Source organism: Nocardia sp. BMG51109, from assembly GCF_000526215.1.
GTDB lineage: Bacteria > Actinomycetota > Actinomycetes > Mycobacteriales > Mycobacteriaceae > Nocardia.
In genome coordinates this window covers 6,659,576-6,715,199 of record NZ_JAFQ01000004.1, presented here as the reverse complement: position 1 = coordinate 6,715,199, position 55,624 = coordinate 6,659,576, and the positions used below count along the sequence as shown (strand labels likewise).

The 55,624-nt window shown below is 68.1% G+C and carries 58 protein-coding genes, 1 tRNA gene and 2 pseudogenes (2 of these 61 cut by a window edge); 33 read left to right on the top strand and 28 right to left on the bottom strand.

Translation table 11 applies throughout. The annotated features are described in order from the left end of the window. Window positions 1–1,026, top strand: partial view of a class 1 fructose-bisphosphatase gene (locus tag D892_RS0131695; RefSeq protein WP_024805103.1) — the 3' portion only. 51 nt of this gene lie to the left of the window's left edge; the window shows 1,026 of its 1,077 coding nt (coding positions 52–1,077); the start codon falls outside the window, past its left edge; the stop codon is at window positions 1,024–1,026. A 16-nt stretch (window positions 1,027–1,042) separates the two neighbouring features. After that, window positions 1,043–1,921 carry a phosphoribulokinase gene (locus D892_RS0131690; RefSeq protein WP_024805102.1) on the top strand — a complete coding sequence of 293 codons (879 nt, stop codon included), beginning with the start codon at window positions 1,043–1,045 and terminating at the stop codon, window positions 1,919–1,921. 20 nt (window positions 1,922–1,941) lie between these two features. Here the strand turns inward: D892_RS0131690 and D892_RS0131685 are convergent, their stop codons facing one another. Continuing rightward, entirely contained in the window at window positions 1,942–2,661 is a 720-nt protein-coding gene (locus D892_RS0131685) for a YoaK family protein (protein ID WP_024805101.1), read from the bottom strand. 184 nt (window positions 2,662–2,845) lie between these two features. On the opposite strand from D892_RS0131685, the gene D892_RS0131680 reads away from it, so the two are divergent. Continuing rightward, complete coding sequence (locus D892_RS0131680) at window positions 2,846–3,481, top strand: histidine phosphatase family protein (protein ID WP_024805100.1); 636 nt, start codon at window positions 2,846–2,848, stop codon at window positions 3,479–3,481. Between the two features lie 157 nt (window positions 3,482–3,638). On the opposite strand, the gene D892_RS0131675 is transcribed toward D892_RS0131680, so the two are convergent. Next, a complete protein-coding gene (locus tag D892_RS0131675; protein ID WP_036567611.1) occupies window positions 3,639–4,589 on the bottom strand; it encodes a patatin family protein in 951 nt (316 codons plus the stop codon). 200 nt (window positions 4,590–4,789) lie between these two features. Between D892_RS0131675 and D892_RS0131670 the strand changes: the two genes are divergently transcribed. Next, on the top strand, window positions 4,790–5,218 hold the full coding sequence (locus D892_RS0131670; protein WP_024805098.1) for an NUDIX domain-containing protein: 429 nt from the start codon (window positions 4,790–4,792) through the stop codon (window positions 5,216–5,218). Between the two features lie 84 nt (window positions 5,219–5,302). Here the strand turns inward: D892_RS0131670 and sigJ are convergent, their stop codons facing one another. Further along, window positions 5,303–6,148 (bottom strand): RNA polymerase sigma factor SigJ, encoded by an 846-nt coding sequence (sigJ, locus tag D892_RS0131665; protein ID WP_024805097.1) that lies wholly within the window; start codon window positions 6,146–6,148, stop codon window positions 5,303–5,305. Between the two features lie 102 nt (window positions 6,149–6,250). Here sigJ and D892_RS0131660 point away from each other — a divergent pair, with 102 nt between their 5' ends. Further along, window positions 6,251–6,661, top strand: a complete 411-nt coding sequence (locus D892_RS0131660) for a nuclear transport factor 2 family protein (protein WP_024805096.1) — start codon at window positions 6,251–6,253, stop codon at window positions 6,659–6,661. A gap of 138 nt (window positions 6,662–6,799) precedes the next feature. On the opposite strand, the gene D892_RS0131655 is transcribed toward D892_RS0131660, so the two are convergent. Then, on the bottom strand, window positions 6,800–7,222 hold the full coding sequence (locus D892_RS0131655; protein WP_024805095.1) for a tautomerase family protein: 423 nt from the start codon (window positions 7,220–7,222) through the stop codon (window positions 6,800–6,802). Between the two features lie 43 nt (window positions 7,223–7,265). Beyond that, a complete protein-coding gene (locus tag D892_RS0131650) occupies window positions 7,266–7,964 on the bottom strand; it encodes an SDR family oxidoreductase (RefSeq protein ID WP_024805094.1) in 699 nt (232 codons plus the stop codon). A 93-nt stretch (window positions 7,965–8,057) separates the two neighbouring features. Between D892_RS0131650 and D892_RS0131645 the strand changes: the two genes are divergently transcribed. Further along, window positions 8,058–8,636, top strand: a complete 579-nt coding sequence (locus tag D892_RS0131645; protein ID WP_024805093.1) for a TetR/AcrR family transcriptional regulator — start codon at window positions 8,058–8,060, stop codon at window positions 8,634–8,636. 46 nt (window positions 8,637–8,682) lie between these two features. Here D892_RS0131645 and dinB read toward each other — a convergent pair whose 3' ends face one another. Next, a complete protein-coding gene (gene dinB / locus D892_RS0131640) occupies window positions 8,683–9,918 on the bottom strand; it encodes a DNA polymerase IV (RefSeq protein WP_024805092.1) in 1,236 nt (411 codons plus the stop codon). Between the two features lie 37 nt (window positions 9,919–9,955). Then, window positions 9,956–10,849, bottom strand: a complete 894-nt coding sequence (locus D892_RS0131635) for a TIGR03621 family F420-dependent LLM class oxidoreductase (RefSeq protein ID WP_232236217.1) — start codon at window positions 10,847–10,849, stop codon at window positions 9,956–9,958. Between the two features lie 462 nt (window positions 10,850–11,311). On the opposite strand from D892_RS0131635, the gene D892_RS0131630 reads away from it, so the two are divergent. Further along, window positions 11,312–12,433, top strand: a complete 1,122-nt coding sequence (locus D892_RS0131630; protein WP_024805090.1) for a nitronate monooxygenase family protein — start codon at window positions 11,312–11,314, stop codon at window positions 12,431–12,433. A 137-nt stretch (window positions 12,434–12,570) separates the two neighbouring features. Here D892_RS0131630 and D892_RS42585 read toward each other — a convergent pair whose 3' ends face one another. Then, window positions 12,571–13,080, bottom strand: coding sequence for an LppP/LprE family lipoprotein (locus tag D892_RS42585; RefSeq protein WP_024805089.1), 510 nt, complete (start codon window positions 13,078–13,080; stop codon window positions 12,571–12,573). 417 nt (window positions 13,081–13,497) lie between these two features. On the opposite strand from D892_RS42585, the gene D892_RS0131620 reads away from it, so the two are divergent. Both D892_RS0131620 and D892_RS0131615 read left to right on the top strand, forming a co-directional pair. Continuing rightward, the gene (locus D892_RS0131620) at window positions 13,498–14,283 is read left to right on the top strand and encodes an HNH endonuclease family protein (protein WP_024805088.1); all 786 of its coding nucleotides are present in this window, start codon (window positions 13,498–13,500) and stop codon (window positions 14,281–14,283) included. A 35-nt stretch (window positions 14,284–14,318) separates the two neighbouring features. Next, window positions 14,319–14,543 carry a hypothetical protein gene (locus D892_RS0131615; RefSeq protein ID WP_084161307.1) on the top strand — a complete coding sequence of 75 codons (225 nt, stop codon included), beginning with the start codon at window positions 14,319–14,321 and terminating at the stop codon, window positions 14,541–14,543. Window positions 14,544–14,591: 48 nt separating this feature from the next. Here D892_RS0131615 and D892_RS0131610 read toward each other — a convergent pair whose 3' ends face one another. Both D892_RS0131610 and D892_RS0131605 read right to left on the bottom strand, forming a co-directional pair. Further along, complete coding sequence (locus tag D892_RS0131610; protein WP_024805086.1) at window positions 14,592–15,032, bottom strand: SRPBCC domain-containing protein; 441 nt, start codon at window positions 15,030–15,032, stop codon at window positions 14,592–14,594. A 539-nt stretch (window positions 15,033–15,571) separates the two neighbouring features. Beyond that, window positions 15,572–16,816: a KasA/KasB family beta-ketoacyl-ACP synthase gene (locus D892_RS0131605; protein WP_024805085.1), complete on the bottom strand. Its 1,245-nt coding sequence runs from the start codon at window positions 16,814–16,816 to the stop codon at window positions 15,572–15,574. 40 nt (window positions 16,817–16,856) lie between these two features. On the opposite strand from D892_RS0131605, the gene D892_RS0131600 reads away from it, so the two are divergent. The 5 genes from D892_RS0131600 to mtnC all read left to right on the top strand — a co-directional run bounded on the left by D892_RS0131600 (window position 16,857) and on the right by mtnC (window position 21,213). Then, the gene (locus D892_RS0131600) at window positions 16,857–17,432 is read left to right on the top strand and encodes a TetR/AcrR family transcriptional regulator (RefSeq protein ID WP_024805084.1); all 576 of its coding nucleotides are present in this window, start codon (window positions 16,857–16,859) and stop codon (window positions 17,430–17,432) included. A gap of 82 nt (window positions 17,433–17,514) precedes the next feature. Continuing rightward, window positions 17,515–18,054 (top strand): hypothetical protein, encoded by a 540-nt coding sequence (locus D892_RS0131595; protein WP_198037032.1) that lies wholly within the window; start codon window positions 17,515–17,517, stop codon window positions 18,052–18,054. 150 nt (window positions 18,055–18,204) lie between these two features. Further along, the gene (locus tag D892_RS0131590; RefSeq protein ID WP_024805082.1) at window positions 18,205–19,926 is read left to right on the top strand and encodes a bifunctional S-methyl-5-thioribose-1-phosphate isomerase/methylthioribulose 1-phosphate dehydratase; all 1,722 of its coding nucleotides are present in this window, start codon (window positions 18,205–18,207) and stop codon (window positions 19,924–19,926) included. Between the two features lie 25 nt (window positions 19,927–19,951). Next, window positions 19,952–20,527: an acireductone dioxygenase gene (locus tag D892_RS0131585; RefSeq protein WP_024805081.1), complete on the top strand. Its 576-nt coding sequence runs from the start codon at window positions 19,952–19,954 to the stop codon at window positions 20,525–20,527. Next, window positions 20,524–21,213 (top strand): acireductone synthase, encoded by a 690-nt coding sequence (gene mtnC / locus D892_RS0131580; protein WP_024805080.1) that lies wholly within the window; start codon window positions 20,524–20,526, stop codon window positions 21,211–21,213. The genes D892_RS0131585 and mtnC overlap by 4 nt, the downstream gene beginning before the upstream one ends. 135 nt (window positions 21,214–21,348) lie before the next feature. Here the strand turns inward: mtnC and D892_RS0131575 are convergent, their stop codons facing one another. The 3 genes from D892_RS0131575 to D892_RS0131565 all read right to left on the bottom strand — a co-directional run bounded on the left by D892_RS0131575 (window position 21,349) and on the right by D892_RS0131565 (window position 24,714). Then, window positions 21,349–21,918, bottom strand: a complete 570-nt coding sequence (locus D892_RS0131575; protein ID WP_024805079.1) for an ATP/GTP-binding protein — start codon at window positions 21,916–21,918, stop codon at window positions 21,349–21,351. 179 nt (window positions 21,919–22,097) lie between these two features. Continuing rightward, a complete protein-coding gene (locus D892_RS0131570; protein WP_024805078.1) occupies window positions 22,098–23,651 on the bottom strand; it encodes a succinic semialdehyde dehydrogenase in 1,554 nt (517 codons plus the stop codon). 88 nt (window positions 23,652–23,739) lie between these two features. Next, window positions 23,740–24,714, bottom strand: a complete 975-nt coding sequence (locus D892_RS0131565) for a chlorophyllase (protein WP_232236215.1) — start codon at window positions 24,712–24,714, stop codon at window positions 23,740–23,742. Between the two features lie 200 nt (window positions 24,715–24,914). Between D892_RS0131565 and D892_RS0131560 the strand changes: the two genes are divergently transcribed. Next, the gene (locus D892_RS0131560; RefSeq protein WP_024805076.1) at window positions 24,915–25,505 is read left to right on the top strand and encodes a TetR/AcrR family transcriptional regulator; all 591 of its coding nucleotides are present in this window, start codon (window positions 24,915–24,917) and stop codon (window positions 25,503–25,505) included. Between the two features lie 103 nt (window positions 25,506–25,608). Here the strand turns inward: D892_RS0131560 and D892_RS0131555 are convergent, their stop codons facing one another. Continuing rightward, entirely contained in the window at window positions 25,609–26,622 is a 1,014-nt protein-coding gene (locus D892_RS0131555) for a polysaccharide deacetylase family protein (RefSeq protein ID WP_024805075.1), read from the bottom strand. Window positions 26,623–26,736: 114 nt separating this feature from the next. Between D892_RS0131555 and D892_RS0131550 the strand changes: the two genes are divergently transcribed. Continuing rightward, the gene (locus tag D892_RS0131550) at window positions 26,737–28,338 is read left to right on the top strand and encodes a putative glycoside hydrolase (protein WP_232236214.1); all 1,602 of its coding nucleotides are present in this window, start codon (window positions 26,737–26,739) and stop codon (window positions 28,336–28,338) included. Between the two features lie 61 nt (window positions 28,339–28,399). On the opposite strand, the gene D892_RS0131545 is transcribed toward D892_RS0131550, so the two are convergent. From D892_RS0131545 to D892_RS0131535, 3 genes are all read right to left on the bottom strand, one after another. After that, complete coding sequence (locus tag D892_RS0131545; protein WP_024805073.1) at window positions 28,400–28,831, bottom strand: DUF779 domain-containing protein; 432 nt, start codon at window positions 28,829–28,831, stop codon at window positions 28,400–28,402. Between the two features lie 246 nt (window positions 28,832–29,077). Then, entirely contained in the window at window positions 29,078–30,598 is a 1,521-nt protein-coding gene (locus tag D892_RS0131540; protein ID WP_304413540.1) for an aldehyde dehydrogenase family protein, read from the bottom strand. A gap of 325 nt (window positions 30,599–30,923) precedes the next feature. After that, window positions 30,924–32,255 carry a transcriptional regulator gene (locus D892_RS0131535; RefSeq protein ID WP_369801784.1) on the bottom strand — a complete coding sequence of 444 codons (1,332 nt, stop codon included), beginning with the start codon at window positions 32,253–32,255 and terminating at the stop codon, window positions 30,924–30,926. On the opposite strand from D892_RS0131535, the gene D892_RS0131530 reads away from it, so the two are divergent. After that, the gene (locus D892_RS0131530) at window positions 32,254–33,129 is read left to right on the top strand and encodes a TIGR03621 family F420-dependent LLM class oxidoreductase (RefSeq protein WP_024805070.1); all 876 of its coding nucleotides are present in this window, start codon (window positions 32,254–32,256) and stop codon (window positions 33,127–33,129) included. The genes D892_RS0131535 and D892_RS0131530 overlap by 2 nt on opposite strands. A gap of 26 nt (window positions 33,130–33,155) precedes the next feature. Here D892_RS0131530 and D892_RS0131525 read toward each other — a convergent pair whose 3' ends face one another. Then, window positions 33,156–33,476: a hypothetical protein gene (locus tag D892_RS0131525; RefSeq protein WP_024805069.1), complete on the bottom strand. Its 321-nt coding sequence runs from the start codon at window positions 33,474–33,476 to the stop codon at window positions 33,156–33,158. 138 nt (window positions 33,477–33,614) lie between these two features. On the opposite strand from D892_RS0131525, the gene D892_RS0131520 reads away from it, so the two are divergent. Continuing rightward, entirely contained in the window at window positions 33,615–34,355 is a 741-nt protein-coding gene (locus D892_RS0131520; RefSeq protein WP_232236213.1) for a M50 family metallopeptidase, read from the top strand. Window positions 34,356–34,450: 95 nt separating this feature from the next. Here the strand turns inward: D892_RS0131520 and D892_RS0131515 are convergent, their stop codons facing one another. The 3 genes from D892_RS0131515 to D892_RS0131505 all read right to left on the bottom strand — a co-directional run bounded on the left by D892_RS0131515 (window position 34,451) and on the right by D892_RS0131505 (window position 36,718). Further along, window positions 34,451–35,260 (bottom strand): tetratricopeptide repeat protein, encoded by an 810-nt coding sequence (locus D892_RS0131515; protein WP_024805067.1) that lies wholly within the window; start codon window positions 35,258–35,260, stop codon window positions 34,451–34,453. Window positions 35,261–35,445: 185 nt separating this feature from the next. Next, window positions 35,446–35,646: a hypothetical protein gene (locus tag D892_RS0131510; RefSeq protein ID WP_024805066.1), complete on the bottom strand. Its 201-nt coding sequence runs from the start codon at window positions 35,644–35,646 to the stop codon at window positions 35,446–35,448. A gap of 73 nt (window positions 35,647–35,719) precedes the next feature. Then, window positions 35,720–36,718 (bottom strand): LLM class F420-dependent oxidoreductase, encoded by a 999-nt coding sequence (locus D892_RS0131505; RefSeq protein ID WP_024805065.1) that lies wholly within the window; start codon window positions 36,716–36,718, stop codon window positions 35,720–35,722. Window positions 36,719–37,003: 285 nt separating this feature from the next. Here D892_RS0131505 and mihF point away from each other — a divergent pair, with 285 nt between their 5' ends. Together mihF and D892_RS0131495 are read left to right on the top strand one after the other, a co-directional pair. Then, window positions 37,004–37,318 (top strand): integration host factor, actinobacterial type, encoded by a 315-nt coding sequence (mihF, locus tag D892_RS0131500; protein WP_024805064.1) that lies wholly within the window; start codon window positions 37,004–37,006, stop codon window positions 37,316–37,318. Between the two features lie 101 nt (window positions 37,319–37,419). Further along, window positions 37,420–37,507 (top strand) — tRNA-Leu (locus tag D892_RS0131495). A 201-nt stretch (window positions 37,508–37,708) separates the two neighbouring features. Here the strand turns inward: D892_RS0131495 and D892_RS47180 are convergent. Further along, the gene (locus D892_RS47180) at window positions 37,709–37,864 is read right to left on the bottom strand and encodes a hypothetical protein (protein ID WP_156959761.1); all 156 of its coding nucleotides are present in this window, start codon (window positions 37,862–37,864) and stop codon (window positions 37,709–37,711) included. 241 nt (window positions 37,865–38,105) lie between these two features. Between D892_RS47180 and D892_RS0131490 the strand changes: the two genes are divergently transcribed. Then, window positions 38,106–39,332: a helix-turn-helix domain-containing protein gene (locus tag D892_RS0131490; protein ID WP_198037030.1), complete on the top strand. Its 1,227-nt coding sequence runs from the start codon at window positions 38,106–38,108 to the stop codon at window positions 39,330–39,332. Window positions 39,333–39,360: 28 nt separating this feature from the next. On the opposite strand, the gene D892_RS0131485 is transcribed toward D892_RS0131490, so the two are convergent. Continuing rightward, complete coding sequence (locus tag D892_RS0131485; protein ID WP_024805062.1) at window positions 39,361–39,951, bottom strand: DUF5753 domain-containing protein; 591 nt, start codon at window positions 39,949–39,951, stop codon at window positions 39,361–39,363. A gap of 35 nt (window positions 39,952–39,986) precedes the next feature. Continuing rightward, window positions 39,987–40,220: pseudogene (locus D892_RS49815) on the bottom strand (integrase core domain-containing protein); the annotation flags it as partial. A 399-nt stretch (window positions 40,221–40,619) separates the two neighbouring features. Here D892_RS49815 and D892_RS47175 point away from each other — a divergent pair. The 7 genes from D892_RS47175 to D892_RS0131450 all read left to right on the top strand — a co-directional run bounded on the left by D892_RS47175 (window position 40,620) and on the right by D892_RS0131450 (window position 46,022). Then, window positions 40,620–41,477, top strand: a complete 858-nt coding sequence (locus D892_RS47175; RefSeq protein ID WP_156959760.1) for a hypothetical protein — start codon at window positions 40,620–40,622, stop codon at window positions 41,475–41,477. 45 nt (window positions 41,478–41,522) lie between these two features. After that, a protein-coding gene (locus D892_RS0131465; RefSeq protein WP_156959759.1) for an IS3 family transposase occupies window positions 41,523–42,667 on the top strand; the annotation gives its coding sequence in 2 pieces (ribosomal slippage) (window positions 41,523–41,802 and window positions 41,802–42,667; 1,146 coding nt in all). A 565-nt stretch (window positions 42,668–43,232) separates the two neighbouring features. Then, complete coding sequence (locus D892_RS48020) at window positions 43,233–43,376, top strand: hypothetical protein (protein ID WP_198037029.1); 144 nt, start codon at window positions 43,233–43,235, stop codon at window positions 43,374–43,376. A gap of 111 nt (window positions 43,377–43,487) precedes the next feature. Beyond that, the gene (locus tag D892_RS0131460; protein ID WP_156959758.1) at window positions 43,488–43,640 is read left to right on the top strand and encodes a hypothetical protein; all 153 of its coding nucleotides are present in this window, start codon (window positions 43,488–43,490) and stop codon (window positions 43,638–43,640) included. A gap of 29 nt (window positions 43,641–43,669) precedes the next feature. Then, window positions 43,670–43,924: a hypothetical protein gene (locus tag D892_RS48015; RefSeq protein WP_198037028.1), complete on the top strand. Its 255-nt coding sequence runs from the start codon at window positions 43,670–43,672 to the stop codon at window positions 43,922–43,924. A gap of 503 nt (window positions 43,925–44,427) precedes the next feature. Next, window positions 44,428–45,399: a nitroreductase family protein gene (locus D892_RS0131455; RefSeq protein ID WP_024805057.1), complete on the top strand. Its 972-nt coding sequence runs from the start codon at window positions 44,428–44,430 to the stop codon at window positions 45,397–45,399. 11 nt (window positions 45,400–45,410) lie between these two features. Then, a complete protein-coding gene (locus tag D892_RS0131450) occupies window positions 45,411–46,022 on the top strand; it encodes a hypothetical protein (RefSeq protein ID WP_024805056.1) in 612 nt (203 codons plus the stop codon). A 37-nt stretch (window positions 46,023–46,059) separates the two neighbouring features. Here D892_RS0131450 and D892_RS0131445 read toward each other — a convergent pair whose 3' ends face one another. After that, a complete protein-coding gene (locus D892_RS0131445; protein ID WP_024805055.1) occupies window positions 46,060–47,793 on the bottom strand; it encodes a GAF domain-containing protein in 1,734 nt (577 codons plus the stop codon). Window positions 47,794–47,912: 119 nt separating this feature from the next. After that, on the bottom strand, window positions 47,913–50,294 hold the full coding sequence (gene ppsA, locus D892_RS0131440; protein ID WP_024805054.1) for a phosphoenolpyruvate synthase: 2,382 nt from the start codon (window positions 50,292–50,294) through the stop codon (window positions 47,913–47,915). Window positions 50,295–50,455: 161 nt separating this feature from the next. Here ppsA and D892_RS47170 point away from each other — a divergent pair, with 161 nt between their 5' ends. The 3 genes and pseudogenes from D892_RS47170 (at window position 50,456) to D892_RS0131425 (ending at window position 53,806) form a co-directional block, all read left to right on the top strand. After that, complete coding sequence (locus tag D892_RS47170; RefSeq protein WP_156959757.1) at window positions 50,456–50,695, top strand: hypothetical protein; 240 nt, start codon at window positions 50,456–50,458, stop codon at window positions 50,693–50,695. Between the two features lie 87 nt (window positions 50,696–50,782). Next, window positions 50,783–51,433: pseudogene (locus D892_RS0131430) on the top strand (DUF4389 domain-containing protein); the annotation flags it as partial. A 27-nt stretch (window positions 51,434–51,460) separates the two neighbouring features. Then, the gene (locus tag D892_RS0131425; RefSeq protein WP_024805052.1) at window positions 51,461–53,806 is read left to right on the top strand and encodes a cation-translocating P-type ATPase; all 2,346 of its coding nucleotides are present in this window, start codon (window positions 51,461–51,463) and stop codon (window positions 53,804–53,806) included. A gap of 517 nt (window positions 53,807–54,323) precedes the next feature. Here the strand turns inward: D892_RS0131425 and D892_RS0131420 are convergent. Further along, a complete protein-coding gene (locus D892_RS0131420) occupies window positions 54,324–54,668 on the bottom strand; it encodes a VOC family protein (protein ID WP_024805051.1) in 345 nt (114 codons plus the stop codon). 261 nt (window positions 54,669–54,929) lie between these two features. On the opposite strand from D892_RS0131420, the gene D892_RS47165 reads away from it, so the two are divergent. After that, a complete protein-coding gene (locus D892_RS47165) occupies window positions 54,930–55,076 on the top strand; it encodes a hypothetical protein (protein WP_156959756.1) in 147 nt (48 codons plus the stop codon). 44 nt (window positions 55,077–55,120) lie between these two features. Here the strand turns inward: D892_RS47165 and D892_RS45760 are convergent, their stop codons facing one another. After that, window positions 55,121–55,198 carry a universal stress protein gene (locus D892_RS45760; RefSeq protein ID WP_084161814.1) on the bottom strand — a complete coding sequence of 26 codons (78 nt, stop codon included), beginning with the start codon at window positions 55,196–55,198 and terminating at the stop codon, window positions 55,121–55,123. 262 nt (window positions 55,199–55,460) lie between these two features. On the opposite strand from D892_RS45760, the gene D892_RS0131415 reads away from it, so the two are divergent. After that, window positions 55,461–55,624: the 5' end (the start) of a universal stress protein gene (locus D892_RS0131415; protein ID WP_024805050.1), read on the top strand. Its footprint extends 763 nt past the window's final position; only the first 164 of its 927 coding nucleotides appear in the window; it begins with the start codon at window positions 55,461–55,463; its stop codon lies off the right edge, out of view.

Sequence of the window (55,624 nt, the reverse complement as noted above, 5' to 3'; positions counted from 1 at the left end):
CGCCATCCCGGATCGTCCGGGGAGTTCTCCGCGCTGCTCAACGTGCTGGCCACCGCGACGAAGATCATCGCCAACCAGGTCACCCGGGGACGGATCGCGGGAGCCCTCGGCGCGCAGTCGGCCGAAAACCTGCCCCCGACCGTGCATCGCAGGCTCGACGCCATCGCCAACGACATCATGGTCGCCGAATCGCAGTGGACCGGGCCGCTGTCGGCGCTGCTGTCGGAGCAGATGGCCGACTTCCACCCCGTCCCCACCGAATTCCGGCGCGGGAAGTATCTGCTGGCGTTCGATCCCCTCGACGGCTCGTCCAATATCGACGTGAACCTGCCCGTCGGAACGATTTTCAGCGTGCTGCGCGCCCCGGACGACGACCGCGCGCCGCAGGCCGAGGACTTCCTGCAGCCGGGAGTGCGCCAGGTGTGCGCGGGCTTCACGCTCTACGGCCCGGCCACCCTGCTCGTGCTGACCACCGGCAACGGGGTGGACGGATTCACCTTGGACCGGGAGATCGGCGCGTTCGTCCTCACCCACCCGCGTCTGCGGATCCCCGACGACACCTCGGGTTTCGCGATCAACGCCGCCAACGAGCGGTTCTGGGAGCGGCCGGTGCGGCGCTACGTGCAGGAGTGCCTGGCCGGTGTGGACGGGCCGCGCGAGCGCGACTTCAACATGCGCTGGGTGGCCTCGCTGGTCGCCGACACCTTCCACATCCTCACCCGCGGCGGAGTGTATCTCTACCCCTACGACACCCGCGAACCCGAACGGCCGGGCCGGGTTTCGCTGCTGTACGGGGCCAATCCGATCGCGTTCGTCGTCGAGCAGGCCGGCGGCGCGGCGATCACCGGCAGCGAGCGGGTGCTCGAGGTGCCGCCCTGCACGCTGCACCAGCGGGTCCCGATCATCTTCGGCTCCCGCGCCGAGGTCGAGCGCATCGAGCGGTACCACCGCGAACCCGAGGCCGGGCCGAGCTTCGACGCCTCGCTGTTCGGAACCCGGTCGCTGTTCCGGCTGGCGCGGCGCTGAGCGGAGAAGGTGTCGCATGTCGCTCGAGCATCCCGTGGTCGCCATCACCGGATCCTCCGGTGCCGGGACCACCAGTGTGACAAGGACATTCCAGGAGATCTTCCGCCGCGAGGGGATCACCGCCGCCATCGTGGAGGGTGATTCGTTCCACCGCTTCGACCGCGACGAGATGAAGCTGGCGATGGCCGAGGCGGAGCAGGACCGCAACCTGCACTTCTCGCATTTCGGCCCGGAGGCCAACCTGCTGGAGGAACTGGAGACGCTGTTCCGTGACTACGGGGAGACCGGGGTCGGGCTGGCGCGGCGCTATCTGCACGACGAGGCCGAGGCGAAACCCTATGGGCAGGAGCCGGGCACCTTCACACCGTGGGAGGAGTTGACGCCGGGCAGCGACCTACTGTTCTACGAGGGGCTGCACGGCGCCGCGGTGACCGGGGTGGTCGACGTGGCCCGATATACCGATCTGCTGGTGGGGGTGGTGCCGATCATCAATCTGGAGTGGATTCAGAAGGTGATCCGGGACAAGACCGATCGCGGATACTCCAGCGAGGCCGTCATCGACACCATTCTGCGGCGGATGCCCGACTACGTGAAATACATCTGCCCGCAGTTCTCCCGGACCTACGTGAACTTCCAGCGGGTGCCGACGGTGGACACCTCGAACCCGTTCATCGCCCGCACGATTCCGACCGCGGACGAGAGTTTCGTGGTGATCCGCTTCGCCGATCCGAAGGTGATCGATTTTCCGTATCTGCTCTCGATGCTGCACGATTCGTTCATGTCGCGGCCCAATTGCATCGTGGTGCCGGGCGGGAAAATGGATCTCGCGATGCAGCTCATCTTCACCCCGCTCATCCTCCGGCTGATGGACAAGCGCCCCAAGCGGCCGGACTGAGCGGAATGCCTCCCGTCCGGTCAGCGGTTTCCCGCATCGGCGCGGTCCTTGTTGACCCAGCGCGGATCGGCGAACCACGTGTACGCGGCGACCAGCGCGGAGGCGACCACCGCGGTGTAGAGCATGTCGCGGCCGTTCACCACCAGGCCGATCAGGCCGCCGATGACGCCGCCCAGCGCGAACGAGGCGTACTGCACGGCATACCCCAGCCATTCCCGCGCGGTGCCGCCCGCCATGTGGCGCTCGATTCCCTGCGACAGTTTGACGAGGGTGCCCGTCACGTAGGTGATCGGGATCGAGACCTCGCCGTTCTTGGTGAACGACGTGTTGAGCGCGCCCATCGCGAAGGCCACGAACAGAATCGGCGGCAGGCCGAGGTCGTGATCGGTCGTGGAGATGATCCGTTCGGTCACCGACGCACCCGCCAGCGCGATGGTGGCCAGCACCGTGGCGCCGTGCGGATGATTGCGCCACCAGCGCCGTCGGCAGATCGATGCCACGATCACCCCGGCCACAAAGCAAACGATCAGCGCGAGCGCGCCGAAGGCCAGCGCGTGATCACCGAGGAAATGGCCGATGACGGCCCGCTCGGTGTTTCCTGTCATGAAGGTGACGAAATAACCGGCGGAATGTGTGTACGCGGCGGCGCCCACGAAGCCCGCCAACACGAGCAGCACCGACGACAGCCGCGTCTCGATGTTCCAGAACGGTTCCGTCTCGGTCTCCGATTCTGAAGCCACAGCTACACCCTAGCAACGCACAGGAGGGTTGCCGATGTGATCTCGTCGCGCCGCGAGGCCGAATCAGGCACGATGCCTATTACCGGTCCGCGGTGCGGGCAAACGAGTCTGCCCGACTCGTATACTTCCCGCCGCCGACCGAAGGATCTGTGTAACAACGGTTCGATCGAATCGGGAGAAATTCGTGCAGGATCTGTATGTCGTGAGCCACCCGCACGCGGAACACACCGCCCGCGACCTCGTCGGTGGCTGGCACGACTCGCGGCTGACGGTGCGTGGTCGGCGCGACGCGCATCTGGTCGCGGAAGAGATGGCGCGGCGGCGCGATGCCACGCGGCCGCTCCGGGTGACGACGTCCGATCTCGTCCGATGTACCGAGACGGCGCGGATCGTGGGGGCGCGGCTCGATGCACCGGTCGTCGCCGATCCACGGCTGCGCGAGATCAGCTTCGGCGAGGCGGAAGGGCGGCCGAACGAGTGGCTCGGCCGGCGGCAGATTCCCGCGCCCGATCACGACCGACTGGACCACCGCGGTCCGATTCGCGGTGCCGAGACCCGTCGCGAGGTGGCCACCCGGGTCGGCGCGTGCGTGCGTGCGCTGATGGCCGACGCCGATCACGACCACATTGTCGTCACCCACGGGTACGCGCTGACGTTCGTGGTCACGACCTGGCTGAGAATTCCCGTCGAGGCGGCCGGATTCGCGTCCTTCGCGACGCAGCCGGGCGCGATCACGCACCTGCACCTCGACGATTACTGGCGCAATCGGAGCCTGCTGCGTCTCGCCGACACCGCCCATCTGGAACTCGTCCGGCGCTGACAGCCCCACCGACCAAACTTCGGCCGGTGATGCCTGCCGACCCGTACGATGTCGAGTGACCAGCGACTTCTCTCTAATCACGAAGAAACGCTGCTGCTGGAAAGTCCGTTCACGGCTGTGGTCGAGTTCGGGCGGCTCGACGGCTGACCGGAGCTGGTCAGGGCCGCGGGGTCGGTATGACGCAGTCGCTCAGGGCTTCGGCGGTGGCCGCGCGGCCGAGGTCGAGGGCGCGGAGGAGGAGGCGTTCGTCGCGGGCGATGCGGCCGACGGTGGGGGAGCCGGCGGGCGGGCGGATCTGCAGGATCGCCGGGTGGTTGGCCATGACGTGTTCGTCGCGGTCGTACTGGTCGGCGCGGGCCAGCCAGGACCCGACCACGCCGGGGGCGTGCCGGGACAGGAACCGGGTGACGACGCGGCGTTCCAATGGCGAAGGGGTGCTGGGGGTCTCGTCGATCCTGCGGGTACGGAGCACGAGTGCGTGGGTCGCGCCCTGGGCCAGTGCGGTGCGGATGGGCACCGGCTCCGACAGGCCGGCGTCGACGTAGCGGCGTTCGGCGAGCGTGACCGGCCGTCCGGCGAGGATCGGCATGCAGGCCGACGCTCGCAGGGCGCACTGGAGCGACGCCACATCGCCGATGTGGGGGTGCAGATCCACCGCGGAACCGTCGGCGGAATCGGTGCCGATCGGATGGAAGGTGACCGGGTTGGCGAGGATCGCCGGGAAGTCCATCGGCACGATGCGCTCGTATACCGCGTGCACCAGATAGCGCGTGTCGACCACGTGCCCGCCCCGCAGCGCACGGGCCGGGGCGATGACCCGCCGCACCACGTCGGCCTGCCAGGCTCGCCGCGAGACGACGGCCCGCCCGCACAGCAGCCAGGCACCGTTGAGCGCACCGGCCGACGACCCGTAGACCGCGTCGAAGCAGTGCAGCAGGCCGAGATCCTCGAGCGCCGCGACCATGCCGTGCGAGTACACGCCGCGGGCGGAACCGCCCTCGATCACGAGCGCCAATCGCGCACCGTCGCCGCGCCGCCCGGGCTCGCTGCCTTCGGCGTGCCGCCGGGCGACCAGGTCGGCCACGGGTGAACGGGTATCACTGTGCACGGCACCCTCCGCACTCGGAACAGTCGCATTCTGTCTAGCACAAGCGGTGCCGAGCGCCGGAGGGATATATGCGGTGCGGGCCGCCGTAGGGGATGGGGTCGGGCGGCCCGCGTATCTACGATCTCGCGTCGCCGCCGTCGGGCCCAGGGCCTTTCGACCCCGACCCGATGGTCGAAAGGTCAACCGGATAGCCTCCCCTCATGCAGTCCGACCGGCTCGTCGACACGGTGGCGTGGGTGCTGATCGAGAACGGCCGGATTCTGTGCGCCCGCCCGCAGGGTAAGGACGTCTTCTTCGTGCCCGGCGGCAAGCGCGAGGGCGCCGAAACGGATCTGCAGACGCTGCTGCGCGAGATCGACGAGGAGCTGACCGTCGCGCTCGACCCGGACACCGTCGAGCACGTGGGCACCTACGAGGCCGACTTGCCCGGCGCCACACCGGGTCTCGTTCGCATGGCCTGCTACACCGCCGACTACGCGGGCACGGTCGAACCCAGCAGCGAGATCGCCGAGATCGCCTGGTTCGGCTACGCCGATCGCGCCCTCGTGCCGCCGGTCGACCAGCTGCTGTTCGACGACCTGGCCGGTGCGGGCCTGCTGCCCGCCGCCGACGCGTCCGCCGAACGCTGACGAATCCTCGAGGCCCGGTGGCGCGCTACGCGCGTCCTGGTCGGTGGAGGTCCCGCCGATCCGGCGAAGACCACCGTCTGCCGGTCAGCGGACTCCGGCCAGCTTATCGGGGTTGAGCACCAGATGTATGGCCTGGATCCGGTTGTCGCCGTTGACATCCAGGCACAGTGCGGCATACGTGGAACCCCCGGCGTGCAGCACAGCGCCGGGGGCGCCGTTGATCTCGGTGAGGCGCCGGTCGAGACCGGCGGGCCAGGCCCAGGTGATCGAGCACAGGTACCCGGCCACCGTGGTGAGCCCCCGCAGGGGTTCCCGTGGTGTCTCGGACGTACCGCCGGCGTCGGCGCGGAAGACGACGTCCGGGGCGAGCAGCCCGGTGAGAACGGTGAGATCGCCGTCGGCCGCGGCGGCAAGGAAACGCTCGGTGAGTTCGCGGTGTTCAGCGGGTGACGGCCGGTGCCGTGGGCGCCCGGCCTCGATGTGCTTGCGTGCCCGGTATCCGAGCTGCCGGCTGGCGCGTTCGGTGCGGCCGAGCAGTTCGGCGATCTCCGCGTGCTCGAAACCGAAGACCTCGTGGAGTACGAACACCACGCGTTCGGCGGGTTCCAGAGATTCCAGCACCACCAGCAGCGCCATCGAAACCGCCTCGGCGAGTTCGATATCCGTGTCGGGGCCGGTGAGCAGCGGCTCGGGCAGCCACGGTCCGAGATAGGTTTCCCGGCGCGCCCGGACCTTGCGCAAATGGTCGATGGCGAGCCGGGAGACCAGCCGGAACAGGTAGGCGCGTGGCTGCGCCACCGCACCCTGGTCGACCCGCTGCCAGCGCAGCCACGCCTCCTGCAGCACGTCCTCGGCGTCGACGCGGCTGCCCAGCATCCGATAGGCCGCCGCGAAGAGCTCCGTCCGGTGCTGTTCGAATCCCACGCTCATACTCGTAAGACGTTACGGACCGGTCGCGCGTCACGCGTGACGCGGACGGTTCGGGATCCGTCCTTCCTGTGTAACGCACCCGATGTCGAAAGGACCGAACCCATGACCGTCGCAGACCGCCGCACCCGCACCGAGGCCAACCGCGCAGTGGTGCGCGACCTGTACCGCCGCATCGCGGCCGGTGACCAGGAAGGCGGATTCACGCTGCTGCACGACGAGTTCGTCACGCACAACCCGCGGGTACCGCACGACCCCGCGGCCGTCACCGGCAAGCAGGCGTTCCGGGACTTCTTCGCCACCCCGGCCGGGCGGGCGCTGGCCGAGGCCAGGCAGGAGGTGGTGCGCATCCTCGCCGATGACGACCTCGTGGCCGTGCACGTCCGCGTGACCACCGCCGGCACGGACACCGCGATCGTCGATCTGTGGCGGCTGCGGGACGGCTTGGTCGCCGAACACTGGGACGTCGTCCAGCCGGTCCCCGACACTCTCCCGCATCCACACGGAATGTTCTGAGCCGCCGTAGTATTCGGGTCGACGGCCCCGACAGGCCGGGGCTGTTGTCAGTGTGGGTCGACTCCGTCCCCCGGACGGACACGGGTTGTCGGCCACGGCGGTGCCACAGCCCCGAATGTGGGGTTGTGGCACCGCTTGTCAGTAGGGGAGTGGCTTATTCGCTCGGGCCCAAGCCTTTTCGGCTTCGGTACCGGGGCCGGGCGGGAACAGCCCGGCGATCATCCAGAGGTCTCGCGGGGACTCGTAGGTGTGGAACTCCCAATGCAGTCCACGATCTCGCGTATACGGCACCATGATCGAGTTGAGCCTCTCGGTGGATCGCCTGCGCATGTCCGGGTCGTCCAGGTGCCGGGCGAGGTGCTCGACGACGATCCGCACGGTGTCGCTCGCGGGACGCCCGCCGACGAAGAACGCGGGCTCCGCCATCTCGGTGAACAGTACGACGACGTAGAAGGCCGGCAGGCCGAAACCGGTGTAGAAGTCGGTGATGTCCTTCGCGAAATCCTGTTTGTCCTTGTCGGAGTAGGTGTTTGCGGGATGGTAGATGGTCCACAACGGCATCGGCGTGCCCTTTCGGAGTGTGCTGGAGGAAAGCCGGTGCAGGTCAGCCGATGGGTAGCGCGAGGCCTTCGACGGGACCGGACAGTGCCGCCTTCACCTGCCTGGTCACCTCGTCGACGAGGACTTCGTGTTCCCCCCGTTCGACACCGTCGAATACGGCCAGGGCAACCAGCTTCGGATCGATCTTGTCGACCGCGAGCCCGGCGACCATATCGGTGTCGGCGAACCCGAGATGCACGCCGACCACCTGGGTGTGCTGTGCGGTCAGCTCGAGCCGCAGCGAGTTGGTGAGCGACCAGAACGCCGCCTTGGACGCGCCGTAGGCCGCCGCGCCCGCGCCCCACGACAGCACCGAGTGAATATCGACGAGAGCGCCGCCCCCGTTGGCCGCCAGCACCGGCGCGAAGGCCTGGGCGACGCGCAGCGGGCCGAAGACATTCGTGTCGAACGTGGTTATCACGTCGTTCATTTCGGCCTTCAGCAGCGGTGCCGGGTGCAGCGTACCGGCATTGTTGACGACGATGTCGACGTCCGGGGCGCGGGCCGCCGCGGCGGCGACGGAGCCGGGATCGGTGACGTCCAAGGGGATCGTGTCGATGCGGTCGTCCGCGGTGGGTTCCGGTCGGCGCGCGGTCGCGTAGACCTTGGTGGCGCCGCGGCGCAGTAGTTCGTCGACGAATGCGCGTCCGAGTCCGCGCCGGCCCCCGGTCACCAGTGCGACCGAGCCTTCGATTCTGGTCATTTTTAGATTATGCTCATCATCTAAGTGAATGCGCAAGACTGTAGTCGCTCGACGACATCCGCCACCCGGGGCGGCCCGACGAAAGGAGAGCAGGTGCCGAGAGCAACCCGCGCGCAGGCGGAGTCGCATCGCCAGGAGGTCATAGACGCGGCCGCCGCGCAGGTCCGCGAACGCGGCGCCCATGCGGTGACCGTGCCCGAGGTGATGGCCGCCGCCGGGCTGACCCACGGCGGTTTCTATCGGCACTTCCGCTCGAAGGACGAACTGGTCGTGCAGGCGTGTGCGGCCGCCTACGCCGAGAAGATCGGCGAGATGGACCGGATTCGCGCGGACAGCCCGGACGGACCGGCGGCGCGACGCACGTTCATCGAGCGGTACCTCTCGGTCGCGCACCGCGACGCGGCCGGGAAGGGGTGTGGCATCGCGGCGACGGCCGCGGATGTCGCGCGCGCGGAGCCCGACGGCCCGCTGCGCCGGGTCTATCTCGACGGTATCGGCGCCATGATCGGCAGGCTGTCCGAATTCGGCGAGCGCCCGGCCGAGGCCGAGCGCGACGTGCTGGTCGAGCTGTCGGTCATGGCCGGGGCCCTGATGCTGGCCAGGGCCAGTGCGGGCGACGAGCTGTCGGAACGGATCCTCGACGCCGCCAAGGAGTTCCTCGTGGGGGAATGAATCCGGTTCACCCCACACTGTGTCCGGTGTCGGGACGCGGGACGGATCAGTCCGGCAGCAGCGGAACCGACAGACCCTCACCGCGGCCGAGGAGGGCGGCGCGGGTGACGGTGCCGGCGCCGAAACGGTCGCGGAGCCGGTCGAGGGTGGCGTCCAGCGTGGCGTTCGGGCGCGGCTCGAGGGGCAGCGTGAGCTGGCGGGGGTCGGCGTCCTCGAGATTGGTCAGCGACAGGCCGATCAAGGTGAGGCCGCGCTCGCGGATCATCGGCATGGCGGCTGTCAGCAGCAGGCCGGCGGTGCGCAGGAGCGTGGTGCCGCGGTCGGTGGCGTCGGGCAGGGTGTGCGAACGCGTCGCGCGGTTGAAATCGTCGAAACGCAAGCGCAGCACCACCGTTCGGCACACCCGCCGGGCGGCGCGCAGGCGGTGGCCGAGCCGGTCGGCCAGTCCCTCCATATAGGCCTCGATCTCGTCGGGGGAGCGGGGGCGGCGGCCGAGGGCGCGCTGCGCACCGATCGATCGGCGACGCCGGCCGGTATCGACGGGGCGCGGATCGCGGGCCCAGGCCAGCGCATACAGGTGCCGGGCGGCCGCGGGACCGACGACCGCCGTGAGCGACCGCTCGCCCAGTTCGGCGAGCTGGCCGATCCGGGTGATGCCGTGGTCGTGCAGCGTGGCGGCCGTGACCTCGCCGACGCCCCACAACCTTTCGACCGGCAGCGGATGCAGGAAGTCGAGTTCCGCATCCGGCGCCACCTCCAGCAGACCGTCCGGCTTGGACACCGCGCTGGCGACCTTGGCGAGAAATTTCGTGCGCGCCACGCCGACCGAAATCGGCAGCCCGACCTCGGCACGCACGTCGGCGCGCAGCTTGCGGGCGATCTCCATCGGCGCGCCCGACAGCCGCCGCAGCCCGCCCACGTCGAGAAACGCCTCGTCGATGGAGATGCCCTCGACCTCCGGCGTGGTGTTCCGGAAGATCTCGAACACCGCCCTGCTGGCCTCCGCGTACGCCGACATCCGCGGCGGCACCACGATCGCGTGCGGGCACAACCGCAGCGCCGCACCGGCATTCATCGGCGTGCGCACCCCGAGCGCCTTGGCCTCGTAGCTGGCCGCCAGCACCACGCCGCCGCCCACGATCACCGGTTTGCCGCGCAGCCGTGGGGCGTCACGCTGCTCGACCGACGCGTAGAACGAGTCGAGATCCGCGTGCAGGATCGACGCCTCCGCCCGGGCGACGGACGTGCGAACCGAGGAAGAGCGAGCATCGGACACGAACATATGTTCGCATAGGCCGGTGACCAGAACGGCGGGGTTTTCACCGAAGCTGTGCGATCACCTTCGCCAGGGCGGTCATTCCGGTCTCGGGGACGGCGTAGTGGGTGACCGAGTACGCGTCACGGTAGTGGCGCAGGGTATCGGCGATGTCCGGTGCGGAACCGGTCAGCACACCCGGTAGATACGGCAGTTGCGCCTCGGTCAGGTCGGGATTGAACCTCCGGGCCGGCGACAGATCGGTGTCCACGCCCTGAACGTTCACCCCTTGCACCATCAGTCCCAACTCGAGTCGGTCGACGCGCTCTCCTGCGGCGGCCCGGACGAACTCGACGCGGCGGCCGAGAGCCGCCGTGCCGGCCGCCTCGGAATCTATGTCGGCCGCGACGGGCACCCCGGCGAGCGACACGGTATCGGCGTGTTCGGCGGCCACTCGCACCAGCCGATCGCCGCGCCCGGCCACCAGCAGCGGAATCCGCCGTGCGACCGGTGGTTCATGGCCGTTCGCGAACAGGGTCCGGATCTCGCCGATGGTGTCACGGAGGTTGTCGATGCGCTGCCGCCCGCTCGGGAACGGCAGCCCTGCCACCTCGAACTCGGGTTTCGCGAAGTCGGGTCCGGCACCGATCCCGAACTCGAACCGGCCATCCGTGAGCTGATCGACGGTGGCGACGTCCCGCGCCAGCAACGCGGGCCGGTAGAAGCCGGCGTTCAGCACCATGGTGCCCACCCGCACGCGACTCGTGGCCTCCGCCATGCTGATCACCGTGGGAAACGGCGACGTCATGCCGAGATGATCGGGAATCTGCACCACGTCGAAGCCGAGGTCCTCCGCCCGCCGCGCCTTGTCCTGCCACTCCGCGCGCGAGCCCGCGGCGGAGAAGCCGACGGCGAACCGAAAAGGGCGCGGTGTCATCTCATTCCGAGAATCTGTCACACCGCCCACGTTAGCCGAGCGAGGCCCCGCGCACCCGCCCTGCCGGGGCCGTCGTCCGCGCCGGTCTCCGCCGGGCGGCACGGACCCGATCGGGGTCGGCGGGAGGGCCCGGATGGCCGACATCGGCGGCCCGCAGTAGGGCGCGGACAGGTTCGACTGCCCGGCCGGAGCGAGAGTTCGCCGCGGCGCACGGGCAATGCGCGGCGACTGGTGTGAAACGTCGAATAGTCGAAGTTCCGGCCCCGGCTCACTGCGTGCAACTAGAACGTGTTGTCGATAGCTTGCCGTCGGCGGCCGGGCGAGCCGAGGTGCCGGGCACCGGCCGATATCCGGTGATTCGGCCAGGTTTTCCGGGCTGCTCTCGATTTGACCGCGCGCGGGCGCTAGGCTGATTCTGAAACGTGTTCTAGTGTGTGCGGCGAGGGTTACCAGCCCCGGAAGATCAGAGGAGTCCACCAGGCCATGCGTACCGAGATCTGCGAACGACTGGGTATCGACGTTCCCATCTTCGCCTTCACCCACTGCCGTGACGTCGCCGCCGCGGTCAGCAATGCCGGCGGTCTGGGCGTGCTGGGCGCGGTGGGGTTCACCGCCGAGGAGCTCGAGGTCGAGCTGGCGTGGTTGGACGAGCATGTGAACGGCGTCTACGGCGTGGATCTGGTGATCCCGTCGAAGTACGAGGGTAAGGGCATCGACGGCCTCACGCCGGAAGAGCTGGAGGCCAAGCTGGGCGAGATGGTCCCGCAGGGCCACCGCGATTTCGCCGAGAAGATCCTGGCCGATCACGGTGTGCCGCACCTGCCCGACGGCGAGCACCACAATCAGCTGCTGGGCTGGACCGCCACCACGGCGGCCCCGCAGGTCGAGGTGATCCTGAAGCACCCGAAGGCGAAGCTGGTCGCCAACGCGCTGGGCACCCCGCCCGACGATGTGATCAAGCAGGTGCAGGATTCGGGCCGGCTGATCGGTGCGCTGTGCGGATCGGTCAAGCACGCCCTCAACCACAAGAACGCCGGGCTGGATTTCGTTGTCTGCCAGGGCACCGAGGGCGGCGGGCACTGCGGCGAGATCTCCTCGCTGGTGCTGTGGCCGCAGGTGATCGACGCGGTCGGCGATCTGCCGGTGCTGGCGGCCGGCGGTATCGGCAACGGCCGGCAGGTCGCCGCGGCCCTGGCCATGGGCGCCGCCGGAGCCTGGACCGGGTCGCTGTGGCTGACGGTGGAGGAGGCGAACGTGCCGCCGGCGCAGATGCAGACCTACATCGACGCGTCGAGCCACGACACCGTGCGGTCGCGGTCGTGGACCGGTAAGCCGTGCCGGATGTTGCGCAACGACTGGACCGATGCGTGGGAGTCGGGCGAGACCCCCGATCCGCTGCCGATGCCGCTGCAGATGATGGTCGCCCTCGACGGCGTGAAGCGCGGCCACCGGTATCCGGAGGCCGCCAAGGACGTGAACTTCAATCCCGTCGGCCAGGTGGTCGGGCTGATGACCAAGATCGAACGCACGACCGACGTCATGCAGCGCCTGATCGAGGAGTACCTGGAGTCCTGCGAGCGGCTGAACAAGCTCAACAACGCCTGATCAGGGCGTGCACCGGTCCGGAGACGCCGTCCGGGCCGGTGCACACCGTTCCGGAACATGGTGGGAGCGGCGGGCGAGTATGGTGCCGCCGGGGCCGCGGATCGGTGGTGTGGACCGCGGCCCGGCACCGGCCGATCTCAGGCGGGCGGTGTGCCCTGCATGACGACACGCCGGCCGTCCCAATGGAATCCGACCTGCGTGTGACCGGCGTCGGGGCAGGCGTTGCAGCTGCCCGGAGTCTTGTAGCCGAGGACGACCGTGCCGTCCGTCGTCGCCTCGGCGGCGAGCGTGGTGAAACCGTGGGCCTCGGGCGTGGCCGTGCCGACGTACCGGCCCTGATGGAACAGCAGGGCATGTTCGGGTGAGCTTCCGGTCGCCCCTTCGATCGTGACGATCGCGGTGGACAATGTCGCGCACGGGTCGAAATTGCCTCGGAACGTCGCGGGATCCGTCGCCCAGTGTGCTTGCGTCACCGGTTCGGGCGGCAGGCCCGCGACGGCCGCCTGCACGGTCGGGGAGGCCAGGTCGACCCCGCACTGCGCCGGGGCGGGACCCTGCTGGGGAAGGACGGTGGCACCGGACGATCCGCAGGCCGGTGCGCAGACGGCGGCGCCGACCGCGGCGGCGATGACGGTGGTTCGGAACACTTCTCGTTTACCTCCGTGTTGTCGGGACCGGATCCGGTCGTTCCGGAGGGTATCGCGATCGGCCGCCGTCGCCGTTTACGATCTTCGAATGTGACTCCGGTTACGCAATCCGCTGCCGGGCTTGCTGTTTGCTCGAACCGTTGACACTGTGTTGTCCCGAGATGAGAAGCGCATACCGGGAGCCGTCCAGTCGCGGCCGAAAAGTGATCCTGCCCTTGACGATTGTATCCGCGAAGCACGTGGCGGCAGACGGCGCCGCCGGCGTTGCTGTGCGGTCGCGCGCCGATCGAAAAGCCGGCAAATGCTGCGCGAATCAGGGATATGGCGCATGATTTTCGTAGCAGTGCAGCAGTATTCGGGACGGTGCGTAGTGAACGGTAAGAGTGCCGAGGTCGTCACGGAGCACCTGGGGGAGTCATGGTGAAGAACACCTCCCGCCGCGCCGGTCCCGCCCGGCGGATCGCCACGCTGGTCGCGCCGGTCCTGCTGGCCGTCGTAGTCGCGGTCGGTTATGCCGTCATCGACGAGTGGGGCGACCGGAAGAATCAGCCCCAGTCCGTCGGCGTTACGGCCGTGGCGGACAAGGATGTTCCCGGTCTGCTGCCGAAACTCACTGTGGCGCCGGAAGCCTCGATGAACGGCTACAGCCGGGAGAAGTTCCCGCACTGGGACACCAACAAGCCCGAACACGAATTCGGCGCCGATTTCGCGCAGTACGCGAAGTGCACCACCCGCGAGGTGATGTTGCTGCGTGACGCCACCGGCTCGGTGAAGCTCGACGCGAAGACCTGTGACCTCACCGTGAGCAAGGGCGGCGGCTGGCGCGATCAATACGGCGTCCTCGACCGGAAATCCGGAAAGCTCGAGGAGTACAAGTTCACCACGGATCCCTCCGGGATGGACGCCGACCACATCGTGGCACTGGCGGAGGCGTGGCGATCGGGTGCCGCCAGCAAGGACGAGAACACCCGGCGCAATATCGCCAACGATGCCGGGAATCTGGTGGTCTCCGACCCGACGGCCAATCGGTCCAAGGGCGATCAGGATCCCTCCGACTACCTGCCGCCGGGCGCCTTCCGGTGTGTCTATATCGACCACTACATCAAGGTCAAGATAAAGTACGCGCTGACGATCGATTCCGACGAACAGTCGGCGCTGCGGACCGCGGTCGACGACTGTGTGAAGCGAGGAGCGTTCAAATAAGCGACGTCATCGAGATCGCCGCGAAGGCCGCCGTCATGACCCGCGAGGAGGGGACGGTGTCCGGTGAGCTGGATGTCTGCGTCGACGAGTCGGGCCGGGGGCTGGTGCGTTATCGCGACACCGACACCTGGTACACCATCGGCAATCTCGACGACGAGCCGCCGCGGACGTGGGCCTCGGCCGCCGAACTCGCGGCGGCCGTCGAGGCCGGTTGTGGGCAGCGGGACGCGGCCGGCAACGTCATTCCGTTCGAGGCCTAGGGTCCACTTCGTGCCATGCCTCCGGGGGCGAGCATGGGGCGTGCGGCCCTAACTCACCTGCTCGGCGCGCTGTTTGACTGCCTCGGTCATCCCGCCGAACCCGCGCCGCAGGGCCGTTCCCAATGTGGCGGCAACCACGGGCTGTAACCAGCCGCCGATTTCGAAGTGCGAGGCGTAGCGGCAGCGCCCGTCGGCGAGCGGGGTGAGTGTGTGCGACCGCATGCTGTGCAGCGCGCCGAGCGGCACCGGTTTCATCGAGTAGCTGAATTCGGTTCCAGGTGTATGCGTCCGGACCCATTCGCGCTGATTCATCGGGCGCGAACCCACCAGCCGCACCCGCATGTCGATCGCCGCGCCCGGCTCGAGCGTGCTGTGGCACGCCCTGACGAACGGGTTCCACTCGCCGTATCCGGCGAAGTCGGTGAGCACCTTCCACACCACCTCGGCGGGTGCGTCGATGTCCACGCTGTCGTCGATCACGAAGGCCATGCGGACGACAATACTGAAACTGGTTCTACTTGGTGATGGTGCCCTGCGGTGCAGCCGACCCGACGGACCGGACCGATTCGGGGCAGCGCAATCGCGACCGGACCGGAATCGCGTCGGTGGCGTGGCAAAGGGGGTCGACGCTCAGCGCACCGCAGGGGAAGAGCGTGTATCGCGACTGAAGTTCCCGTGTTTGCGCGCGGAGTTGGCACTGCATGCGTTGGTGCATGCAGTGCAGCGGAAAGTGCTGTCGCCGCACCAGTTGTCGGTTCGTGTGGCCGGGGCTCGGCGTTCGCCCCATCGTTCGAGAGCGGTAACCGATGAGCGCAGCCGGTAATCCACGGCGGGGGATAACTGTGTGCACAACATCGATCCGGGAGTAAACGCTCAGCGCATCCAGTGGTCGATGGTGAAGACCCTCCTCGATTCTCGCGGCGCGCCATGGGTTTATCCACAGCTAATCCACGATCCACAGCTGTTGGTGGATTGCGTGAACAACAGCTGTTCCACATCACTGGGGACGGCCTTGGGGGCGAACGGTTTCAGGCGCGGCCGAAGGCGAGGGTGACGTTGTGTCCGCCGAAGCCGAAGGAATTGCTGAGCGCGTAGGAGATTCGCTGCGGCCGCGCCTGCCCGTGCACGATGTCCAGGTCCACGCCGGGATCGGCGCCCTCGAAATTGAGTGTGGGCGGCACGATCCGATCGCGCAGCGTGCACAGGGTGAGGATCGCCTCCAGTGCACCCACGGCGCCGATCGAATGGCCGAGTGCCGACTTGGGTGCGTAGACGGAGGCGTGCCGGGCCACGGCCGCAATGGCATTGGCCTCGGAGGCGTCGCCGACGGGGGTCGAGGTGGCGTGGGCGTTGATGTGATCGATGTCGGCGGCGGTGAGGTCCGCCGAGTCGATCGCCTTGCGCATGGCCCGTGCCGCGCCGGCGCCCTCGGGTTCGGTGCCGGTGATGTGATAGCCGTCGGAGGTGATGCCCGCGCCCAGAATTCGGCCGTGAACGTGGGCGCGGCGGGCTCGGGCGAACTCCTCCGACTCGAGGATCAGCAGCGCGCCGGCCTCGCCGAATACGAACCCGTCGCGGAGCCGGTCGAAAGGCCGTGAGGCTCGGGCGGGTTCGTCGTTGCGGGTGCTCATGGCGCGCATCATGGCGAAACTGGCGATCGGCACCGCCTCGATGTACCCCTCGACGCCACCGGCGACGACGACGTCCGCCTCACCGGTCGCGACGAGCCGCCAGGCGTGCGCGATCGCCTCCGCGCCCGAGGAACACGCCGAGGTCGGGGCGTAAACGCCTGCCTTGGCGCCGAATTCGAGACCCACTCGGGCCGCCGGGCCGTTCGGCATCACCATCGGCACCGTCAGCGGCGGCACCTTGCGGTAGCCGCCGGCCCGCATGGCGTCGACGGCCGTCATGAAGGCATCGCCACCGCCGAGTCCGGTGCCCACGGCCACGCCGAGCCGCTCGCCGTCGACATCGGGCTTGCCCGCCTCCGCCCAGACTTGGCGGGCCAGTACGAGGGCCAGCTGTTGCACGTACGAGTGGCGGCGCTGTTCGAGGCGGCTCAGATGCTCGCCCGGCCGCTGCTTCAGCTTGCCGCCGATGCGGACCGGCAGGTCGTACGCGGTCACGAAGTCGTCGTCCAGCGCACCGATGCCGCTGGCCCCCTCGAGCAGTCCGGTCCAGGTCGCATCGAGATCGGGGGCGAGGCAGGTCGTCGCGGCCATGCCGGTGACGACCACGCCCCGACCCGTTTGTGTAGCAGTTGGTACACCCATGGTGGACATGAATACCTGTAGCGACTGTTACAGTCAACCCGTGCCCAGACCCCTGGACCAAGCGCGTCGTGCCGAACTGCTGTCCGGAGTGATCGACTACATCGGCGACTTCGGGCTCACCGAGCTGTCCCTGCGCCCGCTGGCCGACTACCTCGGCACCAGCTCGCGCATGCTGATCCACTATTTCGGCAGCAAGGAGCAGATGCTGGTGTCCGCCTTGGAGACCCAGCGTCCGGATATCGCCGGGATGTTCGCCGACGTCGCCGACATCGCTGAGCTGCGGCGGCGGTTGATCGAGTCGTTCTGCCTGAACACCACCGGCAGCTGGGTGGGCAGTACTCGGGTATTGCTACAGGTGCTCGGGGTGGCCGCGGTTCCGGGCAGCCCGTTCCACGGATACGCCGAGGACGCGGTCCATATCGTCGTCGAAGCCGTGGCCGATGTCCTGCGCCGACTCGACCCCGACTGCCCGGATCCGGAATCGACTGCCACGGTACTGGTCTCCGGCATCCGCGGCCTGCTGCAGGACCGACTCGTCACCGGCGACAACACCCGAGTGTCCAAGGCCGCGCGGCTGCTCATCACGCAGATCCTGCAACCGCGCGCCACCGTCTGACGGACGGACTCATCGCGCCGACTCCTGGCGGGCGGGTCGACAACTTGTAGTCTGTCCGGACGATCGGCCGGAGTGGGGACGCGTGACACCAACCGAACTCGAATCACAAGGGGAGGGGCAGGTGTTCCGTGCACCGCCATCCCGGCCCAATTGGCTCGTGTGGGTTTTCCTGGTTCTGCTCGCGATCGGTGCCGTTCAACTGTTGGCGTCATGGCTCACCTCCGGCCTGCCCGATCAGATCGTCCTCGGAACATTGCTGACGCTGCTGGCTTTCGGCGGCATCCTGTGGCGTTTCCTCCTCGCCGGCCGCGCGGAATGGGCGGGATGGAAGACACCGGACACCCTGACCTTCGACTCCCACGGCCTGGGAATTCGCCACCGGAGCACGACGCTTCGGCTACCGTGGAGCGCCGTTCGGCGGATCGACGGCCGGGGAACCGGAGCGGAGTCGGACCGACTGCGGGTCTGGACCGTGGACGGCGACGTCCCGAAGCGGTTGCGCGGCAAGGACGGGGCAGCCGTGCTGATGGCATTCGGTGACGACTTTCCCCGAGAGGCCATCGCCGAGGCCGCCGCCCGTTTCGCCCCGCCGGGAGTGCGCGTTCGAATCCTCAGCGCTTGAAGGTCACTCGGGGACTGCTCCGCGATCACGGCGAGCGGAAACCTGGTGTATCCGGTGAGCTGGTGGTTCGATACGGTTTTCGGGTGATATGCCGTCGCGGTGGGTCGGCGGCCGGGGTGGCGGGATGGTCGATGTGTGAAGGTTGCGCGGATGGGTGAGAGTTCGGTCGCGTGGGTCGATGGGGCACTGGTGCTCCTCGATCAGCGGGCGCTGCCGCAGGAGGTGCGGCAGCTGCGGATCACGACCGTCGACGAGGTCATCGACGCGATCAAGACCCTGGCCGTGCGCGGTGCGCCCGCGATCGGTGTCGCGGGAGCGTTCGGCGTGGCGCTGGCCGCGGCGGCGCATCCCGGGGACGTCGAGGAGGTCGAGTCCGAGGCCGCCCGGATCGAGGCGGCCCGGCCGACGGCGGTCAATCTTGCCTGGGGCGTGCGGAGGGCGGTGGCACAGGTGCCGCAGGGCGCACGGGCCGTGCTCGACGAGGCGCTGGCGATGCTGGACGAGGACGGCCGGGTCAACCGCGCCGCCGCCACGCACGCTGCTGACCTGGTGCGGCGATTGTGTCCGGACCGGCCGCTGCGCCTCCTGACCCACTGCAATACTGGCCGCCTGGCCACCACGGCATTCGGTACCGCGCTCGGTGCGGTGCGCGTGCTGGCCGAGCGTGGCGCGGTCGAGAACGTGCTGGTCGACGAGACCCGCCCGCTCTTGCAGGGCGCCCGGCTGACCGCCTGGGAACTCGCCGAGGCCGGCATCCCGCATCGGCTGACGATCGATTCGGCGGCAGCGTGGGCGATGGCGACCGGACGGGTGGACTGCGTGATCGTGGGCGCCGACCGGATCGCCGCCGACGGCTCGGTGGCCAACAAGATCGGCACCTACGGGCTGGCGGTGGCTGCGCAGCGGCACGGGATTCCGTTCCTCGTCGTGGCGCCGGAGTCCACGCGCGATCCGCGCACCGCGACCGGCGCGGAGATCATCGTGGAAGAGCGTGCGGCAGAAGAGATCACACATGTCGGCGGCGTGGCGACCGCACCGGAGGGGACGGAAGCGTTCAATCCGGCTTTCGACGTGACCCCGCCGGACCTCGTGACCGCGGTCGTCACCGAGAACGGCATCGTGGGTGAGGTGAACGCGCCCGCCGGCGTGCCCGACCCGTTGCCCACCCGCACCGATCCGACCGGTCCGGGGAGCATCGCCGGCATCGCAACGAATGTGGTTGCGACACCGGGGGAATCCCCGCCCCCGGTTCGCACGGCCGAATCCGACGACGAGCCGGCGGTCGCGGAGCGGATCGCCGCGATGGCGCGCGGTCTCTACACACGCGGGTGGATGCCGGGCACGGCGGGAAATATCTCCGAACGGTCGGGGGAGCGCGCGGTGGTCACGGGCAGCGGGCTGTCCAAGGGCGAACTGACGGCGGCCGACATGGTCACGGTGAATATCGCCGATTCCGAACCGGTTTCGGGCACCCGGCGCCCCTCGGCGGAGACGACGATCCACACGGCCGTCTATCGGGCGACCGACGCGGAGGCCGTCGTACACGTGCATCCACCCCATGCCACCGCGTGCTCGACGGGAGCCGCGGAGTCCCTGCGTTTCGCCGGGTACGAGCTGATCAAGGGCCTGGGCGCCGCGAAAGCCGCTGATAGAATCGACATTCCGGTATTCGCCAACCACCCCGACGTGCCGCGCATCGGTGCCGATATCGAGCGTCACCTGGCCGAGCATCCGGATGCCCCGCCGGTGCTGTTCATCACCGGCCACGGCATCACCGCATGGGGCGCCACCCTGGCACAGGCTCGCGACAGGGCGGAATGCCTGGAGGCGATGTGCGAGCTGGTGGCGCTGACCGGCCGGCACGAGATCTGATCCCGAGTTCCGAGGAGCAACCGCTGTGACACTGCTGCAGATCATGGCCGACGACGACGCCGGGGAGGTGCGGCTGCGCACCGGCGACGCGTCGGTCATCGGCACCGAACTGGCCGGGCGCGGCATCGAATTCGACCGCTGGCCGGCCATGTCCGGCCTCGGCGCGCACATCCCGAACGAGGACATCCTCGCCCACTACGCCGACCGGATCGCCGAACTCAATGCCGACGGCCGCTACCGGCATATCGACCTGGCCCGGCTGCAACCCGACGACGCCGATCCGCAGTGGTCCGCGAAGGCCGAGGCGGCGCGCGGGAAGTTCCTGTCCGAACACCGGCACGCCGAGGACGAGGTGCGGTTCTTCGTCACCGGCCGCGGATGTTTCTATCTGCACCTGGAACCGGAGGTGGTGGCCGTGGTGTGCGAGGGCGGCGATCTGGTGTCGGTGCCCGCCGGCACCCGGCACTGGTTCGATATGGGCACCCGCCCCGATTTCGTGGCCGTGCGGTTCTTCGAGGAGGAGGACGGCTGGATCGGCGACTTCACGGGGGATGAGATCGGCGCGCGGTTCCCGGCCCTCGACGAGCTGATCGCCGCGTGATCACCACGATCGTCGTCGACATCGAGGGCACGACCAGCCCGGCGAGTTCGGTGCGCGAGGGCCTGTACGGCTATACGCGGCAACGACTTCCGCAGTGGCTGGCCGACAACCGGGACGATGCCGCCGAGCCCGTGCTGGCGGGCGCCCGCGAGCTGGCCGACCGGCCGGACGCCGGGCCGGCCGAGGTGGCCGAGATCCTGCTCGACTGGCTGGATTCCGACGTGAAGGCCGAACCATTGAAGGCCGCGCAGGGCCTGATCTGCGCGGAGGGCTTCCGCAGCGGAGCGCTGCACGGCGAATTCTTCCCGGACGCGCCGCCCGCCCTGCGGTCCTGGCATGCCGCGGGCACGGCGCTGTTCGTGTACTCGTCGGGTTCGGTGCGCAATCAACAGGATTGGTTCGCCTTCGCCCGCGGCGGCGAACTGGCCTCGTTGATCGACGGCTGGTTCGATCTGGTGAACGCGGGCGGCAAGCGGCAGCCGGATTCCTACGAGAAGATCGCCGGGGCCATCGGGGTGCCGGCGGACCGACTGCTGTTCCTGTCGGATCACCCCGACGAGCTGGATGCGGCGCGCGCGGCCGGATGGCATGTGCTGGGCGTCACCCGGCCCGGCGAGCCGAATTCTCCTCGCCCCCCGCACCGTTGGATCGAGTCGTTCGCCGAGGTCGAGGTTCCGGGCGCCTGAGCGCACCCGGACAACGGGGATCGCCCCCGGAAGTGGCGCCGGGTGGCACGCGGTGCAAGTCCGCATGCGGTGCCGAATCGCACCGTGTCGCCGAATTGCACCGTGTTGCCGAATTGCGCCGGGTGCCCGCCCTGTTCAGACCGCGGTCGCGGTGGTGCGCAGGATCAGATGCTCCACCAGCGTCATCAGCACCGCCCGGCAGGAGGCGCGGTCGCGGGCGTCGCACGGCACCACCGGAACCTTCGGATCGAGATCCAGGGCGTCGCGAACCTGCTGGACGGTGTAGGGCGGCGAATCGTCGAAACGGTTCACCGCCACCGTGAACGGCAGACCGCGGCGTTCGAAGAAGTCGATGCCCGCGAAGGAATGTTCCAGCCGGCGGGTGTCGGTGACGACGATCGCGCCCAGCGCGCCGCGCGCCAACTCGTCCCACACGTACCAGAACCGGTCCTGGCCGGGAGTGCCGAACAGGTAGAGCACCAGGTTCCGGTCGATGGTCAGGCGGCCGAAATCCAGTGCGACCGTGGTCGTCTTCTTGTCCTCGATGCCCGACAGGTCGTCGATGCCGGTGGACAGTTCGGTGACCACTTCTTCGGTATGTAGCGCGGGAACCTCGCTGATCGAGGAGACCATGGTGGTCTTGCCGACGCCGAAGCCGCCGGCGATCAGGATCTTGACCGACGCGGCGCGCGGCGCCGCGGACATCGTTTCAGGCACGGTGTATTTCTACAGCTTTCGCAATCCGTCGAGTACTGCTCGCGGCCGGGTCATCTCGGAAGAGACGATACCGACTCGGGTTCCCGGTGGCCTGCAATGCAATACACGTGTTATCGCCGGTGCCGAGAACAGTACCGTCCGGTCGCGTGCGTTCGATGACCGGGGGATCAGCGGCCGGGCAGGAACCGGAGGCTGCGGGCGATGCCCATCAGCAGCCGCTGCCACTTGTCCTGCGGAACACCCCACGGCGCATCGAGATTCATCAGCCGCGTCACCACGACGGTCTGCGGTTCGGTGAACTTCAGCAGCCCGTCGGGGCCGTGCCGGCGGCCGACGCCGGAGATGCCCATGCCGCCCATCGGCGCGCCGGTGGTGCCCCAGGCCGGGGCGTAGCCCTCGTCGATGCAGACAGTGCCGGCGTGCAGGCGTTCGGCGATGCGCTCGCCCTCGGCGGTGCTCGCCGCCCACACACTCGCGTTCAGGCCGTACTCCGTATCGTTGGCGAGCCGGACGGCCTCCTCCGCATCGGCGACGGGGTAGATCGACACCAGCGGCCCGAAGGTCTCGTTGCGTCCGCACGCCATGGTGTCGGTGACGTCGGCGAGCACCGTCGGCTCGAAGAACAGCGGCCCGATATCGGGGCGGGCGTTGCCGCCGGCGAGCACCCGGGCGCCCTTGGAGGTGGCGTCGGCGACGTGCTTGGTGACCGTCTCCAGCTGTGCCTCGGAGATCAGCGAGCCGATATCGGCCGAATGGTCGTAGGCGGCACCGAGTTTCGCCGCCTGCACCGCGGCCACGAACTTGTCGGTGAACTCCTCGGCCACCGACCGCTCGACATACAGCCGCTCGATCGAGATGCAGAGCTGGCCGGCGTTCGAGAAACAGGCCCGCACCGCGGCCTTGGCGGCCTTGTTCAGGTTCGCGCCGCGGGTCACGATCATCGGGTTCTTGCCGCCGAGTTCGGCGGAGAACCCGATCAGCCGCTTACCGCATTGTTGCGCCAGCGCGCTGCCGGTTTCCGAGGAGCCGGTGAACATCAGGTAGTCGCAGGAGTCCACGATCGCGGTGCCGACGACCGTGCCCGGTCCCGGAACCACTTGCAGCAGATCCTGCGGCAGGCCCGCGCGCCGCAGCAGTTCCGCGTTCGCCAGCGAGGAGTACGGCGTCTGACTGTCGGGCTTCACGATCACCGCGTTACCGGCCAGCAGCGCCGGGATCGAGTCGCCGATCGACAGCAGCATCGGATAGTTCCACGGCGCGATCACCCCGACCACACCCTTGGGCTGGGTGCGCACCGCGGCGCGGTTGAGGACCGGGAACGCGCCGGGAACCCGGTGCGGTGCAAGGAGTTGCGGTGCGACACGGGAGAAGTACCGGGCCGCGAACATCAGGCCCATGATCTCTTCCTGCGCCGCCCAGCGGGCCTTGCCGGTCTCGGCCTGGATGACGTCCATCAGGTGTTCGCGGTGGTCCACCACCAGCTGCCGGTAACGTTCCAGCACCGCGGCACGCTCCTCGACCGGCCGTGCGGCCCAGAGCCGCTGCGCGGCCCGCGCCCGGCCGAACGCCGCCTCGACATCGGCGGTGGTGCCGACCGGGACCTCGCCCAGCGGATTGCCGGTGAACACTTCCGTGATCGTGCGCGTCGCGTGATCTTCGGCGGCATCCACGGCCGCGAACTCCCGCAGACGCTCGAATACGGCGGCTTCCGGCAGGGGCATCGTCGTCTCCTACTTGTCAGTAACTTGGCGGTACAGACAATCTACCCCGCCGCGTGCCGGACGCCTACCGCCTTGTCACGGGTCCCTGTCAGGGGAACGGAACGTCGGCCGTCCGTGTTTCCTTGGATTCGATGCGGCCCAGCGCCTCTTCGTCGTCGGTCAGGGCCGCGCGGACCGTGCGCCAGCCGTCGTCCTCGACGCCGAGGGCGTGGCGGAGGTAGGCCCAGGTGGTGCGCTGGATCAGGGCGACTCGCTCGGGGCTCTCGTCGGTCGTCTCGGCGGCCTCGTAGCCGGGGATCCCGCCGAGCGAATGTTCCGCCCCGAACACCGTGAGCAGGCTCTTGCGGCCCGGGCTGAAGACGTACGGGTCGGTCAGCCACTCCGGCCCCCGGACCGACATCGGCGAGTCGTCCCGGTCGCCCGCGACCACGAGGGCCGGCGTGGTCATCCGGTCGAAACTCGGGTTCATGAACGGGAAGTGCTCGGCGGCGTACGGGCTCAGATCGGCCCCGCCGTGCCCGGCCGTGGCAAGCAATACGCCCGCCTTGACGCGCGGGTCCGACAGGTCTTCGGACTCGCCGGTCTGCGGGTCGCGGATCCGCCCGCCCAGCAGGGCGCTCGTCGTCTGCCCGCCGAAAGAGTGCCCGGCCGCGGCGATGCGGTCGCGGTCGAGGCGCCCGCCGAGTCCGGGGACGGCGGCCTCCAGCAGGTCGAGGTGGTCGAGGATGCCCGTCACGTCGTCGACTCGCAGCCGCCAGATGTGTGGCGTACGGGGATCGTCGGACGGAAGGTCGACCGTCCGCGAGTCGAGATGCGTGGGCTGGACGACCACGAAGCCGTGCGCGGCCCAGAAGTCGGTGAGGGGTTCGTAGGCGTGCAGCGACGAGCCGAAGCCGTGCGAGAAGACGATGATCGGCAGCTGCCGTCCGGCCGTCGGTGCGGACACGCGGACCTGGAGTTCGGTGCCGCGGCCCGGGGCCGGCACCACGACGGGCTGCACGGAGACGACCGACGAGGATGCGCCGGCGGCCACATTTCTCATCGCCGTGATCGATTCGCTCATGGAACTTCTTTCCTGCGAGGCGGGCACCAGCGCATGGGGTGGTCGCCGGATGCTCGATCTGACATCATGAATAAACGGAACGCTGTCCCGATTGACGATACGGGACACTGTCCCGTTTGGCAATGGCGGTGTTGAGATGCCATCGGCAACGGCGGTGTCGAGCGGCCGTTGGCAATGGCGGCGGCGAAGGGACGGGCGTAGTGGGCGACGACGAGCGGGACGAGGGGCGTGCGGACCGCCCGAAACGGGCGGATGCGCGGCGGAACAAGGAGACGCTGCTCGACGCGGCCGCCACGGTCTTCGTCAGGTCGGGCGTGGAGGCGCCGATTCGGGATATCGCGGCGGAGGCCGGGGTCGGGACGGCGACGATCTACCGGCACTTCCCGGCGCGCGCGGATCTCATCGTCGCCGTCTACCGGCATCAGGTCGAGGAGCTCGCCGAGGCCGAGCCCGAACTGCTGGCGTCCAGCGCGACACCCTATGCGGCGCTGGAGAAGTGGATCGACCTGTTCGTCGATTTCGTGGTCACCAAGCAGGGACTCGCGAGCGTGTTGCAGTCCGACGATCCCTGTTTCGATCCGCTGCACTCGTACTTCGTCGACCGGCTCGTGCCGGTCTGCGCCCGATTGCTCGGTGCCGCAGCGGATTCCGGGGAGATCCGCTCGGATCAGGACGCCTACGAGCTGATGCGCGGTGTCGGCGGGCTGTGCGCGGGTGCGGGGGAGCATCTCCGGTACGACGCCCGGCGACTCGTCCGGCTCCTCGTCGCCGGGTTGCGCCGAACGCAGTGACCGGCATGGGTTTCGACGGGGCGGCCGTACGGCCGGGGGGGGAGCTGACGGTCGGGCTTCTCGGCGTGGGCTGCGCCGAGCGGGGAGTGCGGCCCGCCGGTGATCAGTACGGCTGGGCGCGGGAGGACCAGCGGGCGGCAAGATCGCCAGCAGCGTTGTGCGGGAAGGAGATTCGCTGCGGGTCTCCGTCGGAGGTGTAGCACTGATCGGGGTGGGCGGCGAGGTGGTCGAGCCAGTAGGCGGAGTCGAAGGGGACCTCGCCGGGGCCGGAGCGGATACGGGGAACCTCGGTCGGATCGACCGGCCCGTACGGGGAGGGGGCGGGGTTCGAGCCGACCAGCATGACGGCGTCGAAGGAGTACGGCGTGCCGTCCCAGTTCCCGGCGGTGGCCAGGGCGGGATCGTCGGGCGAGGCGCCGAGCGGCAAGGCCATGGTGCGGACGGCGGTGCCGGGGACGGCGGCCGCGATGGTGCGCACGTTGAGGGCCAGTTCGCGCTGCACGCCGGCGGCGTCGAGGCCGCCGAGGTCGGCGTGGGTGGCGGTGTGGGCGCCGATCTCGTCGCCGTGGGCGGCCAGCCACGGCAGCGCCCGGGGGTCGTCGCCGAACATGTCGTCGGTGACGTAGAAGGTGGCCTTCGCGGGGAAGTCCGGGTGGCGGGCCGAGAAGTCGGCGAGGATGCCGATGACGCTGTCGGGTGCCGGTGTGCCGTCGGGGGCGAAGGACACCTGGCTGACCGTCGAATCGTCGAAGGTCAGCACGACCGGATGGGTGCCGGCGGGAATGTCGACGTCGCCGGCGATGTATTGCGCGGCGGTCACCGGCCGGTAGCCCTCGCGATACAGCCGGTCCAGTTCGGCGCGGAACTCGTCCGGTGTCTGGTCGTAGCCGCCGCTCGGCGTCCGGCTCAGCTGGTGGTACATCAGGATCGGCACCAGGCCCAGTTCATTGGCGCCGACAGCGGCCGGATCGGGCGGGGGCGGCGGCATCGGAGCGGGCGGTGCGGGTGCGGCATCGGGGACCGGCTCCGCCGGTGTGCCGCCGCAGGCGGTGATCGTCAGCGCGGTGATCACGAGTATCGCCAAACCGGACAGGACGGTGCCACGCTTCCTCACCATCACGTCAACATTACGTACTGCCAACGATTTTCGTGTGCGTCTCGAAAAGTCGAGTCGAAACCCGTTCGCACTGCTGATAGTGAGGGGGAGGTCTATCGAGAGTTGGTGTGTGCGTTGCTGAAGCGACTCCCCACCCGGGGACAGGGACGGCTGATGGTGATGGCGGTGCTGCTGATCGCGGTGCTGCTCGTGTCCGGTACGACGATCGGGGCATCGGTGTCGAAACCGTCGGGCCTGCCGCTGTCGGGGTTACCCGGCGGGCCGGTCGGCGCGGCCGCGCTGGGTTCGCTGGAGTTATCGATCGACGCGCGCGGGCACGATCCGCACGCGGTGCACCTCACGCTCGACGGGCGGCCGGTCGCGGGCGAAATCGTCGGTGACACCGTGCGATTGCGCCCCGGTAACCTCGCCGACGGCGGGCACACGGTGACCGCCGAGATCGCGCCCGGCGGGCTGTTCGGCTGGATGCGGCGGGGTCCGGGCGTGACGAGGACGTTCACCGTCGACACCACCCCGCCGGGGCTGGATGTGGCCGAGTCGCAGCCGGTGTCGTCCTACCGGCAGCCGGTCACCGTGCGCGGCACGGCCCCCGGGGCCCAGCGGATCTCGGTCGGCACCGCCTCGGTGGCACCGGACTCGAAGGGAGCGTTCGCGATCACGACGCCGCGCGCTCCGGTCGGCGCGTCCGTCGTAGCGGTCGACGCGGCGGGCAACACCACGACGCGGCAGGCCGACTCGTCGGTCGCGGTGCCGCGCATGAAGGCGGTGCACGTGACCGCGTACGGCTGGGCCGACGAAGGGCTGCGCGAGGGCGTGCTCGCGATGGCCCGCGAGGGCCGGATCAACACCGTCGAACTCGATATCAAGGACGAGGACGGCGTGGTCGGCTACGCCTCCGATGTTCCGCTGGCCCGGGAGACGGGGGCCGCCGCCGGAATCTACGACGCCCGTGCCGCGCTGAAGACGCTGCACGACATGGGAATACGGGTCGAGGGCCGGATCGTGGCGTTCCGCGATCCGGCGCTGGCCGGCTGGGCGTGGGGCAGCGGCCGCCCGGACTGGGTCGTGCAGAATCCGGGCGGCGCGCCCTACTCCAGCGGGTACGGCGCGATCGCCTTCACCAACTTCGCCAGCCCCGGCGTGCGGCGGTACAACATCGACCTGGCCGCCGAGGCGGCCCGGCTGGGGTTCGACGGGGTCATGTACGACTACGTCCGGCGACCGGACGGCCCGATGGACGGCATGCGGTTCGCGGGGCTGGCCGATCAGCCCAGCCGGTCGATCGCGGAATTCCTGCGGGAGAGCCGCGATCCGGTGCGTGACTCGGGTGCCGCGCTCGGTGCGGCCGTCTTCGGCATAGCGGTCACGCGGCCCGAGCAGATCGCACAGGACATCCGGATGATGGCGCAGCACGTGGATTACGTTGCGCCGATGGTGTATCCGTCGCACTGGGGTCCCGGCGAGTACGGGGTGGCCGATCCGAACGCGCAGCCCTACGACATCGTCGCACGGTCGCTGCCGGAGTTCCGGGCGCAGACCGAGGGCACCGGGGCCAAGGTGATCCCGTGGCTACAGGACTTCAGCCTGGGCGTGAACTACGGGGACAACGAGGTCCGGGCACAGATCGATGCGGCGGCCGCGGCGGGCGTCGACAGCTTCCTGCTGTGGAATCCGTCGGTGCGCTACCACGCCGGTGCGGTCGCGCCCGACCTGTGACGGGCACGGTCGTCACCGTTGCGGTCGGGTGCGACCATGGACCGTCGTCAGGTCCGAGTGACTACGTTCCCGAGTCTGCTCCCGTGCGCGGCGGGTCTGCCTCCAGCGCTTCGACTTCCGCGTCCGACAGCAGCCGGGAGCGGATCAGGAACCGCACGCCGTCGGGCGCCTCCAGCGAGAAGCCGCTGCCGCGCCCGGGCACCACGTCCACGGTGAGATGGGTGTGCCGCCAGTATTCGAACTGGTCGGCGCTCATCCAGAACGGCGTGCCGCCCGGCAGCTCGCCGAGCAGCACATCGGCCGCGCCGACCCGGAACTCGTTGCGCGGGTAGCACATCGGCGAACTGCCGTCGCAACAACCGCCGGATTGATGGAACATCAGCGGCCCGTGCCGCCCGGCCAGCTCGTCGAGCAGCCGGGCGGCATCCTCGGTGATCCCGATCCGTGAAACCTCTTCGCTACCAGTAGTTCCGGCGTCACCTGCACCCGTCATTCCAGCATCACCTGTACCCCATGATTCCGGCGTCGCCTGTAGTCTCATTCGGGCTCCACCTGTACGCCATCATTCCGGCGCGCCTCGAGCCGGAATCCACCGCGATCCCGGCCGACCGCACGCCGGAATGACGAGGTCGGCCGGTTGCCCGGGGCGACGATGCTGGGCGACTGCCGCAAGGGCAGGCCGGGCGACCGACGGGCCCGAGGACCCCCGGATAGGTGTTCCGGGAACGGCGGAGTCCCATCAGAAGAATCCGAGTTTCCGCGGCGAGTAGCTCACCAGTAGGTTCTTGGTGTTCTGGTAGTGCTCCAGCATCATCTTGTGGTTCTCGCGGCCGATGCCGGACTTCTTGTAGCCGCCGAAGGCGGCGTGCGCCGGATAGGCGTGGTAGCAGTTGGTCCACACCCGCCCGGCCTTGATGGCGCGGCCCAGCCGGTAGGCGGTGTTCATATCCCGCGTCCACACGCCGGCGCCGAGGCCGTACAGCGTGTCGTTGGCGATGCCGATGGCCTCGTCGGTGCTGTCGAACTTCGTCACCGACACCACCGGCCCGAAGATCTCCTCCTGGAACACTCGCATGTCGTTGCGGCCCTCGAAGATCGTCGGCTCGATGTAGTAGCCGTTGGGGAAGCCGTCGACCTTGCGCATCTCGCCGCCGGTGAGCACGCGCGCGCCCTCCTTGCGGCCGATATCGATGTAGGACAGGATTTTCTCGTACTGATCGTTGCTGGCCTGCGCCCCGAGCATGGTCTCCTCGTCGAGGGGGTTGCCGCCCTTGATGTTTCGGGTGCGCTCGAGGCAGCGCGCCATGAACTCGTCGTAGATCGAGGAGTGCACGAGCGCCCGCGACGGGCAGGTGCACACCTCGCCCTGGTTGAGGGCGAACATCACGAAGCCCTCCACGGCCTTGTCGAGGAAGTCGTCGTCGGCGGCGGTGACGTCGGGCAGGAAGATGTTGGGGCTCTTGCCACCCAGTTCCAGGGTGACGGGGATGATGTTCTCGCTGGCGTACTGCATGATCAGCCGGCCGGTGGTGGTCTCGCCGGTGAACGCCACCTTCGCCACCTTCGGGCTGGACGCCAGCGGCTTGCCCGCCTCGACGCCGAAACCGTTGACCACGTTGACGACTCCGGCCGGCAGCAGATCGGCGATCAACTCGACGACCAGCAGCAGCGAGGCCGGAGTCTGCTCGGCGGGCTTGATGACCACGCAGTTGCCCGCCGCCAGCGCCGGGGCCAGCTTCCAGGCGGCCATCAGGATCGGGAAGTTCCACGGGATGATCTGGCCGACGACGCCCAGCGGCTCGTGGAAGTGATACGCGATGGTGTCGGCGTCGACCTCCGACAGACTGCCCTCCTGGGCGCGGATGGCGCCGGCGAAGTACCGGAAGTGATCCACGGTCAGCGGCAGGTCGGCGGCGAGTGTCTCGCGCACCGCCTTACCGTTCTCCCAGGTCTCGGCGACGGCGAGACGCTCCAGGTTGGCCTCGATCCGGTCGGCGATCTTGTTCAGTACGGCGGCGCGCTCGGTCGTCGAGGTGGCGCCCCAGGCGTCGGCCGCGGCATGCGCGGCGTCGAGTGCGCGGTCGATGTCGGCGGCCGTGGAACGGGCGACCTCGCAGAAGGTTTCGCCGTCGACAGGGGAGGGATTCTCGAAATAGCGGCCCTCGGCCGGGGCCACCCAGTCGCCGCCGATGAAATTGTCGTAGCGGCGGGCGAATTCGACGATGCTGCCGGCGGTTCCGGGCTTGGCGTAGATCATGATTGCTCGCTCCATTCCAGTCGGCGGGCGAGTGCGCGGCATTGCGGGCGCCGGCCGCCCTTCGTGCTCGATGCTCGCGCCGCCGGACGATCGGTGGTGACGGGCGTCACTATGGACCGGGGTGGTTGGCGCTAGGTTGGCGGCCGGTACGGAGGCGGCGCTGTGGCGTGCCGACTGTCTTCCGGCGGAATCTCGGGGATTCCGGCCACAGAGCGTCGGATTTGACGGGGAACGTTGGCGGCGGGATGACGGGGTGGGTTGGAGTCCGAATGATGGGAGGGTCGGCGTGCGATCGGCAGGGTGGCGCCGCGCGGGGGAGGCAGGCCGATCAGTCGTGCAGGGCGGTGTGCAGGCGGGCGGTGACGACCGCGCGGCGGGGGTCGCCGGACGAGAGCAGGCGCAGGGCGTGCTCGTGGATCTCGGCATCGTCGGGGCAGCGGGCGCCGAGGGCCACGGCATAGGCGGCCGAGCCGCTGTTCAGCACCGCCGCGCGCAGCCCGACGGCCAGGTGGTCGCGCCACCGCGCGATGCCCGGGGTGTCGGAACCGGGCAGCAGCGGACCCCGGTACAGCCGCAGCGCGGCGGCGAGATCGCCGGTGGCGACCGCGCCGAGCAGATCCACCGCATCGCAGGAGATCGGCCGTGCCAGCGCATAGCGGCGGCTGGTGATGTCGCCGCCGGTCGCGTTGCGCAGGTGCGAGACGTCGGCCTTCAGCGTCGACGCCGACACGGGACGATCACCGTAGACGGCCGCGTGCAACTGACCGGGAGTGAAGCCCTCGGGTTCGAGCGCCAGCAGCGTCAGGATCTCGATCTGCCTGGGCCGCAACCGAACCGGGCCGCCGGCCCGGGTGAGCGAGGCATCACCGAGGCAGCGCAGCCGGATATCGGGCTCGCCACCGGCCCCGGCCTGCGACAGCTCGGCGGGTAGCCGCGACTCGATCGCCGTCACCAGCGCCCGCACCGTCGACATGGCCAGCGGGTGCGAGCGGTCCCAGGTGGTGGACAGGTCCAGCACGCCCAGCCGCTGCCCGTCGGTGGCGTGGATCGGCGCGCAGTAGCAGACCCAGCCGTGCAGGGCCGCCACCAGATGCTCGGCGGAGAACACCGTGCTCGGCTCGCCGGTGCGCAGCGCCAGCGACAACGCGTTGGTGCCCATGTGGGTCTCGTCCCAGCGGCCGCCGGGCGCGAAGTTCACCTGTTCGGCGCGGCGGCGCATCACCCGGCCGCCGCACGACCACAGGATGGTGCCCCGCTCGTCGGTGACCGCGGCGACGAATCCGGAATCGTCGGCGATGCTGCGCAGATCGTCGGCGAGATCGGTGACCGGCTCGCGTAGCGGGGAATGTGCCCAGCGCGAGACGATCTCGGCGTCGTCGGCGGGCGCGGCCGGGCAGGCCGGATCGACGGTGGGCAGCGAGCGCCGCCACGACTGCACCACCTCGCGGCGCAGCACGGTCTGCCCGGCGGGCACCGCGTGTGCCGGGGCCCACCGGGCCCACTCCTGCTCCAGGGCCGCGCGCCGCTGGGACAGGGTGCCGATCTGGGGCATCGCAACGACCTCGTCATCCGGGTAGTGCCAGCGCCTCCCCATGATTGCGCACGGCGCGCCGCGGCGGGCGGAAATACCGCGGACCGTGGGGCGGTTGACACCGATCATGAGCGCTCCCTTTCGTTTCGGTGTCAACCTGCTCGCGGCCGAGTCCCGCGCGGAGTGGATCGAAAAATGCCGCAGGGCAGAGGAACTCGGCTACGACGTGATCAGCGTTCCGGATCATCTCGGACTGATGGCACCGCTGCCGGGCATGCTGCTGGCTGCCGAGGCGACCGAGCGGGTGCGGATCAACACCTTCGTGCTCAACGCCCCCTTCTACAACCCGGTGCTGCTCGCCCGCGACCTGGCGACGGTGGACCTGCTCAGCGGCGGCCGGGTCGAGGTCGGCCTCGGAGCGGGCTACGTGGCGGCCGAATTCGAGGCCGCCGGTATCCCGTTTCCTCGTGCCGGACAGCGGGTGGACGCGGTCGCCGAGACGGCGGCCACGCTGCGGCGGCTCTACGCCGATCCGGAGTACCGGCCGCGCCCGGCGCAGGCGGGCGGGCCGCCGCTGCTCATCGCCGGCTGGGGCGACCGGCTGCTGCGGGTGGCCGCCGAGCACGCGGACGTCGTGGCGTTCACCGGTGGCACGGCGGCCGACAGCGGGCACGTCACGGCCGGCTCGGCGGAGACGGTCGCGCAGCGCGTCGAGTACGTGCGCGGACTGCTCGGCGATCGAGCCGACCGCGTGGAGTTCAACCTCCTGTTGCAGGCGGTCGCGCCGGCCGACGAGCGCGCGGAACTGCTCGAGCGTGTCGCGGCGCACCTGCCGCCCGGGGGCGCCGATGCCCTCGACGACATCCCCATCGTGCTGATCGGCTCGCCCGACGAGATGGCCGACCGGCTGCGCGAACGCCGCAAGCGCTACGGGTTCAACTACATCACGGTGCTCGAACCGGAGATGGAGAAGTTCGCGCCGGTGATCGAGCGGCTGCGCTGACGAGTCCTACTCGGTGCAGGCGAGTCCTACTTGTTGAAGAAGATCCCGGCGACGTCGGCGTTCTCGATCGGGGTGTCGGCGTTGCGCTGATTGCCGCACAGGAATTCGACGGCGGCGATCGTCAGGTCGACCTGGGTGCCCGACGGCTCGTTCTCGGTGCCGGTCTGTTCCTTGACGAATTTCGTGACGGTGGTGCGTTTGGTGTCCTGATCCTGTTTCACATAGTCGCCGCACGGCGTGTCGCCGCCCTTGTTCAGAGCTTTCTCGACATCGCCGCATCCGCTGAGAAGTGCTGTGGCGACGGCGAATCCGGCGACACCTGCGGCGGGCCATCGCGGCGATTTCATCCGACTTCTCCTCGATCTGTCGTGCGGGGGTGTGCCCGGCGGGCCGAACGGTCGCCGCCCAGCCTAGAGGGTGGCCCGCGCGATCGTCCTCGCGAACCGGAGGGTGCGGGTGGGGCGGTGCACGGATAGTCTGCGGCGGTGTATTTGTCGGAGTGGGCCAGTTCGGCGTCGTCGGTGACGGATCGGTTGAGTGAGGTGTCGCCGCCGCCACCGCTGTGGGTGGTGGTGGCGACGGGGGTGGCGGCGCTGGTGCTGGTGTCGTATCCGCCGGTGTGGCGGGTGCTGCGGACCATCGTGACGATCGCGCACGAAGTCGGCCACGCGGTGGTGGCGGTGCTGACCGGGCGCACGCTGCGCGGCATCCGGCTGCACTCGGACACCTCCGGGGTGACGGTGTCGCGCGGAAAGCCCTACGGGCTGGGCATGATCCTGACGACGATGGCCGGATATCCCGCGCCGTCGGCGGTGGGTCTCGGCTGTGCGGCGCTGCTCGGCGTCGGCCGTCTCACGCTGATGCTGTGGGTGGTGGTGGCCGCGCTCGCGATACTGCTGTTCGTGATCCGCAACCTGTTCGGGTTCCTCGCCGTGGTGGTCACCGGGGCGGTCACGCTGGGCGTGTCCTGGTACGGAACCGTGGTGTGGCAGGGCGTCTTCGGTTACGCGGTGGCGTGGTTCCTGCTGATCGGGGGATTGCGCGCGGTGGTGGAATTGCAGCGGGTGCGAGTTCGCGGTGACGGCTCCGACGCCGATCAACTGGCGAACCTGACCCGGCTGCCGGGCCTGCTGTGGGTCGTCGTGTTCGCCGCCGCCTCGCTCGCCGCGCTGATCGCGGGCGGGGGCCTGCTGCTGGGGCCGCTGCCTCAGGTGAATTTCACCTGATCCGCGCGGCGTCCGATCCGGGTGCGCCCGTTCGTCTTCGGCACGTGTGCTCGGAGCCGATCGGCACCCGCTCTCGGGTCGGCCGGCGCGTGCGCTCAGGCCTGATAGGAACCGCCCGCATAGGCACGCCAGGCCCGAGCCTGGCCGGGATCGCCGCGGCGGTCGGCCACCTCGGCCAGGCCGGCCATGGCCCGCACGTCGCCGTGGTCGGCGGCGGTGCGCCACCAGTGTTCGGCCTCGGCGAACTCGCCCAGCCGGAACCGCAGCACGCCCAGATCGTAGGCGGCGCCGGCATGGCCGAATCCGGCCGCCTGCGTCCACAGCGCACACGCCTGCTCCACGTCGCCGCGGCCGTGCATCGCCGTGCCCAGGTCGTAGAGCGCACCGCGGTACCGGCTCTCCTCCGTCGGCGCGGCCACCGCGGCGACCTCCACCACCATCTCGGTGAAATCCGGCGGGCCGACGCCCGAACTGCAATGCAGCAGCGGATTTCCGGCGGCGGTGTGGTCCACGAGCATGCCGTAGTTGCCCGTCCACGATGCGGTCGTCCCCGCGGCGTCCATCCACACCGGGGTCAGCGTGAACGACGCGTCCGGTCCGGCGGCGCAGACCGTCACGCGGGCCCCACCGGCCATGGCATCGGTCCACACGTCCACCCCGCGCAGCCGGCGGCCCTGCAGCGCGACATGACCGCCGAACACCGACAATCCGATCCCGAGGCCCAGCAGGCCCGCCGGGGGAGCGGCGGAGTGCAGCGTCATGGTGAGGGCGGTGGGATCGGCGCCCAGCGGTGCGGAGTACAGGGGATGGACCGCGGTGCCGTCGAGGTCGACCGGCTCCGGACCCGAATACCGTTGTGCCAGTGGCGTTCGGTCGTAGGTGTGATACGGGGACGGCCCGGTCATCCTGTCCGCCTTTCGCCGGAAATGCTCGGGTGGTGCCGGGCATACGGTAATACCGGCTGCCGGGAAAAATCGATGCGCCGTCGGCAGTTTGCCAGAAAACGCGGCCGGCCGACAATCGAGCGGGGAATACGGCCAACCGGTCTGCACGAAATGCTTACGCGCATCCGCTGCAAGGATGTTCGGCCTCAGTCCTCGCTGCTCGTCCGGTTACCGAGATAGCGCAGCAGTGCCCGATCCTTGGAGACGATGCGGTCGACCTCCGTGCCGCCGGAGCAGTCGTAGAGGGCGACGACCACATGTCCGGCGCGGCGGCTGAGCACCCGCCAGACCGCGCCGGAGTCGGCCCAGCGCCGCAGGGTCGCGACGGCGTCGGTGTACTCGGTCACCGCCGGTTCTCCTTTCGATGAGAGCATGCCTTCTCATTGTGGTCCCCGGAAGCGACGGATGCCGACGGCGAAGTCAGCGCAGTGCGGGAATCACCTCCCGTTCGAACAGCTCGATACCGGAGGTGTCGTAGGCCGCCTCGGGGAAGTTGAGGATCGCGTAGCCGAGGCCGAGATCGCGCACGCGGCCGAGGTTTTCGACGATCTGCTCGGGTGTCCCGACCGCCCCCGACACGGCACCGCGGAACAGATTGTCAGTATATGCCCGGGCCTGTTCGGCGCCGAGGTAGGGGGCCAGCCGGGCGGTGAGCGCCGACAGCCGGTCCTCCACCTCCGCCTCCGTGCGGCCGATCGCGACATTGAAATTGGACGAGCGCACGATCGCGTCGAAATCGGTGCCGACCTCGGCGCAGTGCGCGCGCAGCACCTCCGACTTGTGGGCGAAGCCTTCCGGATCGCCGGCGAAGTTGGTGTAGTCGGCGTACTTCGCCGCGATGCGCAGCGTCTTCTTCTCGCCGCCGCCGGCGATCCACAACGGAATTCCGCCCTCCTGGACCGGCAGCGGCCGCACGATGGCGCCGTTCACCTGATAATGCTTGCCGTCCAGGGTGGCGGCTCCCGTGGTCCACGCCTGCCGGAAGATCTGCACGCCCTCGTCCAGGCGGCCCAATCGCTCACCGGCCGAGGGGAATCCGTATCCGTAGGCCCGCCACTCGTGCTCGTACCAGCCGCCGCCGATACCCATCTCGGTCCGGCCGCCGGAGATCAGGTCCACGGTGGCGGCCACCTTCGCCAGATAGGCCGGATTGCGGTAGGCCATCGCGGTACACATCTGCCCCAACCGGACGCGCGAGGTGACGGCGGCGAACGCCGACATCAGCGCCCATGCCTCGTGGGTGGCCTCCTCGGTCGGCACCGGCACCGTGTGGAAGTGGTCGTATACCCACAGCGATTCCCACGCATCGGCCGCGTCGGCGCGCTGGGCCAGGTCCCGCATCACCCCCCACTGCGCAGCGGGGTCGATGCCGACCAGGTCCAACCGCCAGCCCTGCGGGATGAAGATGCCGAAGCGCACGAATGTCTCCTTCATTGAGTGCCCCGGTCACGGCGGGTTTCGCCGCGACGCCGCAGTCCACTGTCGCGGCTGTGTGGTGCGGCGGCAACCGTTACGCGCTCGGTGCGCGAGATCGGCGGCGCCGCGCTCGGAAGTCTGGCAAATTACCCGCATCCACCGTCGTTCGCCGGGCCGAAACCCGCGCGACCCCGATTTTCCTCGCGGTGTGTCGAACCGCCACCGGGGCTTCGGTGATGTTCAATCGGTGCCGTTGAGGTTCCAGCGAACGAGCGAAAGGTAGTAGACATGGCACTTCCCACCATGACCGCCGAGCAACGCAACGCTGCGCTGGCCAAGGCGGCCGCGGTCCGCAAGGCGCGGTCGGAGCTGATCGAGGAGGTCCGCAAGGGCAAGGTCTCGCTGTCCGAGGTGCTGAAGCGTGCCGACAAGGAGGACCTGGTCAAGAAGACCAAGGTCTCGGCCGTGATCAAGGCCCTGCCGGGCATCGGCCCCGTGAAGGCGGCCAAGCTGATGGACGAGGCGGAGATCCCGGCCGACCGCCGGATCGGCGGTCTGGGTTCGCGCCAGCGGGCGGCCCTGCTGGAGGCCGTCAGCAGCTGAGTACTCGCGGCGGCGCTCAGCGCTCGGACCGCCCTGGCCAGCACCGACAACCGTGATTTGGCCCGCGCGGAATGATCCGATAACCTTGCTGAGCACCACCGGTCCGGGTGGCGGAATGGCAGACGCGCTAGCTTGAGGTGCTAGTGCCCGATTAAGGGCGTGGGGGTTCAAGTCCCCCTCCGGACACCAGTGTTAACCACCGGTCCCCGAACACTTGCGGTCGCCTATTTGTGTTCGTGTCGGTACCGAATCTCCAGCTGCAAAGCTTCGTACAATGCGGTCCGATCTGCCGGGCTTCCGTCCGACAGTACCTCCGTAATATCTCTATCGAGGTACTCGCGAAGCAGGCCAGAGGATCACGACCAGCGGCGTAGACACCCGGATCAGCCATCACCCTGGCCGGGCAACGAGTTGTCCCCCCTCTTCATGCAGCAGCAAGAAGCAGGCCGCCTCCACATGCACGACGCATGCGTCGGGCGGATGAAACCGGTGGATATGCTGCAGCTCCCGTGCCCGCACGACGGTCGGTTCCATCAGCGCCTCCACCGGCGGCACCGTGAAGGCCAGAGGGCGGTCCGGGGGAGCCCGTAGTAGGGTACCGGCCTGACCGTAAGCCCGGTTTTCGGGCCGCTACCGGCCGAAATCGGCAAAGCTTCTGAAAAATAGCCGGAGCCGTATAAGGTGCGTCCCAGGGGGTTGAAACCCCTTGACCGGCAACGGGTCCCGAGCGTTTCCGTCGATCTTGCGTAGGCACGTTCATCAGAAAAGAGCGGAGAGCAGGATGCACATGACAACCGGCGAGGTCATCCGCCGGATTCGTAAGTCGCTCGGGATGACCCAGAGTGAACTCGGGGCCGTTCTCGGTTACACCCAGCCCGCCATCTCGCAGCTGGAACACGACGGTGCCGCCGTGCACGATGTGCGGGTACTACGTCGTGTGGCCAAAGCGCTCCAGGTACCGCTTGCCATACTGGTAGTGGAGTCGAACGAGGAGGCGGACGTGCAACGGCGTCAGTTCTTCAAAACCGCGGCCCTCGGGGCAGGAGCAGCTGCTCCAGTGGCTGTCGGATCGCCGTCGCTCGGTGATCGTGCGTCCGCCACCGACGTAAAGATCGGCCCCAGCGACGTGGCCGAAATCAAGGCCACGATCGGTCAGCTCCGCGACCTTGACTGGGTTATCGGGGGCGATCGGCTGTGTCAGGTGGCTGCTGGCCAAGTTCGCTACATCGAGCAGCTGCTGGATATGGGCAGCTACACCGACGACATCGGCCGGGAACTGACCAGCGCGGCGGCCGAGATGATGACGGCGGCCGGCTGGATCTACTTCGATGCTGGTCGCCGGGAGGAGTCGCGGCAGTACTACGCGCGAGCGGCACAGGCAGGCAACGCCGCTGGCGACAACTTCGCCGTCGCCCAAGCCCTGCTCAATGCCAGCACGCTGGCCACGACAGGGGCCATCTCCTATGGCACCGGTTCTCGCCCCGGAGAAGGCGTCCGGTTGGCCGAGGCGGCACAGTCGACAGCGCTCAAACAGGGTGGTCCGCACCTTCGGACGCTTGTGGCGCTACGTGAAGCCGTGGCCCACGGTGCTGTCGGTGACAAGACCGCCGTTGGTGCAGCGACCAGTCGGGCCCACCGCGCATATGAATCCAGTCGCGGCCACGACCCGGAGTGGGTGTATCTGCCGGAAGTGGAAGTAAATGCCTTGACCGGTATCGCGTTCATGGCGGCCGGGGAGCACGAAGTCGCCGAGCAGCATCTGCACGCAGCTATCCGCGGTGGTGGTGGCGGGCCGTTCCAGGCACATACGACCGTCAGGTTGGCCCAGAACCACATCAAGGCTGGTGATATCGCTGAGGGTTGTGGGCTGCTGAATTCTCACTTCGACAAGATCACCAGTGTGGCGTCGACCCGCCTACAGGTCATCGTGGACGGCATTGCGCAAGACGTTCGGCCGCAAGCGAACGTGCCTGAAGTGCGCGAGTTCCTGGGGAGGGCCGGGGAGCGGGTATAGCAGCGAATGGCCGTGCTGTCCCGCGCGGTCAGCTGCCTCGATCGGTATCGTCAGTGAGCCGGCGGTACCGGTCCATTGCCGCCTGAATCAGTTCGCGGGCGTCGGTGCCGATCACGGCTTGCTCGGTGACGGCGGTGAAAGCCCGCTCGTAGAGCGCAACTTCCCGCGGTTGGGTGGTGGTCAGTTGTGCGGTGATCGTCTCGGCCTGGACCATCGTGCGATCGAAGAGGGTGAAGTTCATCAGCGGTATCCGGTAATCGGTGTCCAGCGGAACCACGCCGAGGACCATGCGCGGCAGGGTCATCGCCACCAGGAGCCGATCCAGTTGCTCCACCATCACTTCCGGACCGCCCACCACCGTGGGGAGGGCTTGCTCGCCGATGAGGAAGTGGAATTGATGCTGCCCTTGGTACAGCACGGTTTGTCGGTCCAGCCGTGCCGCTATCGACGCTTCGATGACGTTTGGCCCGCCGTACAGGGATTCGATGGTCTCGAGCACGCCACGGATGTAGCGCGGCGTCTGCAACAGGCCGGGAATCAGGCCGGGCTCGAACCAGCGGATGAGTCGGGCGTCGGCTTCCATCTTCGCCATGACGCGCTGCCACTGCGGAATCCGCATCCTCCTGAGGTTCACCCCGAACCGTGGACAGTTGGTTACGCAGCGTTCGCTGCGACTGTCGTGATGGACTGCTCGTAGCGTATGGGGCTGATGCCGCCGATCGCGGAGTGCCGTCTCGTAGTGTTGTACCAGTGTATCCACTTGTCGGCTGCGGCAACGAGTTCGGGCTTCCGGGTGAAGGTGTGGCGGTAGTAGAACTCGTGTTTCAGGGTTGACCACAGCGATTCGGAGGGGCTGTTGTCCCAGCATATGCCGGTAGCGCCCATCGACCGGCGAAGGCCGTGACGTTCGCAGGCTTTCGCGGTGAGGTGGGCGGTGAACTCGCGCTTTCGTGACCGAGCGCTCTATCTACAGGCTGAGCACCGTGCCGAGGCTATCCACAACAGTCGCCCGCCCACGGATATCCCATACCGGCCCGAGTCCCGCTGGATGGCACTTCGCCAATCCTGGGCGACCACGTGGCCACTCGCCGGAATCTTGGTCCTAACGATTGGATTGTTCTGGATGGCTGGTCTGACGCCGAAGTAGCTAGATCTGATAGCGTTCCTCACGATCTCCTCTTTCAGGAAAACGGCGGTCACCACAGCTGTGCACTCCTCGCCCTCACGGCGTAACCTGGCCAATATAATTCGGTGCAAGATGATGTCTGCTTAAGGTATCGTTTTGCAATGACTACGTGCACCCACCCGGCCTGTCTTGAGGAGCGCCCAGAAGAGCGGCTCGGTAAGGCGGCTGTGGCGGCACTACTAGGTGATCATGAACTTGATCGTGTTTGTCAAAACGAAAGGCCGGGACCAGTCGTCGACTACCGCTCGGCGAGGACTGCCGTAGAGGTCAAGGCGCTGAAGAATGGCGAGCTGGAAAAGCTGCGCGCCGCTATCGACAAGCAACCAAACCCGAGTCGGCCAATTGGCGTTCCGGGATTGAAGGAAACATGGTTCGTGCTGCCAGATGCGAGTGCCGCAGTAGGGGAGCGCTCCGAGTACGCTGGAACGCCGTCGGTCCGCGAGATTGAGACGCGACTAGGGCCGCTGCTGCTTGAGCTTGAACGGCAAGGTATCGACGACGCTTTTACCGCTCCCTGGGAATTACGCCATCAGATTTCTTCTATCCTCCACGGCGGAGCTTGCAGTGTATTCCCTACCTCCAGGTTAGCGCCGGGCATCCTCCTCGCTGGCCACCAATACGGTCACAGTTGTTCGTTCGATATCGATAGCGCAGTGCGGGATAAAATACAGGGCTGGGTCGATACTGGCTCAGGTAATATGGTCGAGTCTTTCGACGGAGAAAGCGCACAACACTGTGGAGTACTCGTGATACCACAAAGCGGCGCTGGGTTTTCAATTGGACGTTCGTTATCGGAAGACTTCGGCGACTTTGCGGTTGTGTCAACAAAGCCTCTGTCGCTTCCTGTGGGAATGGATATCTTAGTCACCGTGGCGGGTGATCAAGTGCTTGCCTTCACGCCGCCAGCCCAGTGGAGACGCATTTCATTAGAGCGGGGGGACTGCCCCCGGTTCGGTTGACTCCTGATCTGTGAGGACTTGGTCCTCGCTGGAAGGATGTTGGCTATGCCGAAGCCCTATCCGGAGGAGTTCCGCCGCGATGTGGTCGCGGTTGCCCGTCAGGGGGAGATCCCGTTGGCGCAGGTCGCGAGCGATTTCGGGATTTCGTACAGTTGTGTGAAGAACTGGATGAAACAGGCCGATATCGATGATGGACAGCGGCCGGCAACGACTGCCGAGGAATCGGCCGAGCTGCGGGAAGCGCGTAAGCGGATCCGGCAACTCGAGCAGGAAGCCGAGGTCATGCGACGCGCGGTCGGTTATCTGTCACGGGACGTCAACCCAAAATGATGTACCCGCTGGTCCTCGACCTGGCCGCGGACGGAATCCCTGTCGCGGTGACCTGCCGGGTACTCGGCTTCACCACCCAAGCGTTCTACAAATGGCGTAAAAACCCTGTGTCACAGCGTGACTGGGACGACGCACACCTGATCAACGAAGCGATGGACATCCACGCCGACGACCCCGGGTTCGGCTACCGGCTCATCGCCGACGAACTACCCGCCCGCGGCATCCACGCAGGAGAGAACCGGGTGGCTCGGTTGTGTTCGCACCAGCGGATCTGGAGCGTGTTCGCCAAGAAACGCGGTCTGCACCGCAAAGCCGGCCCACCGGTCCATGACGACCTGGTGGGCCGGGAATTCACTGCCGAGACCGCGGATGCGACGTGGCTGACCGACATCACCGAACACCCCACCCGCGAAGGCAAGCTGTATCTGTGTGCGGTCAAGGATGTGTTCTCCAACCGGATCGTCGGGTACTCGATCGACTCGCGAATGCAAGCGTCCCTGGCCGTGTCGGCGCTGCGCAACGCGATCACCGTCCGCCGCCCGGCCGCAACGATCGTACATTCGGACCGCGGCAGTCAGTTTCGATCTCGGAAGTTTGTGAACACGTTGGCGGCCAACGGTTTACGTGGATCGATGGGCCGTTGTGGTGCGTGTGGTGACAACGCGGCGATGGAGTCGTTCTTCGCGTTGCTGCAACGGAATGTCCTCGACAGGCGAACCTGGGCAACCCGAGCCGAACTGCGACTGGCAATCGTGCAGTGGATCGAGAAGACCTACCACCGCACCCGCCGGCAACGACGACTCGGACGCCTGACCCCGATCGAATTTGAGACAATAAACCAGGCCGCAATCGCAGCCTGACCGACTCACCCCGCGAGTCAACCAAAGTCGGGGCAGTCCCGGGTGGGAGAATAGTTGGTAACGCCAGTCGGCGTTCACGTCTAAGCTTGCCAATCGTCCCGCCGGGTCACTGGCGACATAGATGCCTGAACCCGCCACTGAGTCCTGCTCTGATGCTGACGGTGGTGGCGCCGGGGCCCAGGGCTTCCTCCACACGCTGGTAGCAGGAACGTTGCTATGGGACGAAAGACCCTATGGAAACCGAGGCTGAGCCCATAGGCTGGCTCGGCTCGGAAGATTCGAGCGTTGGCGAGAGGTACAAGCACACCGCGGTGCTCCGGTGAGCGTGACCACCCGCCGCTACCTAGTACTTCTTGCAGGGGTCTGGCTTGACAACGCGAGCTTGGACAGCCTTGGCGCGGGGGATTAGTTCGCCTCTCCTCGGCATGGATCGCGTCACCCAGACGTCGCATGCCGAAACGGCGCCAGGGGCGCTGACGGAGACGACTTCTGTTGTCCGGGGTGATGTTTCGGTGTTGCCTGGCCCGCTTCGTGAGGCTCCATGTTGCTTCGGATACGGAAGGAGGTGAGAGACATAGCAAAGGGAAAGGAAACGAGCGATAAGGCTGCCAAGGCGGCCTCCAAGGTGCTGCGTGATGGCCGTACCAGCAAGGATTCCAAGACGGCGGCTGGTTCGGCGCTTTCGCAGACGCCGAAAAAGAAGAAGTAGGCGCGTCGGGGCCGGGCGAACACCCGGCCTCCGACTTGTACTTTGCCGGACGTACGGCCGTGGTGCGGCGCAAACAACACATCCTGGGTCGAACGCAACTTCGGCTTCGGTGTGGCCGCGGCCTTCGGCGGACACACCAGCGGCAAAGCCGGCGGCAGCACCGTCACCTACATCCGCGCCTCCGTCGAGGAAGTTGCACTCGCTGTCGCCGTCCTGACCGGTGAACCGCATCCGCTCGTTCCCGACGACCACACGCACTCGTGACCAGATCAGCGACGAAGGAGGAAACGACCATGTCCGAGTTCGCTTCACTTGCCCCGGCGCGCTGCACAATTGAATCCGCCGCCCGAGCCGAAGCTGACAGCTGGTCGCTGGCCCAGCTCGAGGCTCTCACCGCACGGTCCACCCGGCAACGGCCAGCGGCCGATCCGATGCCGTGGTGGCGTCGGGTCGGCCGCGAAGCCTGGTGGGCGGTGACGATCGCGATGGCCGAGTTCCGGGCCACCAGGGTTCGCAAGCAACTCTCGATTGCAGAGGGTGCACGATGACACTGGATGCATACGACCTTGGCGACGGGCTTTCGGTCTTGCACCGACACTCGCTCGCCGGCGGTGCGGCCGTGCTGGCTGCCCTTGCGCTCTCTGCAGGAAGTCGCCGAGGCGCTTGCCGCCATGACAGGCGAGCCCCATCCACTTGCGGCCTGAGCTGGAGTTTTGCCGATCGGCCGTCAAGACGTTCGAGCTCGTCGGGTGTGTTGTGCTTGCCGAACGCAGTCGCCAGGCCGACGTTGCCTGAACGGCCCCGGAGGCCCAGCTCTCGGCCAATACGGCACGTTGGTTCGGCACCGACACCGTGGGTTGAGGTGCCCCGTCCCCCTCGGGCCAGCGTCGCCGACCGCGGCGGAGACCGGCGGAGGTTGGTTGGGGGACGGCCCGGCAACCGGTGACTTTCGGCCGTCCCGGTGCATACGGCCGCGCGCGATGCTGGTTCACATACGAACGACGAGCCGAAAATGTCGGCCGCGGCAGGTGGATCCTGAGAGGAACCGACGATGTCGAATACGCATCCCGACCGTGACACGGTGCATGCGGCGCTGGCGTTGGCTGTGCGGGCACCGTCGGTGCACAACAGCCAGCCGTGGTCGTGGCGGGTGGGGGACAGCACGGTGCACCTGTACGCCGACACCGGGCGGCATCTGCCCCACACCGACCCGGATCAGCGCGATCTGGTGTTGAGTTGTGGTGCGGCACTGCATCATCTGCGGATCGCGGCGCGGGTCCTGGGGTGGGAGGCGGTAGTGCACCGGTTGCCGAGCCCAGCCGATCCCGACCATCTGGCGGCCATCGAATTCCGGGCGGGCACACCGACACCCGACGCGGTGCGCCTGGCCCGTGCGATCAGCCGGCGCCGGACCGACCGCCGGCGCTACACCTCCTGGGAGGTTCCTTCGGCGTACCTCGCGACCATCGTGGTGGCCGGTGCCGATAGCGGCGTGCTGGTGCATGAGGTCGAGGACGGATTTGCGCGAACGCAATTGCTCCGGGCCTTCGAGCAGGCGGCGTGGGAGCACGCTCGCGACTTCTCCTACGGCGTCGAACTGGCACAATGGAGCGGCCGGCATGCGTCGGAGGAGGGTGTCCCCGCGCGCAACGCCGTCAAGACTGTCGATGCCACCGTGCGCCCGTTCTCGAATCCCGGTCTGCCGCAGGCGGTCGTTCGCGATACCGACTGCGCCGAGCGGATGCTGCTGTTGAGCACGTCCGCTGACGATCGGATGTCGCGCCTGCGGGCGGGCGAGGCTGCGAGCGCGGTACTGCTGACCGCGACGAGCCTCGGTCTGGCCACCTGCCCGCTGACCGAGCCGTTCGAGGTGCAGGGCATCCGGAATCGTATTCGCACCGACATCCTCGACGACAGCGCTTTTCCACAGCTGGCTATCCGGATCGGTTGGGCAGCAACCGGTTCCGGACCGCTTCTGGCGACCCCGCGGCGTCCGGTCGGCGACGTCGTCCATCCCTTGTAAGGCCGGAAGAGATGATCGAGATGGAACGGTATTCGTCGTCGGTACTACGGATATGGCGGATGACGCCGTGGATCCGCAACCCGTTGCTGCGCCCGTCGGATCGACTGGAGGGCGTGGTCCGCATCGTAGCCGTTGTCGTTGTCCTGGTGGCCATTCCGATGTGCGGGGCGATCGGCACCGCCCGCTACGGGTCGGCCGTGGTGGAGGCCCGGGCCGAGAATGCCGCGAAGGTCGAAGTGGCGGCGACGCTCCTCGACGACCCTGTGCTGGTCGCATCATCCACCACCACCGGGGTGTACGACGATCGCAACCACGCTGCGGTGCAGTGGAACCGGGACGGGCAGATCGGTGCGGCGACCATCGAGGTGGCTCGTACGGCCAAGGCAGGCGAGCGAGTGGCGCTGTGGCTCGGTCCCGATGGACGCCCGGCCGATCCGCCGTCGACCACGAGTGCTTCCGCCGCCTGGCGTGCGGTCGGTCTGGGCCTCGGCATTCTGGCGGAGATCTGGCTCGGTACCGCGGCGGTGGTCTGGCTGACCGCATGGGTATTCGGCCGCCGGCGCCAGGAGCGCTGGACGCGGGAGTGGCGGCAGATCAGTCGCCCGATCGGACAGGACCAGTAGTGACAACTCTGAACGAGGTGATTGCTGGGTGCGATTCTCAGTGCAGCGGCGCCGACCACCGCAGTCGAGTACCGCGGCGCTCCCCGGTGTCGTCCGCCGCTCCGGGCAGCGCCGAGAACTCGCCACCCAACGATTCGGCTCGCTGGGTCAGGTTGGTCAGGCCGCTCGGGGTGATGTTGTCGGGGATGCCGACGCCGTCGTCGGTGACGGTCACCGTGAGATTGTCGGCGACATCGATCTCGACGTCGATGATGTAGGCGTCTGCATAGCGGACGGCATTGCTGACCCCTTCGCGCACAACGGCTTCCGCGTGATCGGCCAGCCCGGGCTCCACGACCGACAGGGGTCCGGTCACGCGCAGCGAGGCCCGGATCTCGGTGTCGGCAGACTGTTGGTGGATGGCGGCCTCGATGCGCTGCCGCAGCCGGGTGCTCTGCGTGTTGCCGCTGTGCAGGTCGAAGATGGCCGTGCGGATCTCCTGGACCACGTCCTGCAGATCGTTGATCGAATCGGTGAGCCGCATACGAACCTCGGGCACCTTGGTGCGCGGCACTGTGCTCTGTAGCGCGAGACCGATGGCGAAAAGTCGCTGGATGACGTGGTCGTGCAGATCGCGGGCGATGCGGTCGCGGTCGCTGAGGATGTCGAGGTCGCGCATGCGTTGCTGCGTTTCGGCCAGCTGCATGGCGAGCGCGGCTTGTTCGGTGAAGGCCGCTGCCAGCTCCAATATTTCGTCGTCGTAGGGCGCAGTTTCGAGGGGGCGCACCGTAATCAGCACGCCCAGCGGCGCGTCCGGCGTGTGCAGCGGCAGTACCAGCGCCGGCCCGGCTTTGGGCAGCAGGTCGGCCAGGTCGGTCTGCTGCGCATTCTCCACACGCAGCGGGCTTCGCTGCGAAAACGCCTGCCCGACAAGTGCGTCGTCGACGCCGAGTGTCCGGCCGCGATACTCGTCGCCGAGACCCGAGTAATGGGTGACGGTCAACTCGGCGATCTCGTCTGCCGGGGTACCCGGTTCCTCGACGGTCGCCAGCAGCACCCGGTCGGACCGCGTCAGCTCGCGAGCATGGTCGACCAGGTGCGCCAGCACTTCGTCGGGGTCGGTGCCGGCGAGGAATTCGGTGGTCAGGTCGCGGGTGGCCTCGATCCATGCCTGGCGGGCGCGGGCGGACTCGTAGAGGCGGGCGTTCTCGATGGCAATGCCCGCGGCCGCGGCCAGCGCCTGCACGATGAGCTCGTCGTCCTCCGTGAACGGGTGCCCGCCGGACTTCTCGGTGAGATACAGGTTGCCGAAGATGGCATCGCGGATGCGCACGGGAACGCCGAGAAAGGTGCCCATCGGAGGATGGTTCGCAGGAAATCCCACCGATGAGGGATGGTCTGCGAGGTTGTCCAGGCGGATCGGTTTCGGCTGGCTGAACAGCAGTCCGAGCACGCCGTGCCCCTCCGGGAGGTGGCCGATCAGCTCGCGAGTGGGTTCATCGATGCCCTCATAGATGAATTGGGACAGCTGCTCCTCGTGCCCGCGGACCCCGAGCGCGCCGTAGCGGGCATCGACGAGGCTGGTAGCGGTGTGCACGATGGTGCGCAGGGTCTCGTCGAGGTCGAGGCCGGAGGTGACCGCGAGCATGGCATCGACGAGGCCGTCCATGCGGTCGCGGGCGTCGATGATCTGCTCGACACGGTCCTTGACCTCGGTGAGGAGCTCCCGCAGCCGCAACTGGGAAAGCGTTCCCGCTACCGAGTAGGAACCGGCCCCTGAATCGTCAACCATCTCGGCAATCCTGTGCTCCGGGCGGAAACCCGCTTCTGCAAATCCTACGCGGAGCGAATCATCGCTGCCGGAATCCGGGCCTGGTCGGCGGTAGTGGTCATCCCGGGGTGGTCGACGGCTCACTGATCGCCACCCGGTACCACGCGGGGCGCATCCAACGCTCGGTCGAGCAGAATGCGCTGTTCCGCGGCGGCGACGGTACGGCGGGCGGCCGGCAGGGCATCGGGGGTGACCGAAACCGAGGTGATGCCCATGCGGACGAGGTGCTCGGCGAAATCGGGCCGCGTCGACGGCGCCTGCCCGCACAGCGACGAGGTGATGCCGAGGCGGCGGGCGGTGCCGACGATCTGCCCGATGGCGTCGAGGACGGCGGGATCGGACTCGTCGAACAGTTCGGCGCACTGCTCGGAGTCGCGGTCCACACCGAGCATCAGCTGAGTGAGGTCGTTACTGCCGATGGAGACCCCGTCGATACCCATCTGTACGTACTCCGGCAGCCAGTGCAGCACAGCAGGAACCTCGGCCATCACCCAGCGGTGCAGTCCGCGGTCGCGGCCGAGCGGGCTCGCATCCACCAGTTCCAGGCAGGCCTCCAGTTCCCAGCGGGTGCGGACGAAGGGGATCATCAGGTGCAGATTGGGTGTCCGTTCGCGCACTCGGGCGAGTGCGGCGAGTTCCAGGCGGAACAGCTCGGGTTCGCGCACGTAGCGGTAGCAGCCGCGGTAGCCGATCATCGGGTTGTGCTCGACGGGCTCGTAGGTCGCGCCGCCGGTGAGGGCCCGGAATTCGTTGCTGCGCAAGTCTGTTGCGCGATAGACGACAGGGCGGGGCGCGAAAGCCGCGGTGATGCGATGCAGGGCGACCGACAGCTTGTCGACAAACGTGTGCTCCTCACCGCGGGCGATGAGATCGCGCGGATGGCGGCCGCCGAGGGCCTGTACGAGGAGGGTTTCGGCGCGCAGCAGACCCACGCCGTCGGCATCGCCCGCGGCTACGCGTTCGGCTACCTCCGGCAGGGCCAGATTGACATATACCCGCGTGGCTGTCGGGGCGGGAGGAGCTAAAACGGTTGCGGCAGAAGGGATTCGGTGCTCATCGACCGCGATGGAGCCCGCCGCGGTGGTCGTCTCCCCGTTCCGCTCCGTGCCCCCCGGCCCGGGGACGGGCCGACTCTCGGTGCGGATCTGGCCGCTGGTGCCGTCGACGGTGACCCATTCACCGTCGTGCAGGTCGGTGGTGGCGGTCCGGGTTCCGACGATGCACGGAACGCCGAGTTCGCGGGCCACGATCGCCGCGTGGCAGGTCATGCCGCCGCTGTCGGTGACCAATGCCGCCGCGCGCGAGATCGTCGGCAACCAGTCCGGGTTGGTCATCGGCGCCACCAGGATCTCCCCGTCGCGCAGCTCGCCACCCTGGGCGGGGGAGATCAGCACGCGTACGGCACCGGTAGCGCGGCCGGGAGCGGCAGCGAGGCCGCGCAACCGCAGGACGCGATTCGAATCTATCTTGGCGGCAACGGGTGTCGGATCGGAATGGTCCGACAGCATGGTGACCGGCCGTGCCTGCACCAGCCACAGCGTGTTGTCGTCGAAGGCCCACTCGATGTCCTGCGGGCGGCCGCCGTAGTGGCGCTGTACCTCGAGTGCGAGGCGAGCCACCGCATGTGCCTGTTCGGGCGTGAGCACCGGGGTCTCTGTATCGGTCATGTTCTCTACCCGCCGGTCACCGTCGGGACCGGCGACGATGGCGAAACTCTGTCTGCCGGAACGGTGTTCGAGCAACCTCGGCCCATTGGCATCGAACAGGTAGCTGTCGGGTTCGACGGCGCCGGACACCACGACCTCGCCCTGGCCGCGGGCGGCGTCGATGACAACGCGGTCGCGGCGGCCGGTGGCCGGGTCGGCGGTGAACACCACTCCGGCCTGATGGGCGGCGACCATGCGCTGCACGACCACCGCCATTTCCGGGCGCTGATGCATTCCGCAGCGGGCGCGATAGGTGAGGACGCGTGGTGTGAACAGCGAGGCCCAGCAGGCGAACACGGCTTCGATCAGCTTGTCGTCGCCGCTGATGTTGGTGCGCGACAGGTTCATTCCCGCGAACGAGGCGGTGGCGCCGTCTTCCCCGATTGCCGATGAGCGCACCGCGACCGGTATCCGATCGCCGAGTCGGTGATACGCCGCAACCACGGCGTCACGGACCGCGCCGTCGAGTTTGGTGTCGAGCACGAGTTCGCGCATGCGGCGGCACAACTCCTCCAGCTGCTGCCCGTCGGAGCGGGCACCGCCCGTCGCGCGCAGCGCCTGTGCGTGGAGGTCGTCCAGCTCCGCGCCGTGCGGCCCGTGTTCGACCACCGCCTGGTAGGCCGATCGCAGCAGGACGAACCCGGGCGGTACCGGCAGCCGTGCCGCCGTCAGCTCGCCGAGGTTCGCGCCCTTGCCTCCGGCCCGGTCGGCATCCGCGAGCCGCAACTCGTCGAAATCTGCCACATAGTCGCCCATCACGGCTCCGATCCGTCGTGAATCCGTCTGCAGCCAGCCTCGCCTGGCCGAGGTCCTTCGAACTACGGCCGAAGGTCCCGCATTCCTTGGGCGATGGCCCTGTGTCTGCGCCAGGTCGGCAGCGCCGAAATCACTTCTTGTTGTTGCGTGTCGAGAGATAGGTGCTGACGATCGCCATGATGGCAATGGCGACGGCAATGAGCACGGCGGCGGTGGGCCAGTTCATGGAATTCTTCTCGGTGTCGATCGATGGGCATTTGTACGCGGCCGATAATGCGGCCACTGCAAATGATGTGTTCCGGCGCGCGCCCGTGACAGGGCCGAACGTCCGGTGGTACTACGACATTTCGTCCTCGCAGGAGGTATCCCTGAACCCTTCGTTTGTGCTGCGACACAGGTGATCCTGAGCAGACCGGGGGCGAAGACGCCGCCGCTGTACCGCGATTCGATGAGGAGCGTCGACCATGAATCCCGAAGGCTCACCCGTGTATCCCGTTGCCGTGCGCGGCGATCTGGACGAACCGTTGTCGCGCTGGTTGTGGCTGGTCAAGTGGCTGCTCGCGATACCGCACTACATCATCCTGTTCTTCTTGTGGATCGCGTTCGTGGTGCTCACCGTGGTAGCCGGATTCGCGATTCTGTTCACCGGCCGTTATCCGCGCGGCATCTTCGATTTCAACGTCGGGGTGATGCGGTGGTCATGGCGGGTGCAGTTCTACTCGTATGCGGCGCTGGGCACCGATCGGTATCCGCCGTTCACATTGCGCTCTACCGAGTACCCGGCCGATCTGCAGGTCGACTACCCGGACCGATTGTCGCGTGGCCTGGTACTGGTCAAATGGTGGCTGCTGGCCATTCCGCATTACTTGGTCGTCTCCGCGATGATCGGCGGCGCGATATCGCTCGGCGGCGAGAACGACAACGCCACCACCGTGCCGCTACTGGGGGTGCTGGTCCTCATCGCCGCGATAGCGCTGCTGTTCACGGCCCGCTACCCGCGGCGGCTGTTCGAATTCGTCGTCGGAATCAACCGCTGGTTGTACCGGGTGCTGGCCTACGCTGCACTGATGCGGGATGACTATCCGCCGTTCCGTCTCGATCAGGGTCCGCGTGAACCCGATGAGGCAGCGCAAGCCTGACGGGGCCACACGAGTGAGGAGTGGTCGATGATCGATGGTTCCGGTCGCAGCACCGTCGTGCTGGATGTCAGCGGAGTGCGGTGGGCGAGTCAGCAGAGCACCGTGACGGCGGTGCTCGGGCGACGCCCGGGCGTAGTCTCGGTGCAGCCCAATCCGGTGTCGCAGACGGCGACGGTGGTCTTCGACCCGGCCCGGACCTCGCTGCGGGAGCTGCGGGAGTGGTTGCGCGACTGTGGTTTTCACTGCGCTGGGCAGTCGGTTCCCGCGCATGTCTGTGACCCGATGGCTGAACCGGATCCTTCGGTTGCCGTCGACACCGCGCCGCCGCGACCACGTGCCGCCCCGCCCGAGCACGCCGCGGTAGCACACGACGACCACGACGGGATGTCGATGTCGGCCATGGCCGCCGACATGCGCAATCGATTCCTGGTCTCGCTGGTCTTCTCGCTGCTGGTGATGCTGTGGTCGCCGATGGCGAGCGACATGTTCGGGCTGCACGTGGCGACGCCGTGGGGACTGCGGCAGGACATCTGGGCACTGATCCTGAGCCTGCCGGTGATCTTCTATTCGGCGACGATCTTCTTCACCGGCGCGGTGCGGGCGCTGCGGGCCCGCACCCTGGACATGATGGTGCTGGTCGCGGTCGGAATCGGTGCGGGCTGGCTGTACTCGCTGGCCATCACCCTGACCGGTGGCGGTGAGGTGTTCTACGAGGCATCGACCATGCTGGCCACGTTCGTGCTGCTGGGTCACTGGTTCGAGATGCGCGCCCGGGGTGGCGCCAATGATGCGATCCGCACGCTGCTGGACCTGGCGCCGCCGCGGGCCGTGGTCATCCGGGACGGCCGGGAGGCCGAGATCCCCACGGCCGAGGTGGTGGTCGACGACGTGTTGCTGGTGCGGCCGGGGACGAAGATCGCCGTCGACGGTGTGGTCGTCGACGGGGACAGCGAGGTCGACGAGTCGATGGTGACCGGGGAGAGCCTGCCGGTGCACAAGGAACCCGGCTCGGCAGTGATCGGTGCGACCATCAATGTCAACGGCACCCTCCGCGTGCGCGCCACCAAGATCGGCGCGGATACCGCGCTGGCGCAGATCGTGAATCTTGTTCAGCAGGCCCAGAATTCGAAGGCGCCCGGTCAGCGGCTCGCCGACCGGGCGGCGTTCTGGCTGGTGCTGGTCGCCTTGCTCGGCGGTGGCGCGACGCTGCTGGTGTGGCTGCTGGCCGGTGCGACGTTCGCGAAGGCGATGCTGTTCGCCATCACTGTCGTCGTCATCACCTGTCCCGACGCTCTGGGCCTCGCCACTCCGACGGCGATCATGGTGGGCACCGGGCTGGGGGCCAAACGCGGCGTGCTGTTCAAGAACGCGATGGCCCTGGAGTCGTCCGCGCGAGTGCGGGTCGTGGTGATGGACAAGACCGGCACGCTCACCAAGGGGGAGCCGGAGGTCACCGAGATCGCCACCGGTGATGTGGCGGGGGATGCTGGGCTGTTGTCGTTGCTGGCGGCCGTCGAGCGTGCATCCGAGCACCCGCTGGCGCAGGCCATCGTGCGGTACGCCGAGGTGCGCGGCGCCGCCGTACTCGCCGCCGGGCGTTTCGAGAACGTGCCGGGACACGGGGCGATTGCGGTGGTGGACGGTCGCCGGGTCGTGGTCGGCAATCGCCGGCTGCTGGACCGGGAAGGTATCGAGCTCGGCGACTTGGCCGGGGTCCGAGACCGGGTGGCAGGGGGCGGGCAGACCGCCGTGCTGGCTGCCGTCGACGGCAAGGCTGCGGCAGTGATCGGCATCGCCGACGCGCCCCGGGAGACATCGGCCGCCGCGGTGCGCGAACTGCACGAACTGGGCGTCGAGGTCGTGATGCTCACCGGAGACAACCAGGCCACCGCCGAACGGATCGCGGGCACGCTGGGTATCGACACGGTGATCGCGGAGGTGCTGCCCGCCGACAAGGCCGCCCGGATCGCCGAACTGCAGTCCGGCGGAAGGAAAGTCGCGATGGTCGGCGACGGCGTGAACGACGCGCCCGCGCTCGCGCAGGCCGACGTCGGCATCGCCATCGGTGCCGGCACCGACGTCGCCATCGATACGGCGGATGTGGTGTTGATGCGGTCGGACCCGGTGGATGTGCCCACCGCGCTGCGCATCGGCCGCGGCACCCTGCGCAAGATGCACCAGAATCTCGCCTGGGCGGTCGGATACAACACCCTTGCACTGCCGATTGCCGCCGGAGTATTCGAGCCCGCCCTCGGTCTGACGCTGCGCCCGGAGATCGCGGCCATGTCGATGTCCGGCTCCAGCATCATCGTCGCGCTGAACGCCTTGTCGCTCAAACGATTGCGGTTGCCCGGCGCACCGGCCGACTCATGACATCCGAGGCGGCGGGTCCGCGCGAGGAAGGCCGACAGTAGCGTTCGGTACGAAGACCGGCACGTGGTGATGCCGGTCTCCGATGCCCGCGAATCGGCAGCCGAACGCGCGGACGACGATCCGGGTCATCCTGTCGCCAGGGCGGGGAAGTTCCGAGCCGACATTCGTCGCACGTTCCGCCGCCGGGCAATAGCCGAGCAAAAGGGGATGCGATGATGTCGTTGGTACTCCGTGCGAGTGGCGATCGGCCCTCACCGCAGCGGCGATCACCGCGCAGCGCGACCGTGCGCGGCGCACTGTCGACGAGGCGTGCGCGCAGCTCGCCGACGCGGTCGCGGTCCTCGACCATGCTCACCCGCTGGCCGGCATGACCGATGTGCTGCGCCGGGCCCGGTCGCCTGAATTCACCGTGATGCCGACGAACTCGGCGTGCGCCGCGGTGCGCAGGGATCAGCACCGACGCCGACATGCCCGGACGCCGGCGCTGCTCCGCGATCGTATTGTCCTGGGCGCGCTCTCAGTTCTGCAGCAATCCCACGACGGCGCCGCCGGGATCGGAGAACAGCGCGAACGACATGGTGTCGGCGATGCCAGTCGGCGGTAACACCACTGTCCCGCCGAGTTGCTGGATCTCGGACAGCGCCGTCTCGAGGTCATCCACCTGGATATACACCGTGACATACGGCGGCATGTCCGGACGGTTCTGCATGATTCCGCCGGCCAACCCGCCGTTCCCCGTTTCGACGAGGGTGTAATCCGATTCGGACGCTGTCATGGTCCACCCGAATGCCTTGCCGTAGAACTCGCGCAGGGCCGCGGCGTCCGGGCCGCCGATTTCCCAATGTACGACCGGATTGCTCATGATCTTCCCTTTCGTATCGAAATGCCACATCGCCCCTCAACGCTGCGGCAGGCGGCCCGATCCATGACAGGTCCGCAGGTCGGTCCGGGCCGGGACCAAAGACCTGCAGCGTTCGGGCCGCCGAACCGAAATCTCGCTTCAGGCCGCGGTGACCTTCGGGCGCCGCGAGAGGGCCGTTCGGCTCCTGCCGTCGCATCTCCGGCGCAGCGATCATGAACGGGTTGGGAACCATGCGATACAACGCAATTCCAGGAGGACGGCGTGGCCGAACGAGTGTCGGTACGACAAGGCATCGACGAGGTGCAGCGGGCCGTGGTCTGGCCCGACCCCAGCCCCCTCGGTTCGTGGTGGGAAGCCGTCATGCGCGAGAGCGCGCCGTCCAGCCCTGGGTCCGGACGAACCAGCTGACAAGCGGCCACTGATTCCGTTGAGCCACTGTGCTATTCGAGCAACTAACTGCCCGCCGGATGGACGACCATCACCGGGCACCGAGCGTGTTGCACCAGCGCATTCGATGTGGACCCAAGCAGCGCGCCGAGGAAACCGGATACTTAGCCTGCCATCCCGCCAGCCGCTCCGCCAGCAACGCGCTCTCCGCGCCCTGCACATCGATGAGCACCGCAACACGGAGGCATGTTTGCCATTTTGTTGCGGGGTTACTCGAGTGGTCACCGGAGGTCTTTCGTCCCCGGCGTCGGTGACGGTCGGCAGCGTCGCTCCGCGGCCGCGGCTCCTAGCGTGGTATGGAGGCTCGGCCGGAAGGCTGAAAACGCCGGTCCCAGAGGAGTATTCATGACATCCCACGACAATCCGCATCCGCCGGCCGCCGCTCGTGTCGTCGTCGGTGTAGACGGCTTCCCGGCGTCGGACGTCGCGCTGCGGTGGGCGACGGAATTCGCGGCGCGGCGCGGGCGTGCGCTGCATATCGTGCACGGCATGAACCTGGTGGGGCTCGG

What these genes read in the sequence shown, in the direction of transcription:
- D892_RS0131690 (WP_024805102.1), top strand. Translation starts at nt 1,043, where the DNA reads ATGTCGCTCGAGCATCCCGTGGTCGCCATCACCGGATCCTCCGGTGCC.
- D892_RS0131670 (WP_024805098.1), top strand. Translation starts at nt 4,790, where the DNA reads ATGCAGTCCGACCGGCTCGTCGACACGGTGGCGTGGGTGCTGATCGAG.
- sigJ (WP_024805097.1), bottom strand. Translation starts at nt 6,148, where the DNA reads ATGAGCGTGGGATTCGAACAGCACCGGACGGAGCTCTTCGCGGCGGCC.
- D892_RS0131660 (WP_024805096.1), top strand. Translation starts at nt 6,251, where the DNA reads ATGACCGTCGCAGACCGCCGCACCCGCACCGAGGCCAACCGCGCAGTG.
- D892_RS0131655 (WP_024805095.1), bottom strand. Translation starts at nt 7,222, where the DNA reads ATGCCGTTGTGGACCATCTACCATCCCGCAAACACCTACTCCGACAAG.
- D892_RS0131650 (WP_024805094.1), bottom strand. Translation starts at nt 7,964, where the DNA reads ATGACCAGAATCGAAGGCTCGGTCGCACTGGTGACCGGGGGCCGGCGC.
- dinB (WP_024805092.1), bottom strand. Translation starts at nt 9,918, where the DNA reads ATGTTCGTGTCCGATGCTCGCTCTTCCTCGGTTCGCACGTCCGTCGCC.
- D892_RS0131630 (WP_024805090.1), top strand. Translation starts at nt 11,312, where the DNA reads ATGCGTACCGAGATCTGCGAACGACTGGGTATCGACGTTCCCATCTTC.
- D892_RS0131620 (WP_024805088.1), top strand. Translation starts at nt 13,498, where the DNA reads ATGGTGAAGAACACCTCCCGCCGCGCCGGTCCCGCCCGGCGGATCGCC.
- D892_RS0131615 (WP_084161307.1), top strand. Translation starts at nt 14,319, where the DNA reads ATGACCCGCGAGGAGGGGACGGTGTCCGGTGAGCTGGATGTCTGCGTC.
- D892_RS0131610 (WP_024805086.1), bottom strand. Translation starts at nt 15,032, where the DNA reads ATGGCCTTCGTGATCGACGACAGCGTGGACATCGACGCACCCGCCGAG.
- D892_RS0131605 (WP_024805085.1), bottom strand. Translation starts at nt 16,816, where the DNA reads ATGGGTGTACCAACTGCTACACAAACGGGTCGGGGCGTGGTCGTCACC.
- D892_RS0131590 (WP_024805082.1), top strand. Translation starts at nt 18,205, where the DNA reads ATGGGTGAGAGTTCGGTCGCGTGGGTCGATGGGGCACTGGTGCTCCTC.
- D892_RS0131575 (WP_024805079.1), bottom strand. Translation starts at nt 21,918, where the DNA reads ATGTCCGCGGCGCCGCGCGCCGCGTCGGTCAAGATCCTGATCGCCGGC.
- D892_RS0131570 (WP_024805078.1), bottom strand. Translation starts at nt 23,651, where the DNA reads ATGCCCCTGCCGGAAGCCGCCGTATTCGAGCGTCTGCGGGAGTTCGCG.
- D892_RS0131565 (WP_232236215.1), bottom strand. Translation starts at nt 24,714, where the DNA reads ATGAGCGAATCGATCACGGCGATGAGAAATGTGGCCGCCGGCGCATCC.
- D892_RS0131555 (WP_024805075.1), bottom strand. Translation starts at nt 26,622, where the DNA reads ATGGTGAGGAAGCGTGGCACCGTCCTGTCCGGTTTGGCGATACTCGTG.
- D892_RS0131545 (WP_024805073.1), bottom strand. Translation starts at nt 28,831, where the DNA reads ATGACGGGTGCAGGTGACGCCGGAACTACTGGTAGCGAAGAGGTTTCA.
- D892_RS0131530 (WP_024805070.1), top strand. Translation starts at nt 32,254, where the DNA reads ATGAGCGCTCCCTTTCGTTTCGGTGTCAACCTGCTCGCGGCCGAGTCC.
- D892_RS0131535 (WP_369801784.1), bottom strand. Translation starts at nt 32,255, where the DNA reads ATGATCGGTGTCAACCGCCCCACGGTCCGCGGTATTTCCGCCCGCCGC.
- D892_RS0131525 (WP_024805069.1), bottom strand. Translation starts at nt 33,476, where the DNA reads ATGAAATCGCCGCGATGGCCCGCCGCAGGTGTCGCCGGATTCGCCGTC.
- D892_RS0131515 (WP_024805067.1), bottom strand. Translation starts at nt 35,260, where the DNA reads ATGACCGGGCCGTCCCCGTATCACACCTACGACCGAACGCCACTGGCA.
- mihF (WP_024805064.1), top strand. Translation starts at nt 37,004, where the DNA reads ATGGCACTTCCCACCATGACCGCCGAGCAACGCAACGCTGCGCTGGCC.
- D892_RS0131490 (WP_198037030.1), top strand. Translation starts at nt 38,106, where the DNA reads ATGACAACCGGCGAGGTCATCCGCCGGATTCGTAAGTCGCTCGGGATG.
- D892_RS0131485 (WP_024805062.1), bottom strand. Translation starts at nt 39,951, where the DNA reads ATGCGGATTCCGCAGTGGCAGCGCGTCATGGCGAAGATGGAAGCCGAC.
- D892_RS47175 (WP_156959760.1), top strand. Translation starts at nt 40,620, where the DNA reads ATGACTACGTGCACCCACCCGGCCTGTCTTGAGGAGCGCCCAGAAGAG.
- D892_RS48015 (WP_198037028.1), top strand. Translation starts at nt 43,670, where the DNA reads ATGTCCGAGTTCGCTTCACTTGCCCCGGCGCGCTGCACAATTGAATCC.
- D892_RS0131455 (WP_024805057.1), top strand. Translation starts at nt 44,428, where the DNA reads ATGTCGAATACGCATCCCGACCGTGACACGGTGCATGCGGCGCTGGCG.
- D892_RS0131450 (WP_024805056.1), top strand. Translation starts at nt 45,411, where the DNA reads ATGATCGAGATGGAACGGTATTCGTCGTCGGTACTACGGATATGGCGG.
- D892_RS0131445 (WP_024805055.1), bottom strand. Translation starts at nt 47,793, where the DNA reads ATGGTTGACGATTCAGGGGCCGGTTCCTACTCGGTAGCGGGAACGCTT.
- ppsA (WP_024805054.1), bottom strand. Translation starts at nt 50,294, where the DNA reads ATGGGCGACTATGTGGCAGATTTCGACGAGTTGCGGCTCGCGGATGCC.
- D892_RS0131425 (WP_024805052.1), top strand. Translation starts at nt 51,461, where the DNA reads ATGATCGATGGTTCCGGTCGCAGCACCGTCGTGCTGGATGTCAGCGGA.
- D892_RS0131420 (WP_024805051.1), bottom strand. Translation starts at nt 54,668, where the DNA reads ATGAGCAATCCGGTCGTACATTGGGAAATCGGCGGCCCGGACGCCGCG.